49 protein-coding genes and 4 tRNA genes (1 of these 53 running past the window's edge) are annotated in these 57,671 nt (G+C 36.1%); 18 read left to right on the top strand and 35 right to left on the bottom strand.

What is annotated here, in order from left to right; genetic code table 11:
• Positions 1 to 55: 55 nt before the first annotated feature.
• From QOL71_RS09885 to QOL71_RS09865, 5 genes are all read left to right on the top strand, one after another.
• Positions 56 to 131: transfer RNA gene (locus tag QOL71_RS09885), tRNA-Met, on the top strand.
• 62 nt (positions 132 to 193) lie between these two features.
• The gene (locus tag QOL71_RS09880; RefSeq protein ID WP_283416762.1) at positions 194 to 805 is read left to right on the top strand and encodes an L-threonylcarbamoyladenylate synthase; all 612 of its coding nucleotides are present in this window, start codon (positions 194 to 196) and stop codon (positions 803 to 805) included.
• 81 nt (positions 806 to 886) lie between these two features.
• The gene (gene yaaA, locus QOL71_RS09875) at positions 887 to 1,648 is read left to right on the top strand and encodes a peroxide stress protein YaaA (protein ID WP_283416761.1); all 762 of its coding nucleotides are present in this window, start codon (positions 887 to 889) and stop codon (positions 1,646 to 1,648) included.
• Between the two features lie 51 nt (positions 1,649 to 1,699).
• The gene (gene prmC, locus QOL71_RS09870; protein ID WP_283416760.1) at positions 1,700 to 2,548 is read left to right on the top strand and encodes a peptide chain release factor N(5)-glutamine methyltransferase; all 849 of its coding nucleotides are present in this window, start codon (positions 1,700 to 1,702) and stop codon (positions 2,546 to 2,548) included.
• Positions 2,549 to 2,550: 2 nt separating this feature from the next.
• Positions 2,551 to 2,910, top strand: coding sequence for a DUF4180 domain-containing protein (locus QOL71_RS09865; RefSeq protein ID WP_283416759.1), 360 nt, complete (start codon positions 2,551 to 2,553; stop codon positions 2,908 to 2,910).
• Positions 2,911 to 3,094: 184 nt separating this feature from the next.
• On the opposite strand, the gene QOL71_RS09860 is transcribed toward QOL71_RS09865, so the two are convergent.
• The 8 genes from QOL71_RS09860 to ychF form a co-directional block, all read right to left on the bottom strand.
• On the bottom strand, positions 3,095 to 3,736 hold the full coding sequence (locus QOL71_RS09860) for a rhomboid family intramembrane serine protease (RefSeq protein ID WP_283416758.1): 642 nt from the start codon (positions 3,734 to 3,736) through the stop codon (positions 3,095 to 3,097).
• A 25-nt stretch (positions 3,737 to 3,761) separates the two neighbouring features.
• Positions 3,762 to 6,338, bottom strand: coding sequence for a DNA gyrase/topoisomerase IV subunit A (locus QOL71_RS09855; protein ID WP_283416757.1), 2,577 nt, complete (start codon positions 6,336 to 6,338; stop codon positions 3,762 to 3,764).
• A complete protein-coding gene (locus QOL71_RS09850; RefSeq protein WP_283416756.1) occupies positions 6,338 to 6,844 on the bottom strand; it encodes a hypothetical protein in 507 nt (168 codons plus the stop codon). The genes QOL71_RS09855 and QOL71_RS09850 overlap by 1 nt, the downstream gene beginning before the upstream one ends.
• A 31-nt stretch (positions 6,845 to 6,875) precedes the next feature.
• The gene (locus tag QOL71_RS09845) at positions 6,876 to 8,756 is read right to left on the bottom strand and encodes a DNA topoisomerase IV subunit B (RefSeq protein ID WP_283416755.1); all 1,881 of its coding nucleotides are present in this window, start codon (positions 8,754 to 8,756) and stop codon (positions 6,876 to 6,878) included.
• Between the two features lie 177 nt (positions 8,757 to 8,933).
• The gene (locus QOL71_RS09840; protein WP_283416754.1) at positions 8,934 to 9,710 is read right to left on the bottom strand and encodes a TIGR00266 family protein; all 777 of its coding nucleotides are present in this window, start codon (positions 9,708 to 9,710) and stop codon (positions 8,934 to 8,936) included.
• A gap of 77 nt (positions 9,711 to 9,787) precedes the next feature.
• Positions 9,788 to 10,588: a T9SS-dependent choice-of-anchor J family protein gene (locus tag QOL71_RS09835; RefSeq protein ID WP_283416753.1), complete on the bottom strand. Its 801-nt coding sequence runs from the start codon at positions 10,586 to 10,588 to the stop codon at positions 9,788 to 9,790.
• 86 nt (positions 10,589 to 10,674) lie between these two features.
• Positions 10,675 to 11,571, bottom strand: coding sequence for a hypothetical protein (locus tag QOL71_RS09830; RefSeq protein ID WP_283416752.1), 897 nt, complete (start codon positions 11,569 to 11,571; stop codon positions 10,675 to 10,677).
• A 136-nt stretch (positions 11,572 to 11,707) separates the two neighbouring features.
• The gene (gene ychF, locus QOL71_RS09825; RefSeq protein ID WP_283416751.1) at positions 11,708 to 12,799 is read right to left on the bottom strand and encodes a redox-regulated ATPase YchF; all 1,092 of its coding nucleotides are present in this window, start codon (positions 12,797 to 12,799) and stop codon (positions 11,708 to 11,710) included.
• Between the two features lie 131 nt (positions 12,800 to 12,930).
• Here ychF and QOL71_RS09820 point away from each other — a divergent pair, with 131 nt between their 5' ends.
• Positions 12,931 to 13,227, top strand: a complete 297-nt coding sequence (locus QOL71_RS09820; RefSeq protein WP_283416750.1) for a hypothetical protein — start codon at positions 12,931 to 12,933, stop codon at positions 13,225 to 13,227.
• Here the strand turns inward: QOL71_RS09820 and QOL71_RS09815 are convergent.
• The 5 genes from QOL71_RS09815 to QOL71_RS09795 form a co-directional block, all read right to left on the bottom strand.
• Positions 13,205 to 15,232, bottom strand: a complete 2,028-nt coding sequence (locus QOL71_RS09815; protein WP_283416749.1) for a recombinase — start codon at positions 15,230 to 15,232, stop codon at positions 13,205 to 13,207. The two genes, QOL71_RS09820 and QOL71_RS09815, sit on opposite strands and share 23 nt — an antisense overlap.
• Before the next feature lie 16 nt (positions 15,233 to 15,248).
• A complete protein-coding gene (mtgA, locus tag QOL71_RS09810) occupies positions 15,249 to 15,896 on the bottom strand; it encodes a monofunctional biosynthetic peptidoglycan transglycosylase (RefSeq protein WP_283416748.1) in 648 nt (215 codons plus the stop codon).
• Between the two features lie 608 nt (positions 15,897 to 16,504).
• Positions 16,505 to 16,578: transfer RNA gene (locus tag QOL71_RS09805), tRNA-Arg, on the bottom strand.
• Positions 16,579 to 16,626: 48 nt separating this feature from the next.
• Positions 16,627 to 16,701: transfer RNA gene (locus QOL71_RS09800), tRNA-Pro, on the bottom strand.
• Positions 16,702 to 16,715: 14 nt separating this feature from the next.
• Positions 16,716 to 16,800, bottom strand: a tRNA-Ser gene (locus QOL71_RS09795).
• A gap of 136 nt (positions 16,801 to 16,936) precedes the next feature.
• On the opposite strand from QOL71_RS09795, the gene QOL71_RS09790 reads away from it, so the two are divergent.
• On the top strand, positions 16,937 to 17,944 hold the full coding sequence (locus QOL71_RS09790; RefSeq protein ID WP_283416747.1) for an N-acetylmuramoyl-L-alanine amidase: 1,008 nt from the start codon (positions 16,937 to 16,939) through the stop codon (positions 17,942 to 17,944).
• Between the two features lie 54 nt (positions 17,945 to 17,998).
• Here the strand turns inward: QOL71_RS09790 and prmA are convergent, their stop codons facing one another.
• Complete coding sequence (gene prmA, locus QOL71_RS09785; RefSeq protein WP_283416746.1) at positions 17,999 to 18,826, bottom strand: 50S ribosomal protein L11 methyltransferase; 828 nt, start codon at positions 18,824 to 18,826, stop codon at positions 17,999 to 18,001.
• A 112-nt stretch (positions 18,827 to 18,938) separates the two neighbouring features.
• Complete coding sequence (locus QOL71_RS09780; RefSeq protein ID WP_283416745.1) at positions 18,939 to 20,738, bottom strand: TonB-dependent receptor plug domain-containing protein; 1,800 nt, start codon at positions 20,736 to 20,738, stop codon at positions 18,939 to 18,941.
• Positions 20,739 to 21,508: 770 nt separating this feature from the next.
• On the opposite strand from QOL71_RS09780, the gene uvrA reads away from it, so the two are divergent.
• Positions 21,509 to 24,298, top strand: coding sequence for an excinuclease ABC subunit UvrA (gene uvrA / locus QOL71_RS09775; protein ID WP_283416744.1), 2,790 nt, complete (start codon positions 21,509 to 21,511; stop codon positions 24,296 to 24,298).
• A gap of 416 nt (positions 24,299 to 24,714) precedes the next feature.
• Here the strand turns inward: uvrA and QOL71_RS09770 are convergent, their stop codons facing one another.
• Complete coding sequence (locus QOL71_RS09770) at positions 24,715 to 25,383, bottom strand: YceI family protein (RefSeq protein WP_283416743.1); 669 nt, start codon at positions 25,381 to 25,383, stop codon at positions 24,715 to 24,717.
• A gap of 425 nt (positions 25,384 to 25,808) precedes the next feature.
• Here QOL71_RS09770 and QOL71_RS09765 point away from each other — a divergent pair, with 425 nt between their 5' ends.
• Positions 25,809 to 26,681: a polysaccharide deacetylase family protein gene (locus QOL71_RS09765; protein ID WP_283416742.1), complete on the top strand. Its 873-nt coding sequence runs from the start codon at positions 25,809 to 25,811 to the stop codon at positions 26,679 to 26,681.
• Between the two features lie 96 nt (positions 26,682 to 26,777).
• On the opposite strand, the gene QOL71_RS09760 is transcribed toward QOL71_RS09765, so the two are convergent.
• The 3 genes from QOL71_RS09760 to QOL71_RS09750 all read right to left on the bottom strand — a co-directional run bounded on the left by QOL71_RS09760 (position 26,778) and on the right by QOL71_RS09750 (position 31,754).
• Positions 26,778 to 27,542: a TIGR02757 family protein gene (locus tag QOL71_RS09760; RefSeq protein ID WP_283416874.1), complete on the bottom strand. Its 765-nt coding sequence runs from the start codon at positions 27,540 to 27,542 to the stop codon at positions 26,778 to 26,780.
• Between the two features lie 161 nt (positions 27,543 to 27,703).
• Positions 27,704 to 29,350 carry an alkaline phosphatase PafA gene (gene pafA / locus QOL71_RS09755; RefSeq protein ID WP_283416741.1) on the bottom strand — a complete coding sequence of 549 codons (1,647 nt, stop codon included), beginning with the start codon at positions 29,348 to 29,350 and terminating at the stop codon, positions 27,704 to 27,706.
• A gap of 280 nt (positions 29,351 to 29,630) precedes the next feature.
• Positions 29,631 to 31,754, bottom strand: coding sequence for an outer membrane beta-barrel protein (locus QOL71_RS09750; protein ID WP_283416740.1), 2,124 nt, complete (start codon positions 31,752 to 31,754; stop codon positions 29,631 to 29,633).
• Positions 31,755 to 31,869: 115 nt separating this feature from the next.
• On the opposite strand from QOL71_RS09750, the gene QOL71_RS09745 reads away from it, so the two are divergent.
• From QOL71_RS09745 to QOL71_RS09735, 3 genes are all read left to right on the top strand, one after another.
• The gene (locus tag QOL71_RS09745) at positions 31,870 to 32,445 is read left to right on the top strand and encodes a YdeI/OmpD-associated family protein (RefSeq protein ID WP_283416739.1); all 576 of its coding nucleotides are present in this window, start codon (positions 31,870 to 31,872) and stop codon (positions 32,443 to 32,445) included.
• Between the two features lie 115 nt (positions 32,446 to 32,560).
• The gene (locus tag QOL71_RS09740; protein ID WP_283416738.1) at positions 32,561 to 33,124 is read left to right on the top strand and encodes a DUF4256 domain-containing protein; all 564 of its coding nucleotides are present in this window, start codon (positions 32,561 to 32,563) and stop codon (positions 33,122 to 33,124) included.
• 15 nt (positions 33,125 to 33,139) lie between these two features.
• Complete coding sequence (locus tag QOL71_RS09735; RefSeq protein WP_283416737.1) at positions 33,140 to 33,517, top strand: hypothetical protein; 378 nt, start codon at positions 33,140 to 33,142, stop codon at positions 33,515 to 33,517.
• Positions 33,518 to 33,521: 4 nt separating this feature from the next.
• On the opposite strand, the gene QOL71_RS09730 is transcribed toward QOL71_RS09735, so the two are convergent.
• A complete protein-coding gene (locus QOL71_RS09730; RefSeq protein ID WP_283416736.1) occupies positions 33,522 to 33,896 on the bottom strand; it encodes a Fur family transcriptional regulator in 375 nt (124 codons plus the stop codon).
• A gap of 107 nt (positions 33,897 to 34,003) precedes the next feature.
• On the opposite strand from QOL71_RS09730, the gene QOL71_RS09725 reads away from it, so the two are divergent.
• Positions 34,004 to 34,912 carry an NAD(P)/FAD-dependent oxidoreductase gene (locus QOL71_RS09725; protein WP_283416735.1) on the top strand — a complete coding sequence of 303 codons (909 nt, stop codon included), beginning with the start codon at positions 34,004 to 34,006 and terminating at the stop codon, positions 34,910 to 34,912.
• Positions 34,913 to 34,954: 42 nt separating this feature from the next.
• Entirely contained in the window at positions 34,955 to 35,515 is a 561-nt protein-coding gene (locus QOL71_RS09720) for a hypothetical protein (RefSeq protein WP_283416734.1), read from the top strand.
• Between the two features lie 67 nt (positions 35,516 to 35,582).
• Here QOL71_RS09720 and QOL71_RS09715 read toward each other — a convergent pair whose 3' ends face one another.
• Complete coding sequence (locus QOL71_RS09715; protein WP_283416733.1) at positions 35,583 to 36,509, bottom strand: malate dehydrogenase; 927 nt, start codon at positions 36,507 to 36,509, stop codon at positions 35,583 to 35,585.
• 216 nt (positions 36,510 to 36,725) lie between these two features.
• Between QOL71_RS09715 and pfkA the strand changes: the two genes are divergently transcribed.
• Together pfkA and gap are read left to right on the top strand one after the other, a co-directional pair.
• Positions 36,726 to 37,712, top strand: a complete 987-nt coding sequence (gene pfkA, locus QOL71_RS09710) for a 6-phosphofructokinase (protein ID WP_120214698.1) — start codon at positions 36,726 to 36,728, stop codon at positions 37,710 to 37,712.
• A 48-nt stretch (positions 37,713 to 37,760) separates the two neighbouring features.
• The gene (gap, locus tag QOL71_RS09705; protein WP_072998891.1) at positions 37,761 to 38,765 is read left to right on the top strand and encodes a type I glyceraldehyde-3-phosphate dehydrogenase; all 1,005 of its coding nucleotides are present in this window, start codon (positions 37,761 to 37,763) and stop codon (positions 38,763 to 38,765) included.
• A gap of 51 nt (positions 38,766 to 38,816) precedes the next feature.
• On the opposite strand, the gene QOL71_RS09700 is transcribed toward gap, so the two are convergent.
• On the bottom strand, positions 38,817 to 41,306 hold the full coding sequence (locus QOL71_RS09700) for a T9SS type A sorting domain-containing protein (protein ID WP_283416732.1): 2,490 nt from the start codon (positions 41,304 to 41,306) through the stop codon (positions 38,817 to 38,819).
• Positions 41,307 to 41,479: 173 nt separating this feature from the next.
• On the opposite strand from QOL71_RS09700, the gene recA reads away from it, so the two are divergent.
• A complete protein-coding gene (gene recA, locus QOL71_RS09695; RefSeq protein ID WP_283416731.1) occupies positions 41,480 to 42,481 on the top strand; it encodes a recombinase RecA in 1,002 nt (333 codons plus the stop codon).
• A gap of 31 nt (positions 42,482 to 42,512) precedes the next feature.
• On the opposite strand, the gene QOL71_RS09690 is transcribed toward recA, so the two are convergent.
• The 8 genes from QOL71_RS09690 to QOL71_RS09655 all read right to left on the bottom strand — a co-directional run bounded on the left by QOL71_RS09690 (position 42,513) and on the right by QOL71_RS09655 (position 50,475).
• A complete protein-coding gene (locus tag QOL71_RS09690; protein WP_283416730.1) occupies positions 42,513 to 43,166 on the bottom strand; it encodes a porin family protein in 654 nt (217 codons plus the stop codon).
• A 95-nt stretch (positions 43,167 to 43,261) separates the two neighbouring features.
• Positions 43,262 to 44,134 (bottom strand): succinate--CoA ligase subunit alpha, encoded by an 873-nt coding sequence (sucD, locus tag QOL71_RS09685; protein ID WP_283416729.1) that lies wholly within the window; start codon positions 44,132 to 44,134, stop codon positions 43,262 to 43,264.
• A gap of 110 nt (positions 44,135 to 44,244) precedes the next feature.
• Positions 44,245 to 45,147 carry an LpxD N-terminal domain-containing protein gene (locus QOL71_RS09680; RefSeq protein WP_283416728.1) on the bottom strand — a complete coding sequence of 301 codons (903 nt, stop codon included), beginning with the start codon at positions 45,145 to 45,147 and terminating at the stop codon, positions 44,245 to 44,247.
• Between the two features lie 196 nt (positions 45,148 to 45,343).
• Positions 45,344 to 45,907, bottom strand: coding sequence for an elongation factor P (efp, locus tag QOL71_RS09675; RefSeq protein WP_120214691.1), 564 nt, complete (start codon positions 45,905 to 45,907; stop codon positions 45,344 to 45,346).
• A gap of 28 nt (positions 45,908 to 45,935) precedes the next feature.
• Positions 45,936 to 46,724, bottom strand: a complete 789-nt coding sequence (lpxA, locus tag QOL71_RS09670; protein ID WP_283416727.1) for an acyl-ACP--UDP-N-acetylglucosamine O-acyltransferase — start codon at positions 46,722 to 46,724, stop codon at positions 45,936 to 45,938.
• Positions 46,725 to 46,727: 3 nt separating this feature from the next.
• A complete protein-coding gene (locus QOL71_RS09665) occupies positions 46,728 to 48,122 on the bottom strand; it encodes a bifunctional UDP-3-O-[3-hydroxymyristoyl] N-acetylglucosamine deacetylase/3-hydroxyacyl-ACP dehydratase (RefSeq protein ID WP_283416726.1) in 1,395 nt (464 codons plus the stop codon).
• 45 nt (positions 48,123 to 48,167) lie between these two features.
• The gene (gene lpxD / locus QOL71_RS09660) at positions 48,168 to 49,187 is read right to left on the bottom strand and encodes a UDP-3-O-(3-hydroxymyristoyl)glucosamine N-acyltransferase (protein ID WP_283416725.1); all 1,020 of its coding nucleotides are present in this window, start codon (positions 49,185 to 49,187) and stop codon (positions 48,168 to 48,170) included.
• Positions 49,188 to 49,251: 64 nt separating this feature from the next.
• A complete protein-coding gene (locus QOL71_RS09655; RefSeq protein WP_283416724.1) occupies positions 49,252 to 50,475 on the bottom strand; it encodes an HD domain-containing protein in 1,224 nt (407 codons plus the stop codon).
• Positions 50,476 to 50,576: 101 nt separating this feature from the next.
• Here QOL71_RS09655 and QOL71_RS09650 point away from each other — a divergent pair, with 101 nt between their 5' ends.
• Positions 50,577 to 51,785: a hypothetical protein gene (locus tag QOL71_RS09650; protein WP_283416723.1), complete on the top strand. Its 1,209-nt coding sequence runs from the start codon at positions 50,577 to 50,579 to the stop codon at positions 51,783 to 51,785.
• Between the two features lie 58 nt (positions 51,786 to 51,843).
• Here the strand turns inward: QOL71_RS09650 and QOL71_RS09645 are convergent, their stop codons facing one another.
• From QOL71_RS09645 to lysS, 5 genes are all read right to left on the bottom strand, one after another.
• On the bottom strand, positions 51,844 to 52,692 hold the full coding sequence (locus QOL71_RS09645) for a diacylglycerol/lipid kinase family protein (RefSeq protein ID WP_283416722.1): 849 nt from the start codon (positions 52,690 to 52,692) through the stop codon (positions 51,844 to 51,846).
• 110 nt (positions 52,693 to 52,802) lie between these two features.
• The gene (locus QOL71_RS09640; protein WP_283416721.1) at positions 52,803 to 53,249 is read right to left on the bottom strand and encodes a DUF6526 family protein; all 447 of its coding nucleotides are present in this window, start codon (positions 53,247 to 53,249) and stop codon (positions 52,803 to 52,805) included.
• Between the two features lies 1 nt (position 53,250).
• Positions 53,251 to 54,048 carry an RsiV family protein gene (locus QOL71_RS09635; protein WP_283416720.1) on the bottom strand — a complete coding sequence of 266 codons (798 nt, stop codon included), beginning with the start codon at positions 54,046 to 54,048 and terminating at the stop codon, positions 53,251 to 53,253.
• 85 nt (positions 54,049 to 54,133) lie between these two features.
• Positions 54,134 to 56,068, bottom strand: coding sequence for a DNA topoisomerase (ATP-hydrolyzing) subunit B (gene gyrB, locus QOL71_RS09630; protein ID WP_120214683.1), 1,935 nt, complete (start codon positions 56,066 to 56,068; stop codon positions 54,134 to 54,136).
• Between the two features lie 180 nt (positions 56,069 to 56,248).
• Positions 56,249 to 57,671: the 3' portion of a lysine--tRNA ligase gene (gene lysS, locus QOL71_RS09625; RefSeq protein ID WP_283416719.1), read on the bottom strand. It continues 278 nt past the right edge of the window; only the last 1,423 of its 1,701 coding nucleotides appear in the window; the start codon falls outside the window, past its right edge; its stop codon occupies positions 56,249 to 56,251.

Below are 57,671 nucleotides of genomic sequence, written 5' to 3'. Positions count from 1 at the left end.
AAATCAAAATTAATTTGACTTGTATCAAAAAAGTCGTATATTTGCAGAACAATATCGCGAGGTAGAGCAGTAGGTAGCTCGTCGGGCTCATAACCCGGAGGTCGCACGTTCGAGTCGTGTCCTCGCAACCAGCTAAGAGAATCAATTATTTTGATTCTCTTTTTTTTATTTGAATCAATTCATACCTTTGACTATGGCAAAAATCTTAAAAATATATCCGCAAAATCCGCAAGAAAATTTAATAGACGAAGCCGTAAAAGTGCTTCAAAACGGTGGTGTTATCATTTATCCTTCGGATACGATTTATACGATTGGTTGTGACATCTATAATCACAAAGCAATGGAAAGACTGGCTCAGATCAAAGGAATTAAACTTGACAAGCAAAAATTTTCAATCATTTGTAATGACCTGAGTCACCTTTCAGAATTCACAAAGCCAATAGAAACTTCAACTTTCCGATTTTTGAAAACGCATCTCCCTGGTGCATTTACATTTATTTTAGAAGCTAACAGAAATCTTCCGACAGCTTACAAAGGCCACAAAACTGTTGGTATAAGAGTTCCGGATCATATTATTCCCCAAATGATTGTAGAGAAATTGGGACACCCGATCGTCTCCACTTCCATCCACGATGATGATGAGATTTTGGAATATTCTACAGACCCGGAACTGATTGCCGAGAAGTACGATAAATTGGTAGACTTGGTCATTGATTCTGGTTACGGAGACAACGTTGCTTCCACTATTGTGGATTTGACTTCCGGCGAACCGGAGATTATCAGACAAGGGAAAGGAATTCTGTAAAACTTCAAGAATCAAGTGAAAAGAATCAAGTCTGCGATAATCTCAGATTGACAACCAACAACTTTCAACTTATAACAAAAAATGAAATTCATAACATCGCCTGCGAAATTGATGAACATTGAGAATTCGACCGAATTTTTAAAAAACACAACGCCAAAATTCATCAAGGATTCAGAATTTATCCAATCTTTCTTAAAAGAAAAATCTCCAAAATTCTTAGCAGAATTAATGGAAATCTCTCCAAAATTGGCAGACGAAAATTGGGAACGCAACCAAAAGTGGTCATCAAAGCCGACAGCTAAAAACTCAGCGCCGGCAATGTTTGCTTTTACAGGAGAAGTTTATCGAGGTCTTGATGCGAAAACTTTGGATGAAAAAGCGGTAAAATATCTTGAAAAGAATTACAGAATCTTATCCGGACTTTACGGACTTTTAAAGCCTTCTGACAAAGTGATGTTGTATCGTTTGGAAATGGGAAGACCTTTCCAATTCGATTCTTATAAAAACCTGTATGAATTCTGGACTGATAAAATAACAGCGCAAATCAATTCTGAATTAAAAAAAGGCGAACCTTTGATTAACCTTGCGAGTACAGAGTATTTTAAGGTCATTGACAGAAAGCGATTGAAGTCCCAAATCATTGATTTCGAATTCAGGCAAATTCAACCTGACGGGAAGTTGAAAACGATTGTGGTTTATACCAAACACGCACGCGGATTAATGCTTCGTTTTTGTGCTGAAAATAACGTTCAGACTTTGGAGGAATTGAAAGCTTTCAATTATGAGAATTATTTGATTGATGAAAAGCTATCAACCGAAACTAATTTGGTTTTTACAAGGTAAATTATTGAATTATAAATCTCGCGGATTTTGCTGATTAGGCAAATTTAAAATATGAAAATTTCGGATCTTAAATTCCTTTTTCAAAACAAACTTTCAGAACTCTATTCAAAATCAGAAATAGAGGAATTGTTCTCTGTTTTTTGTGAGAATTATCTGGAATTGAATAGAATTGAATTAAGAATTAATCTAGATAATGATTTATCTGAAATTAAATCAAAGCAATTTTTAGAAGCTATTTCGGCATTGAAAACGGGAAAACCTTTTCAGCAGATTCTTGGTGAAACTGAGTTTTATGGAATGAAATTCTTTGTCAATGAGCACGTTTTGATTCCAAGACCAGAAACGGAGGAATTGCTGGAATTGGTGATTGAGACGATTAAAGATTTAAGGTTGAAGGTTGAAGGTTTAAAAATAATGGATATTGGAACCGGAAGCGGAATAATTCCAATTGTTTTGAAGAAATATTTTCCGGAAACTCAAGTTTCAGCCATTGATATTTCTGAAGATGCTTTGAAAATTGCTAAGAAAAACTCAGAGTTTCATAAAACAAAAATCAATTTTATTCAAAAAGACTATTTAAACGAAAGATTGAATGAAGTCTATGACATTATCATCAGCAATCCGCCTTATATCGGAATTGAAGAAAATATTGAAATTGAAGAATCAGTGAAAGGTTTTGAGCCTAATATTGCACTGTTCTCTCCTACTTCCGATGATTTGATTTTTTACAGAAAAATTGCAAAAGATTCTGAAAATCATCTTTCCGAAAACGGAATGATTTTTCTTGAAATCAATCAGAAACTAGGAAGAGAAACTTTGGAATTGTTTCAGAATTTCTCCGAGTCTATTCTCTTAAAAGATATTTCCGGAAACGACAGGATGATTTTTGCGAGAAAATAATTATGGAAATAAAGATTCACAATATTAACAATACGAAAATTGCCGAAGTAATATCCGACAAAATTATTATCAAATCCATTGATGACGGAACCGATTTAATTGGGAATTTGTATTATCAAGATTTTGGAAATGTAATTTTATACGAACAAAATATAAGTTCTGATTTTTTTGATTTAAAAACTAAAATTGCCGGAGAAATTTTACAAAAATTTTCAAATTACAGAATTCGGCTAGTTATCGTTGGGCATTTTGAGAAATACAATAGTAAAAGTTTGAGAGATTTTGTCTTAGAAAGCAACAAGTCAAGACATATAAACTTTGTAGAAACTTTTTCTGAAGCATTGGAAAAATTGGCATTATAATAAAACTTACACTGGTGATAGAATGACAAACGCCGAACATATCCCCGATGGTAGCGGCATCCTTTTTGTTTTGACGCTCGGTCGGCTCCGCTTCGCTCCGCCGCCTCACGTCAAAACAAAAAGATATAGCGAACAGCGGGTGAGAAATATCTGAAACTATGCCGAATGTTGTTGCTCCTAAAAATTATCCAATTCTTTTATTAATAAAAATCTGATAAGCCAAATAAATCAACGGCAAGGCCATAACGCCTAAATAAACCGCATTTTGCATTGCAAACTCAGGGTAAATAGCAACAGCATAAACCAATCCGAAAAATGCACCACCGAGATGTGCCGCATGACCAATGTTGTCGTTCATTCTTGGATTCAGCATCATATAGACAGAATATCCAAAGTATAAAGCGCCAAATAAATATCCCGGAAGAAAATTGACTTCTATCTCTTTTGGAGCTAAAGCCACAGCAGCAAACAAAACACCGGAAACTCCCCCACTCGCGCCAATGGCTGAATAAAACGGAACGTTTCTGTAATGATACAAACAGAACAGATTTCCTAGAATAATAGAGCCTAAATAAATAATCAAAAATCCGCCAACACCGAATCCTTCTAAAGCAATCGGTGCAAAGAAATACAGCGTCAACATATTGAAAAACAAATGCATAAAATCCGCGTGTAGAAAACCCGCAGAAAATAATCTGATGTATTCTTTACGTCTTTGAATGGCACCTACCTCAAATTTATACTTCTGAAATAACTCCGGTTTTTGAAATCCAATATAACTTGTGATGCAGGTTATTACAATTATGATTAATAAAACGATGTTCATTTTTTTGCTGAATTAAATTGTGTTCTTAATTTTCTTCCTCGTCAAAAAGACTTCCGATAGTTCCGCCTTCGTCATCCAGATCTACTTCCTGTTTTTCTTCAATTTCCGGTTCTTCTTCTATCACTTCTGGTGGTTCGGGAATTGTGATATTGATGGATTTGACTTTATCTTTTGTCAGTTGATTTCCAATGGCTTTGATTCCTTTAACTGTAATGAATTCATCCAGATCAACCGTTTCAGGCTCTTTTTGCTTGTCTTTGATTTTCGGGAATACGATCTCTGCAATGGCTCCAACTTCTGTCGTCACAAACTCGATAAAAGATTTTGGGTTTTCGTTGGCGAAGAAAGATTGAACATTAGGCGTGGCCTCCAAAAGGAACCGTTTTACAAAATATTTGTCCTTTTCACCATCAAAATAGATACAGGTAATTGGCTGTTCCGGTTTCCACTTTTCCAAAATCAGATAATCATCATCGAATCGATTCATCAGATCGAAAGAAACCAATTTGGCTTCGCCTTGGGAAGTTATCGTCAAAATCTTATCATCCCCTTTGAAGCTACCTAATAAAGTTCCTCTTCCATCCGCATTAAGACGTCTTACAGAATCGTCAAACCAAATTTTTCTAGGGGCCAAAGTCGATACGCCTTCTTCTTTCATATCCACTTTTTTCACGGCATATTTGGTAACCAAATTTCCTTTGGAGTCCCGACCTTTGATAGCCAGTTCAGAAAAATCAATATCGATTTTGTTCTTTCGGACTCTTGCATTAGGTTTTAGTAAAACAGAAACTACCTCGGCTTCACCATTCGGATTAGCTGAAAAATAAAGCATTTCTGATCCTTTTTTATCCGAAGCTAGTTTATAATCCGTATTTCTGGTAACACCGGTTACGGAGAAACGTTTCATATAATAAGGGCCTTCTCGCCCTTCGCGATAGATCATATTATAAACCGTACGTTTGTCGTTCTTTTTCCAGACTGCGACGTGCGTTATATTTTTCCCGATAAAAGTTTTTGGTTCTACTTTTACAACCTTCATTGTTCCGTCTTTTTGGAATGTGATAATATCGTCTATATCGGAACAATCAAAAAGATATTCGTCTTTTTTAAGTGATGTACCAATGAAACCTTCTTCTCTGTTGACATAAAATTTTTCATTAGCAACCGCTACTTTACTCGCATCGATTGTATCGAAAATCCTAAGCTCGGTTTTTCTTTCTTTTCCTTTTCCGTACTTCTTTTGGATATTGGTATAATAATCAATGGCATAAGTAATCAGGTTTTCCAAATGATGTTTTACCTGCTCAATCTTACCTTCTAATGCCAGAATATTTTCTTTGAATTTATCCAGGTCAAAACGGGAAATCCTCTTGATTCGGATCTCTGTTAGTTTTACGATATCTTCTTCTGTAACAGCTCTCAAAAGATGCTTTGTATGAGGTTTTAAGCCTTCATCAATCGTCTTGATAACATCTTCCCAGGATTTCACTTCTTCGATATCGTGATAGATTCTATTCTCTATAAAAATTCTTTCTAACGATGAAAAATGCCAGTTTTCCTGCAACTCGTGAAGTTCGATTTCCAATTCTTTTTTAAGAAGGGAAACCGTGTGATCTGTATTATGCTTCAGAATATCAGAAACTGATAAAAACATAGGTTTGTCACCAACAATCACACAGGCATTCGGAGAGATCGGAACTTCACAATCGGTAAAAGCATAAAGTGCATCAATCGTCTTATCAGGCGAGACATCCGGATGCAGATGAATATTAATCTCCACATTATCCGATGTATTATCTTCTATTTTCTTGATTTTGATTTTTCCTCTTTCATTGGCTTTCAAAATACTGTCGATAAGATCACCGGTATTTTTTGAAAAAGGAAGCTCAGTAATCGTCAATGTATGTTTATCCTTTTGGGAAATTCTGGCTCTTGCCCTGATTTTTCCACCTCTGTGTCCATCGTTATAATTGGAAACATCCAGCATCCCTGCAGTCAAAAAATCCGGAAATAACTCAAATTTTTTCCCTTTAAGATAAAGAACAGAAGCGTTAATTAATTCATTGAAATTATGAGGCATTATTTTCGTAGAAAGCCCAACTCCAATCCCTTCAACGCCTTGTGCTAAAAGCAATGGAAACTTGACAGGAAGGTCAATCGGCTCATTATTTCTACCGTCGTAAGATTTAGTCCAATGAGTTGTTTTGGGGTTGAAGACAACATCCAGAGCAAATGGCGTCAATCTGGCTTCAATATATCTCGCAGCTGCAGCAGAATCACCTGTATAGATATTCCCCCAGTTTCCCTGAGTATCAATCAATAATTCTTTCTGTCCAATCTGAACCATCGCATCCGTAATAGAAGCGTCACCATGCGGGTGATATTTCATCGTGTTGCCTACTATATTCGCAACTTTGTTATAACGCCCATCTTCCAGCTCCCGCATAGAGTGCATAATCCTACGCTGAACCGGCTTGAATCCGTCAAAAATAGAGGGAATTGCCCTGTCGAGGATTACATAAGATGCATAATCTAAAAACCAATCTTTATACAGCCCCGATACTTTTTTCAGGCTTTCTTCGTGATGTGTACTTTCTTCCATTAATCTGTAACTGTATTATCTTCGTGTTCGTGGCGAATTTCTTTATTGGTTTTAACGACTTTGTTTAAAGAAAACTTTAAATCCTTTACTTGTCTTGTATTGAGATAAGAAACATCATATTTCAGTATAATGATATGATTTTTTTTGCTGGTAATATAAACATACAATCTTTTGAAAATCAAACCATTAACAACGTTATACTTTATTAATTTATATTTTGGAAACTCATCTTTGAGATTCTTTTTTGAAAGTAAATACAAAATGTGGCTGTTCCTAAAATTAAGCGCTTCTCCATCACTGTCATATTCAAAAACGGGTCTTCCTAATAAATAGAGCAGTAAAAATAATAACGAAGGAATTGCCAATAAAATCCACGCTTTTTTTCCAAAAATATCAAATTTACTGATTTCAAGTATGTAAGCAATAACACCCAAAATAAAAACTATCCCTACAAGAGAGTATATAAAGCTATATAACGGTGTATTATTTCTGTTGCTTAATCTCATTTGTTTGTGTTTCGGTTTGGTTATGTTTCTTTTATGCCTCTATCATTGTTTTTTTCTTATCTATATTGGAATCATCCTCAACAACCAGATTATCCAGAATGAACAGTTGTCTGTCCGGTGTATTTTTACCCATGTAAAATTCCAGTATCTGATCAATTGTCTGATCTTTCCCTACAACAACAGGCTCCAACCTGATATCCTTTCCGATAAAATGCTTGAATTCATCAGGAGAAATTTCACCCAAACCTTTGAATCGGGTAATCTCAGGATTTTTACCGAGTTCGTCTAAAGCTTTCAATCTTTCGGCATCGGAATAGCAATATCTAGTTTCTTTTTTATTTCTAACCCGGAAAAGTGGCGTCTGCAAAATATACAAATGTCCATTCTTTATCAAATCAGGAAAAAACTGAAGAAAAAAAGTAATCATCAACAAACGGATGTGCATCCCGTCCACATCGGCATCGGTTGCAATAATCACGTGATTGTAACGCAGATCTTCCAAGCTTTCTTCGATGTTAAGAGCAGCTTGAAGAAGATTGAACTCTTCGTTTTCATAAACTACTTTTTTCGTCAATCCATAACAATTAAGCGGCTTTCCTTTCAAAGAAAAAACAGCCTGTGTTTCTACATCTCTGGATTTGGTAATAGAACCCGAAGCCGAATCTCCCTCGGTAATGAAAATCATTGTTTCTGATTTTCTTGCCGCTTTCTGATCATTATAATGATGACGGCAATCTCTCAGTTTTTTATTATGAAGCGATACTTTTTTTGCTCTTTCCCTAGCCAATTTCTGGATTCCTGATAATTCTTTTCTTTCTCTTTCCGAGATCATAATTTTTCTGAGAATCGCTTCTGCAACTTCAGGATTTTTATGTAGAAAATTATCCAGTTTATTTTTCAGGAAATCGATAACGAAAGTTCTCACCGTAACTCCGCCAGGCTCGATTTCATTTGATCCTAATTTAGTTTTAGTCTGAGATTCGAAAACCGGTTCTATAACTTTAACCGAAACTGCTGCAATAATCGATTTTCTGATATCAGCTGCTTCAAAGTTTTTATTATAGAATTCTCTTATCGTTTTTACAAAAGCCTCTCGAAAAGCGTTAAGGTGCGTCCCGCCTTGCGTTGTATTCTGTCCATTAACAAAGGAGAAATAAGTTTCGGTTTGTGATTTGTCAGAGTGTGTGATTGCAACTTCGATATCCTCATCTTTCAGGTGGATAATCGGATAAAGAATTTCACTTTCCAATTCTTCTTCCAAAAGGTCTCTCAATCCATTTTCTGAATAGAACTTTTCACCATTGAAAACAATCGTTAATCCGGGATTAAGATATGCATAATTACGCAACATCCGCTCCACATATTCTTTCCGGAATTTGAAATTAAGAAAAATGTCACCGTCCGGTATGAAGCTGATTTCGGTTCCGTTTCTGTCAGAAGAATCGGTTTCCGGATAATCGGTTTTGATCACACCTCTGGAGAACTCTGCCATTTTCATACGTCCTTCCCGCACGGACTTTACCCGGAAAAAATCAGACAACGCATTAACAGCTTTTGTACCGACACCATTAAGTCCGACAGATTTTTTAAAAGCCTTGCTGTCGTATTTACCACCGGTATTCATTTTAGAAACAGCATCCACCACTTTTCCCAAAGGAATTCCACGTCCGAAATCTCTAATGGAAACCTTACCGTCATCCATTTTGATTTCGATACGTTTCCCGGCTTTCATGACAAATTCGTCGATAGAATTATCAATAATTTCTTTGAGAAGAATATAAATCCCATCATCTGCAGAAGAACCATCGCCTAGTTTTCCGATATACATCCCGGGACGCAATCTGATATGTTCTTGCCAATCGAGCGTACGGATATTATCTTCGGAATAATTTACAGGATTAATTTCACTCATAGTTTTTGAATTTCTGGAAACATTGAACCGTTAAAAATCGGTAACTCACAAATTTAACGAAATCGATTTTAATCTGAAAACTTTGTTGGTAATTTTTTAATAACATTTTTTCGAAAATACCATAAAAAAAGCTGGACTTTTATCCAACTTTTATGCTCTATATTTTAAAGGTTAATTTCAATTTCCGTCAATCAAATCACCCAGTTTTCCCAAAATACTTCCTTCTTCTTTTCTTGTCCCACTGCCATATTGAAGAATTTTTCCTGCTAACCGGCTGATCGGTAAAGTTTGGATCCAGACTTTTCCAGGCCCACGAAGCTGAGCAAAGAACAATCCCTCTCCTCCGAAAAGCGTGTTCTTGATCCCACCAACAAACTGGATATCATAGGAAACAGATTGCGTGAAAGCTACGATGCATCCTGTATCGATTTTCAAAATCTCTCCAGGCTGGAGTTCTTTTTCCATCACATAACCGCCGCTATGAACGAAACACATCCCGTCACCTTCCAGTTTTTGCATGATAAAACCTTCACCGCCAAAAAGCCCTGTTCCAAGTTTTCTTTGAAATTCGATTCCGATCGATACACCTTTAGCAGCACAAAGAAAACTGTCTTTCTGGCAAATGATTTTCTCCGCGTAGTCTGACAAATTGAGCGGAATAATTTTCCCGGTATAAGGTGCAGCAAAGGAAACTTGTCTTTTCTGCCCGGAAGTGTTGGTAAAAACCGTCATAAAGAGACTTTCTCCGGTCAGCATCCTTCTCCCGGCCGTAAACAATTTGTTCATCAATCCGGAATTACTTCCGTCCCCAAAAAGCGTTTCCATTTTGATACCGTCATTCATCATCATAAAACTTCCTGGTTCTGCAATGACAGCTTCATTCGGATCCAATTCAATTTCTACACATTGTAATTCTTCTCCGTAGATTTTATAGTCGATTTCGTGATTTTTCATTGTTCTTATTTTTAGAGAATTAGTTCTGAGAGAATAAAAAATGTTACAAAAAAAGCTTCCTTTTCGGAAGCTTAGTATTATTTTTTAATTAGTTTTCTAGAAATAATATTGTTACCTGAATAGACATTGATGATATATTGACCTTCAGAAAGATTTCTGACATCAATTTCTGATGCTTTTACTTCTTTCACAATCTTACCAGACATATCAAAAATCCTTACGTTATCTATATTTTTGAGTCCTGAAATTTTAACTAAGTCTGTTGCAGGATTCGGCAAAACCTTGAGTAACAAAACCGCAGATTCCGAAACAGCCATTCCTGCATTATCCATTATTTCGACATCATCTATTCCTATATAGAAAATGTCTTCGCAGTCATAATGCCTGAAAATTACTTTAACAGCTTGCCCGGCAAAAGATGAAATATCGATATGAACAGCTTTAGCTACATCTACATATCCGGCATCAAAAGTTTCTTCAAAAACCGGAATTTCTGTTCCTGTAAAGGTAGAATTTGCAGGAATCACATATACCGCGTAGTGTTCTTCAAATAGTTCAGAATCACCTGCTGCCGCTTTAAATGACAACGATAAAGAGCTAGAGTTCGGAAGAGTAATAACCGGACTTTCCAAAACATTATCCGGAGTAAAAGCTTCCAGATACCAGGAAAAAGATACTGCAAGATTACCGCTGAAATTCGGTAACTCATTGAGTTCAGCATTCAGTATTTCCCAGTTTTCACCATCACCATCTCTGTCATACAACTTCCATAATGCTACAGATTCTTCATTTTCAAAATCTTCTTTAAAAACAGTAGTTTGAGCATAACTATAAAAAACTGAAATGAAAGTTGAAGCAAGTAGTAATTTTTTTACCATAATTATTTTTATTAAAAATTTTGCTAAAGCTACTAACAAAAACACTTCCAATATTGGAAGTGTTTGATATTTTATAAAAAAAGTTTTTATTGAATCATCACTTTTCCCTTCCAGGATTTGCCCTGGCTTGTAATTGTGTAAAAGAGGATTTTATTCTTGATAATATTTTTAAGGGAAAAACTCTGTTTTCCTTTGACATTAACTTCTTCAATCAACCTTCCTGTAGATTCGTAAAAAGTGACTTTATAATCCTGTGATAGATTTCCTAAAACCTTAAAATCACTATTTAATTTGGAGTAATACAAGGTTAAATTTTTGTCAATAGAATTCTCAGAAGTTCCAAGTAATATGAATTGGCTATCACAAGATTTCCCCACAGTATCTTCGAAGCAGTCTAACCAATAAGCTCCGATTTCAAATGGATGACCGGCAGGCCTTGAAAACAATCCTGATTGTGAACCAATTCCTTCATAAATATTATTATAATCTGACTTAAAAGTCTTCACATTATCTTTACCAAACACAGAACCCGACACGACATCATCGATAGTAACAGGATAATTATAAAAACCCCATCTAAAGTTGCTATCGATAACATCTCCTTTTTGCGCAGAAAAATCATACAATAATTTATCTGTATTTGTAACGGGATCTAAAATATATACTTTTTTGGTAGCGGTATCTTCGCGCATCAGGCATTCAAATACATCCGGATTATTTGTATTCGGCTCACCATTCCCAAATGGACCATAAGAATTGATATGATATAAATTAGAATAAATTTTTTTATAAGTAACACCAGAAATAGTTGTCTCACCATTTATAAAAATATAATATGCTCTAAACTGAGCATTACAAATATCACAATATCCCTCACGATAGTAAACCCACCATTTATTTCCTTCTTTTAACAGAGGCGTATAGGTTTGTGAAAACACGGTAAAGAATGCGAATAAAAATAAAATTAGTAGATTTTTTCTCATAATTAATAGTTTTAAAGTTATTTCTTATAAAGATAAGATTTTATAATTCAATTTCATTATTAATTTTACAAATGGTTTTTATCAAAAAAAAAACGCTTCCATTTCTGAAAGCGTTTTAATATTATCAATATTTGTTTTACACATTAAATCTGAAATGCATAATATCACCATCCTGAACAATGTATTCTTTCCCTTCTACAGACAATTTCCCCGCTTCTTTCACTTTTGCTTCTGAGCCGTAAGTCATATAATCGTTGTACTTAATCACTTCTGCACGGATAAATCCTTTCTCAAAATCTGTGTGGATCACACCGGCTGCTTGCGGCGCTGTCCAACCCTGTCCAATGGTCCAGGCTCTGACTTCCTTAACTCCGGCTGTAAAATACGTTTGTAATTTCAAAAGATCATAAGCCTTTCTGATCAGTCTGTTCACACCCGGCTCTTCCAGACCAAGCTCTTCCAGGAACATCTGTCTTTCTTCGAAGGTTTCCAGCTCGTTGATATCGGCTTCAATTTGCGCAGCTAAAACCACAACTTCGGCTCCTTCATTTTTGGTCATTTCTTCAATCTTAGCAACCCATTCGTTTCCGTTTTTGATAGAATTTTCGTCCACATTACAAACATACAGAACCGGTTTTTTTGTTAACAATTGAACATCATCGATTATTGATTTTGTAAAATCATCCATCGGGAATTCTCTGGCATTTTTTCCGTCTTCAACAAATTTTTGGAGATTTTGTAATGTTTCATAAGTCAGGATATCTTCCTTTTTTCCTGATTTGATGAATTTTTTAGCCTTCTCAACAGCCTTCCCGATTGTTTCCAAATCTTTTAGCTGAAGTTCTATATCGATAATTTCCTTATCTCTCAAAGGATCTACAGAACCTTCCACGTGAACGATATTTCCATTATCAAAACATCTCAGAACATGGATTATCGCTTCACACTCGCGGATATTGGCAAGGAATTGATTTCCCAAACCTTCACCTTTGCTTGCCCCTTTTACGAGACCGGCAATATCAACAATCTCTACAACTGCAGGAAGAACTCTTTCCGGATTAACGATTTTTTCCAATTCGAAAAGTCTTGGATCAGGAACAGAAACAGTTCCCAGATTAGGTTCAATCGTACAGAACGGATAGTTAGCAGATTGCGCTTTGGCGTTGCTAAGGCAATTAAAAAGGGTTGATTTTCCTACGTTTGGAAGACCTACGATTCCACATTTCATAATAACAGATTTAAAATTTTGAGTTGTTAGGTTTGAAATCCAATGCATTAATCAGATCGTTTGAAACCAAAACTTTCAGCGCGCAAATATACTATTTTGAATTTTAAATTTATACTTTTACAATCTTAATTATGAGCAGGAAAAAACGTGAATTCGAGTCTTCGGAATTATTAAATTCTTTTGCAAAAATCTATGGTTTTGAAGATAAACTAAAAGCTTTCGAGATCAATGATTTTTTGAAGGATTATCTTTCTAATGATCTTTTTGAAGAAATAGCCAGCGTGAATCTCAAAGAAAAAGTTCTGGTTATCCGCATCAAGTCACCGCTTCTGAAAAACGACTTCCGAATGAGAAAATCTTTTTTCCTAAAAAAATTCCAGGAAGTTCTGAAGGACGAATCGCTGATTAATGATCTGTTGATTTTGTAGATATCTCCTGGATCATCTTTTTGCTTTTCTCATCCAGCCTTGATCTTAACGGAAAGAAAAATCTAAATGGATTTTTGATAAAATATCTGAATATTTCTTTGAAAATTTCTCTTGCTTCGCTCAATTCCACTTTTCTGGAACGGAACGCCAGCAACATGGACAATCCGAAACTGACCGCAAAATTGAAAAATCCGATCACAAAAACCGTCACAAAAGAAATCCAAAAAGTATAGGAACTAACGACAAAGTCTTTACCATAAAGCCCTAACGCAAAATTACCTGCAGCAAAAGTAATGTGACGGATATCAAGATCTAAGCCTAAGAAAAGTCCAATCGGCGCTGTTGCTCCTAAAAAAACACCAAACCAAAAATTGGAAATGATTCCCGCCCAGTTTTTGGAATAATAAATTGACAGCCTCTTGGCAACACTCTGCCCGAAAAAATAATTAATCAAAGGATTTTTAGCAATTCTTCTAGGAATCTGATAAAACACAGAATTATTACTGATATTCCCGGAAATAACCCCAGAAATAAAAAGAAAGACACCTGCAATACAAGCATGCAAGATTGCTTTGGATTGAAACGGATCCAAATCATGAAGAAGTTTCCCCGATTTCTCAAAAGCAAAATTCTGTTTGAAAAGGATCTCTAATCCATAAATAATGATTAATGAAACCGGAAACGATAACAGAACATTTCCTACAAATGCAATAAACTGTGATCTGAATAACTGCGAAACAACATGCGCAAATTCTATATAAGTATTTCGGTTATCACCCTCCGACAGTACTTTTGCCATGGTTGCGGCAGTCATTGCAGGCTGTTTTGTCGCTAATGTAAAATGCATCAGATAGATCATCACAAATCCCATCGCATAATTCATAGAAAACAAAAATGCATGTGCAAAATCACTTGTCGGTATATAACTGTAAAGCATTTTCAAAACACAAAGCGCACCTACGATAACACCACCACCCGAAGCCTTCCAAAACATTTTCATATAAGCTTTGAAAGTTGATGTGATATAATGGGTTCCCGTTTCAGCAGTATGATTAGTAATAAGATGCGACATGAGTCTTGTACTGTCGGAAACAAGATCCCTGAGATTATTCTTATGAGACTTATATTTCAGAATATTGAAAAATAACTGCTTAGAATTAATTAAATAATCTTTTTCTTCATCGATTACGAATAGTTTGATAATATCCGACATCCTTTGCAGCTGCTGCCTGATCTTAAGTAATGCCTGATTGGTCTTACTGGAGATTCCGTACTTCGAAGAATTTTTGAAAGCTATATTCACAAACTCCTGACATTGATCCAGGTAGATTTTGGTTTGTTTATAAATCTCATCTGTTGACGAGAGATGGAAGTCAGGATTATCTTTGTATTGGGCATTCAGAATATCGAATTCATTTTGTAATGCCAGAAATGGATTATCGAAGTTCCTGTATTCCGGAACCATTTTCATCACTTCTACATCCAGCGCATTACCTATAACACGCCAGGCCAGAATATTAATCGAAAAAAGCAACTCCTTTTTAACATGCGGATGATCAATAAACCTGTCAATTCTCAACAGCCGAAATAATTCATTAACTTTATCTTCGGGAGAATTCTGAAAAAACTGAAGATCTTTTTTTGGCGTTACCAAAACATTATCGACAAGATACCAAATGGTTTTCTCGTTTTCTATTGGCGGCAAAACCTTGTTAAGAATTCTCTTTTTGAATTCCGGATAGAAAGCGTTCTCAGAAAGAATATCAGCTTCTGTTAAAGATAAATTAAAAGGCCTGCCTTTGAAAACATTGAAAATATAATAGATCAGATTTTCTTTTATCAGCTCATTATCCTTAAGATAGGCAGTGAAAACACCCAAATCCTCTTCTTTGAGACTTGTAATGATTTCTGATAAAGGTTGTAAAGACAAGGTTTCATTCCTTTCACTAAAGTAATTCTTTAAAATTGCACTGAAACTGTCTTTTCTGAATAATCTGATCGCCATATTACTACAAAAGTAATTATTTCAAAACAATATTGTTCATTTGGCGCATAATCCAATTATGTTTTTTGTTAAGATAGGCACTTGGATTTTTGGGATCGTATTTTTTAGGGTTTGGCAAAACAGCTGCAATCCATGCTGCTTCGCTTTTCGTGAGGTCTTTTGCAGGCTTGTTGTAATAATACTGAGCCGCAGCTTCTATCCCAAAAACACCTTGCCCCATTTCTATAGAGTTAAGATATCTTTCCAGAATAATATCCTTTCCCCAGACTTTTTCTATGATAAATGTGTAAACTGCCTCCAGGCCTTTTCTGAACCAGCTTCTACCCTGCCAAAGAAAAATGTTTTTTGCAGTTTGTTGAGAAATAGTGCTACCACCTCTTACAACTTTTCCTTTTTTGTCGTTTTTCTTAATTGCTTTTTCAATTTGCTTATAATCGAAACCATTGTGATCAAAAAACAATTGATCTTCTGAAGCGATAACTGCTCTTTTAATATTATTTCCCATATCGTCATAGGAAACATAATCACGTTTCAATTTCCCATACTTGACGAGTCCGCCAATTTGGGTAATTGTGATAGGAGGATTAAAAAATATACCGAAAATAATGAAAAGTATATTGGCTATAACCAGAATAAAAAACAGTTTCTTGATGAACTTCCACATTTTAAAAAAAGAAATTTTTAGCGAAAATAAAACAAAAATATATTCCGGTCAAAACCCCAATGCAATTATGATAGAAACTACTGAAAACTGATATCCAAAACCTTACAAAGAACTGATATAACAATAATAATAAAGAAAAACAAGAAATCATAAAAACCGAAACTCTTAAACTTATGAACGTCATTATTTTTTTGATTTTCTTTGTAACGACGGGTTAATTCTTGCCGATCATCCCATCTTGTTTTGAAGGAATTTCTATGATTCATCATTTATCCGAGCTAGTAATATTTGGTTGTTATTTTTATAATTCCGGTTTGGGGACTGCAAATATTTAAAAAAATATTGAAATAAAAATAATTTTCATAGAAAAATATAAAAATTTAACACTATCCTTTAAGCAAATAAAAAAGTATTAAAATATAATTATCATATAATTAATACAATCTTTGACAAATAGATAAAGAATAATTTATATTTGAATTATAAAAAAGAGATAAGAACCAGGCTGATTTTGAATACTTTGAAAAACTTTAATTATTAAACCGAATTTATGATCCTGAAATATTGAAGCAAAAAAAACTCACAACCAATAATGATTGTGAGTTCTGTGAGCGCGAAAGGATTCGAACCTTTGACCGTCTGCTTAGAAGGCAGATGCTCTATCCAGCTGAGCTACGCACCCTTAAGTTTTGTAAATTAAAAAATTCCCGAAGGATTTCTTTAATTAATGTCGGGGCGGCAGGATTCGAACCTGCGACCTCCTGGTCCCAAACCAGGCGCGATGACCGGACTACGCTACGCCCCGAAGATTTTCTAATGCGGAGGGTAAGGGATTCGAACCCTTGCGACCCTTTCGGGTCGACAGTTTAGCAAACTGCTCCATTAACCACTCTGGCAACCCTCCTTTTAGAAATATTTTGATGATCGTTATCTGCTCAATTGCGAGTGCAAATATAGAACAGTTTTCGTTATCTCCCAAATTTTTTTCTTCATTTTTTTTCATATTTTTGAATCAAAATAAACTGTAAACATCCATCAATATGCGTAATTCACTATATCTCACAGCCTTAGGAATGATAATTATTTCCTGCGGTTCTCAGCAAAAAACCGTAAAAAATAAAATTACAACAATACCAAACGCTCCAAAACCTGTGGTGACTGAAAAAAAACCACAGATAAAGGAAGATGAAGGAGAATATTACAAAGTCAATATTGCGGATATTACGAAGAATGATAATACCATAAGTTACGGTTCCATTGTAAGTGCAAACCCGGCCGGATACAAAGTCACTAAAACTTATTTCCCTGCCATCGGTCAAAACTTTCGTCAACGGTATGTGATTTTGCATTACACGGTTCTTAATGATGAAAAATCTATCTCTACGCTGACTCAGCAATCTGTAAGTGCACATTATCTGGTCAGCACACTTCCTGATAAAGAAATCTATCAGATCGTGGACGAAAATAAAAGAGCTTACCATGCCGGAATAAGCTTCTGGAGAAAAGATCAGCAACTGAATGACACTTCAATTGGAATCGAAATTGTTAATCTTGGTTACACCACAGATTCGCTAAATAACCGTGTTTTCTATCCTTATCCGGAAGAGCAGTTCAGAAAAGTAGCTGCCCTGGTAAAAGACATTGTGACGAGATACAATATCCCGGCAACTAATATCTTAGCTCATTCGGATATTGCGCCGACAAGAAAACAAGATCCCGGCCCGCTTTTCCCATGGAAAAGACTCTATGATGAATATCAAATCGGAATGTGGTATGATGAAACGGCAAAACAGAATTTTTTAACTCAAATTGCTTCCACAACTGACCTCACAACACAGTACAACAATCCTGAATTCGTTTCTAAAATCCAGCAGCAACTGGTTCAGTTTGGTTACGCACTATCAGTGAATGGTGTCTGGGATAAACCCACGAAACAAACGATTGAGGCTTTCCAATTTCATTTCCGACCTTCTAACTACAGCGGAATTATGGATGCGGAAACCTGGGCGATTTTGCAGGCTTTGATTCAGAAATATCCGCAAAAATAAAATAGTAAAGCCTCGAAAAATAATTTTCGAGGCTTTACTTTATATTATAAAATCTTACTTACTCAACAACAGAGAAACCCATTCTTCCCTTTGTAATTTCTTCTCTAGTTTCAGATTTTGCTCTGTGCAAACTTCCAAAATATCATCCACATCAAAGAAACAAAGTCCTGACAATAACAATTTTCCGCCATCTTCCAAAACGGAAACATAAGTCGGAATATCGGAAATCAGAATATTTCTGTTGATATTCGCCAGAATAATATCAAATTTTTCCTTACCAAGATTATCAGCAGTTCCCAATTCGATATCCAATTCCACATTGTTGCGTTCTGCATTTTCTTTAGAATTTTCTACAGACCATTCGTCGATATCAATGGCTACTGTTCTTCCCGCACCCTTTTGCTTGGCAAAAATTGCTAAAACCGAAGTTCCGCAACCCATATCAAGCACTTTCTTGTTCCCCAAATCCATATCCAGCATCTGTTGAATCATCAAATGCGTCGTTGGATGATGGCCAGTCCCAAAAGACATTTTTGGCTGGATCACAATCTCATGCATATTCGGATTCGGCTCATGAAATTCCGCCCGGATGAGGACTTTGTCTTCCACATTAATGGGCGAAAAATTCTTTTCCCACTCCTCGTTCCAGTTGATATTCGGCATTTCCTCGTAAGAATAAGTGATGGTCACATCTTCATTCTGTAACAGCGGAATAGACTTTAAATCATCTTCATTAAAAATATCTTTCTGAATATATCCCAGAACGCCGTCATACTCTTCCGTGAAGCTATCAAAACCGATTGCGATCAGTTCCGCCATCAATATTTCGTTCCACGGTTGTAGGGGTTTTATTTTGAAATTGAATTCTAAGTACGCTGCCATTATATAATTTTTCGCAAATTTAGGTTAAAACCACAAAGGCACAAAGTTTTCACAAGCACACATAAAACTTTGTGAACCTTGTGTAGCGCTTAGTGTCTTTGCGGTTAATATTCTAGTTCATTTTAATCTGATAAGTCACTCCAATGTGGAACCAACGTCCAGGCATCGGAACCAGATTGGTCTCTATGTATTTTGTATTAGTCAAATTGTTGATGAGCACATAAAAATTAAAATCTTCGTATCGGAAATTGAGCTGTTCATCCAGCGTATTGTAACTTCCGAGATTCACGCGCTCCGTGTATCTGTAAATCAACTGGTTGCTAAAAAATTTCAAAAACTTCACATTGATTTCGCCAACCAATTGATGTCTTAGATTCTGCAAGGCATACCGGGACAGTTCTTTATTTTTATATTGATTGTCAAGATAAGTATAATTCAATCTATAATTTAAAAAGTCAAATAATTGATGTCTGAATTCCGTCTCAAAACCTTTAAGATTGATTTTCCCAACATTTTCTGCAGTCCAGATACTTTCAGGAGTTGGTTTCAGCCAGTCGATTCCATTATGTGTGTTTCTGATAAAACCACTGACTTTCGCTAATATTTTCTGATTCTGGAATCGGTAACCTAATTCTGAAGATAGTGCACTTTCAGGAATCAGATTTGGATTTCCTTTTTCAGTCGGGCTCACATAATACAAATCCGTGAAAGTCGGGATTCTGAAACCTTTTGAAACTGCACCGAAAATCTTATGATTTGGACTAAAAATATAACCAACATCCACCCCTGGATAAAAGAAATTATCGCCCGAATAATTGGCCCAACTTGCTCCAGGATTAATTTCTAACTTCTGATTAAAAAATTTGAATTGATGATCAAAAAATACCTGCGTTACATCTCTTTTTCTCTCCCCAAGGTTACTGCTGGTCAAAAATTCTTTTCTGTAATCAACACCAAAATTCGTAATCCCAAGTGAAGATTCGTAAGACAAATTGACAGTTCCACCAGCATTGTTGCCAATGTGCATATTCCTGTAAAATGCAGGATTATCACGCTTCAGCAGATACATATCCTGACCTCTGCGCCAGTAAAGACTGGAGTTAAGTGACAGTTTACCAAATTTCTGCTGATACTGCAGACTCACCACAGACGCCTGCGTTTCCTCATATTGGTTGGTATAAGTTGGCGACGCATAGAAACCGTTTGCGCCAAATTTCTTCTCAGAAAAACCGGCCTGCAAGCTCAAACTTCCCTCGTTCAGTTTTAATTTGTTCTGATAAAAAACATTCCTGATTTGATAATCTGTATTATAGCGATAACCATCCGAAGCGCCGTTGCTCACCGTCAGAAGATTGGTAAATTTCTCCGAACCAAACGTTGCAGAAGCTGATAAATCATAAGTCTTGAAATCGCCACCTTGGGCTTTGATCGTCACTTTTTCTTCAGCAGAAGATTTCGTAACAATATTGATGACACCTGCGAAAACATTCTGACCGTAGAGTTTTGCCGATGAACCTTTCATAATTTCAATCCTTTCAACCGCCGAAATATCAAACGGAATATTGAATGTGTTATGACCCGTCTGAGAATCATTCATTCTGATGCCGTTTATCAAAATTAAAACCTGCTCAAAAGAACTTCCCCGAATCGAAATATCGCTCTGGACACCATTAGAACCCCGTCTTCTGATATCCAATCCAGAATGAAACTGCAGCAATTCATCAATACTCGTTGCCGGACTGTTCTCGATTTGTTGCCTGGTAATGACCGTCACATTCTCATTCACATCATTATACGGAATCGATAAAAACCGACCTTGTAAATTCACTTCATCTATAGCTTTTTCCTGATTTTGTCCAAATCCGTTAACCGACAAAACAATGACGGATAAAGCCATTACAGTTTTTTTCATAGTTTAAAATTTCCTTTCAGATAATCGGGCGCAAATATAGAGATTAGCCAAATTCCCCACCTATAATTCTACTGAAAATTGAATTATAACCAACCTCAACTAGTTCTGACGTACCTGTAACAGGTTCAACAAATATCATTTTGTGGTTCTCTAAGTGCCTCCGACCAGCTACTTAAGTACCCAGGGACACTTATACCAATCGCTAAAGCCGGTTCTGAAATGGTTTCAACCACTTACCTAAGTGGTCATAGCCACTCGCACAACCACCTACAACCATTTCGGAACCGGTTACAACCACTTGAGCAACCACCTTTTGCCATTTCGGAACCGCCCTTTACCTGGATGATAACCGGCTATAACCACTTAAGAACCGGTCTCAACCATTTATATAACCACCCACAACCATTTCGGAACCGGCTATACCCTGGTTAGGAACCACCCTTACCCCCCTTCCGAACCACCCCTTCCGAACATATAAACAACACAATATCAAATCATTAAAAACAAATCAAATCCCATAAGGGATGACCTGTTAGTAGACAACACATACGCACTAATCAGAGCTCCGTAGGAGCGACCTATTGGATACATTTAACAGGTCGCTCCGATGACGCTTGTCTGTGAAAATCCTATTGCTTCTATTAACAGAACGTTCCTACGGAACTATAAAAACAGTTCCGATTTTTGTGATTTTATTGTGATTATTTTAATCCAAAAACTTACCCGAAAACGATTAAATTTTGCGTAATTTTGTGGGTCTTATTTTTACTATGGCTACAACAACCGACATCGATATCAAGAAATTTCTTTTCGTTAAAAACGCACACCTTAACAATCTGAAAAACATCGACGTTCTGATTCCAAAGAACAAATTGATCGTGATTACAGGTGTCTCCGGAAGTGGAAAATCATCTCTGGCTTTCGACACGATCTATGCGGAAGGGCAAAGGCGTTATGTGGAAAGTTTGAGCTCCTACGCACGTCAGTTTTTAGGTAAATTGGAGAAACCAAAGATTGATGATATCAAAGGTTTGGCGCCATCAATTGCAATTCAGCAAAAGGTGATTTCGTCCAATCCGCGTTCTACGGTGGGGACTTCTACGGAGATTTACGATTATATGAAATTGCTGTACGCCAGAGTCGGAAGAACTTATTCACCTGTTTCCGGAGAGGAAGTAAAGAAAGACAGCGTAACGGATGTGATTGATTTCATCAAGGCTTCCAAAAAAGATTCCACCTTTTTATTGTTGACGCCATTGACATTTGAAGTGAAAGATTTTGCTGAATTGCTAAAAACTCTTAAAGTTTCGGGATTCACAAGGTTGGAAGTGAACGGCAATATTGCAGGGATTGAGGATTTGGAAAGTTTCGGTTTCAAGCCGGAAAAGGATATGACTATTAATCTTGTGATTGACAGATTTAGCTATGAGGAAGATGAGAATTTCTTACAAAGATTAGCAGATTCTATCCAAATGGCTTTTTACGAAGGGCACGGCTATTGTTCACTTAAAAATACAGACACCGGAAAAATCCGTGAATTTTCCAATAAATTTGAACTGGACGGCATCGTTTTCAACGAACCAAATGTTCATTATTTCAGCTTCAACAATCCTTACGGCGCTTGCCCGGCTTGCGAAGGTTATGGAAAAGTGATTGGGATTGATGAAGATTTAGTCATTCCGAATAAAAATCTTTCGGTTTATGAAGATGCAGTCGCTTCCTGGAAAGGTGAAAGTATGAGCGAATGGAAAAAGGATTTCATCAAAAAAGCTAAAGATTTCCCGATACATAAGCCTTATTATCAATTAACCAAAGAGCAGAAACAATATCTTTGGAAGGGCGACAAAACGAGAAATTTCCCTAGCATTGATAATTTCTTCAAAATGCTGGAGGAAAATTTATATAAAATCCAGTATAGAGTAATGCTTTCGCGTTACCGTGGAAAAACCATTTGTCCAACCTGTGAAGGATTACGGTTGAGGGAAGAAACAAGCTGGGTAAAAATCGACGGACATAATATTCAGTCTTTGATTGAGTTGCCTTTGGACGAATTGCTTCCTTTAATAAAAAGCTTAAAACTCAACGACCACGACGGAGAAATAGCAAAACGATTGACTTACGAAATCGAAACAAGACTGGAATTTTTGACTAAAGTTGGTTTGGGTTATCTGACCTTAAACCGGACATCGAACACGCTTTCCGGAGGAGAAAGTCAGAGAATTAATCTGGCGACAAGTTTAGGAAGTTCTTTGGTTGGTTCGATTTATATTTTGGATGAGCCAAGCATCGGTCTGCACTCTCGAGATACGGAAAACCTGATCGGTGTTTTGAAACAATTGCGAGATTTAGGAAATACCGTGATCGTTGTTGAACACGATGAAGATGTGATGCGAGAAGCGGATTACATTATTGATATTGGTCCGGAAGCGGGTTATCTCGGTGGAGATTTGGTTTTCAGTGGTGATTATAAAGAAATGCTAAAAGCAGATACTTTGACCGCAAAATATCTGAATGGGGATTTGGAAATCGAAGTTCCTGCAAAACGAAGAAAAACAAAAGAATACATCGCAATAAAAGGTGCTCGTCAAAACAACCTGAAGAATGTTGACGTCAATGTTCCATTGGAATGTCTGACAGTTATCACTGGCGTTTCCGGAAGTGGAAAATCGACTTTGATGAAAGAAGTGATGACGAATGCGATTCAGATTCAACTCGGAATGGGTGGAAAAAAAGCAGATTATGATTCGGTGGAATTTCCTTCAAAATTGATTCAGAATATCGAATTGATTGACCAAAATCCAATCGGAAAATCATCCCGTTCCAATCCTGTAACGTATCTGAAAGCCTATGATGACATCCGTGACCTTTTTGCAAAACAGAAATCTGCAAAAGTTCAAGGTCTGAAACCGAAGCATTTCTCTTTCAATGTTGACGGCGGAAGGTGTGACGAATGTAAAGGCGATGGTGTAATCACAGTATCAATGCAGTTTATGGCCGACATCGAATTGGAGTGTGAACATTGCCACGGCACACGTTTCAAAAAAGAAATCCTCGAAATCAAATACGACGAGAAAAATATTTCCGACATCCTTCATATGACAGTTGACGAAGCGTTGGAGTTCTTCAAGGAAAATCACGAAGAAAAAATCGCGACCAAGCTAAAACCGCTTCAGGATGTTGGCTTGGGTTATCTGCAATTAGGTCAGTCCTCTTCTACTCTTTCCGGAGGTGAAGCTCAGAGAGTGAAGCTGGCATCGTTCCTTGTGAAAGGTGTAACGACAGAAAAAACCTTGTTTGTTTTTGACGAACCTTCAACCGGTTTGCATTTCCACGATATTAAAAAGTTACTGAAATCGCTTCAGGCATTGATAGAATTAGGACATTCAGTGGTGGTGATTGAACATCAGCCAGACATCATCAAATCTGCTGACTACATCATTGACGTTGGTCCAAATGCCGGAAAATACGGCGGCGAGATTGTTTTCACAGGAATACCGGAAGATTTGATTAAAGAGAAAAAGTCTTTTACGGCGAAGTATATCAAAGAAAAACTCGATTAATAGAGTTATCCACAAAAAAATGTGGATAAGTATGAAATTTTAACATTTAGTTTACAAATGGTATGGTTTTTATTTCTAAATTTACAATAGAGATTTAGGAAATGATTACAAAATTTGCTTTTGACCCAATTGGAATTACTCAAATTAAATTTGATATAAAAATTTAAAGGATAGCATTGTCGGCTGTCCTTTTTTGTTGTTGTCTAACTAAAAAAATGAGATGTTTTATCTACTGAACCGGCTTCTAAAGAGTCGGTTCTTTCATTTCGTAAAGGCTTCGACTCTGCTCAGTCTGACAATTCTTATTATACATTTAATACTAAAAGTGTCACACTGAGCGGAGTCGAAGTGTTTAGAATTACAAAAAAAGACTGCCTCTTTCGAAACAGTCCTTCTTTTCATTTTTTACGATTTATTTATTTAGCAGCATTCACATTGATACCAATTTCGATGTCTTTGCTGATCATCCATTCAGCCGGATCCGTTTCATCCGTCCCGAATTTGATTCCCCAATCTGCTCTGTTGACTGTAAATTTAGCTTCAATAGCCGCTTTACCTTCGTCAACAGTCACTTTTGCAGGGAAAGAAACATTAAGCGTTTTTCCTAACAATGTCAAGTTTCCGCTTACCGTTTTGTTAGCACCCGCGACTGCATCTTTTGGAAGTTCTCCAGTCAAATCCGCAACAGAAGTGATTTTGAAATCAGAAGTTGGATTCTTACTAACGTTGAAGAAATCTTCATTTTTCAAGTGCGCTTCCAGGTCAGCCGGCTTTTTGTCAGCCTCCGTTACAGATGCAGGGTCAACTTTCAATGTGGTCATATCAATAACGAAATCACCTGAAGTTACCGCATCATTCTCAACTGTAATTTCTCCGGATTTCAAATTAAGTGTTCCCCATCTCGGTGCAAATCCACCTTTGTGAAACGCTTTCCAGTTCACGTTGGATGTAGCCAAATCTACTTTGTAAGCTTCACCGGTTTTTGCTGCAACTTCCTGTGCATCTTTTACAGTTTCTTTTTTGTCGTTACAAGCTGTGAACATCAAAGCAGCGCCTGCCAATGCCAATACTGTTAATTTTTTCATAGATAATATTTTAAATTAATATTGATTTTTCTTGCAGCAAAAATAAGACCTTAAATATTGACACAACATTGATGTACATCAATAAAATCTATAGCTGTAATTATTTGACTTAGCCGAATTTTTAGATTTGGGCAGCTTTATCCGCCTTCCACTTCCGCTATTTTTTGCCCAAAGCTAAATTCCAGCCACAAAAAAAATGAGCTTCTGTCAAGTCGGGCTGCATAAGATTCTATGCATTAAGATCAATTCAATATTTAACATAATATTCCAAAATAATAAAAACCAAAAAAATAATCATAATCAACTGATTATCAATAATAAAATATTTTACCGAAAGTTAAAAAATATCAAGATTAGGCATTAAATTTGATTCTTAACTTTAACTTAATTAACATTTTTTAACACTTTAAAATCTTTTACTTCTAATGAAAAAAACTTTTGCTGAAAAATCAAATCATTTGGTTTTTCTTGGGACTGCTGCTTTAATCGTTAACGCAGTATTTTTTTTGAATTCCTGTAACAAAAAATCAGAACAGGTAACAAGTTCAAAAACAAATTCAGAAAAAGTTGTCCCCAAAACAGCAAAAGTGATTTCCACAAAACCGGAGATTCCCGACGATCCGAATAAACGTTATATCTATCTGACCTTTGATGATGGTCCGAATAAAGGAACGGAAAACCTTCTGAAAATCATCAACAAATACCAAATTCCTGTAACATCTTTCATCGTAGGAAAACACGCTTATGATAGCAAAACGCAGGCAAAAAACCTGAAAGAATTAGACAATCACGAGTTGGTAGAATTGGCCAATCACAGCTATTCTCACGCAGAAAACAAATACTCTGAATTTTATAAAAATCCGGAAAAAGTAGTCCACGATTTTGACCGAGCTAAAGACAGTATAAAATTCAAGAATAAATACGCGAGAACGCCCGGACGAAATATCTGGAGAACTTCTAACATCAATAATACCGATATCAAAAGTTCTAAAACTGCCGCAGACGAATTACAAAGAGCAGGTTATGTTTTGGTTGGTTGGGATCTTGAGTGGAAACCAGACAATACAATGAAGCTGAAAGGTTCTCATCAACAGATGGCAAAGCGCGTGGACAGCATATTTTTCAACGATTTGGAAAAGACCTCCCGACATTTGGTTTTTCTCACGCACGACCAATATCTTCAGGATGATGATTCGGTTAAGGAATTGGATTTGTTCATTTCCGGTTTGCAGAACAGCAATCGTTTTGAATTCAGAAAAATTTCTGATTATCCTAAGATTAATGATATTTTGAAATAATTTTTCTAAACCACAAAGGCACAAAGTTTTTTCACAAGGTTCACAAGTTAAATAGTTGTGTTCTTAGTGAGACCTTTGTGTCTTTGCGGTTAAATTCTATTCAAATTCTTTTGAAACACCCAATCCAAACAACGCAAAATCGTAGACTGCAGGGTCATCGGCATTATATTTTCTGAGAATCGAATCCAATTCTTCAACAGCTTTCCAATCGTTTTGTTTTCTGGTTAATATTCCTAATTTTCTGGAAATATTTGCCGTGTGAACATCCAAAGGAACAGAAAGATATTTTGCATCAATTTTTCTCCAAATTCCAAAATCAACGCCCTTTTTATCTTTCCGAACCATCCATCGCAAAAACATTATTAACCTTTTGGAAGCCGAATTTTTGTAAGGCGAACTGACGTGTTTTTGCCCGCGATGGATTTCCGAAATAAAATGATTTCGGAAACGTTCGATAGAATGAGAGAAATTCATTTCGTTTTCATTGATTAGAAACACATCTTCCAGACTTTCAAATTGGTTATAAATTCTTTTAAAATTCTTCAGGAAGAAAATAAAATCTTCGTGATTGAAAGTTCTGTGAATTGCTTTTTGTGGAATCTTTTTTAAATCAGAATCAGTAAAATTCATTACAAAATCGTATGGCGAATTTCCCATTAATTCCATCATTTTGTTAGCGTCATTAATGATTGACTTTCTGTTTCCCCAGGCGATACTTGCAGAGAAAAATCCGGCAATCTCAATATCCTGCTTCAGAGAAAAACGATGCGGAATCTGGATTGGGTCATCGGTAATAAAATCCGGAGAATTGTAGAGTTCTGCTTTCTCATTAAGCAAATCGAAAATGTCTTTTTCTTTCAAATTCATTATTCAAAAATACGAAATTGTTATATCGCAAAGTCGCAGGAAATTATTGTTATTATGCAAAAAAGTCGCAAAGTTCTTATTGAAAACATTTGCGACTTAATAAATTAATGATTTAAAATCTAATATCTAGACTCTAATATCTAACTTCTCTTTGTCTATCTTCCAATCACTTCCATAATTGGTTTTCCAACGGCGCCACTTGGGAATTCGATGTGAAGTAATGCGGAGATTGTTGGCGCAATATCTGTCATATAATAATCACCATTGCTCTCGCCATGTTTGATTCCCCAACCCATAAAAATCAATGGAATATGTGAATCGTAGGAATTCCAAACGCTGTGTGTTGTTCCTTTTTTAGCATAAGTCGGCAACATCCCATCGTGAGAAATGATTTGTATATCACCGCTTCTCTGCCAGTTATAACCATTAATCGTTCGGGATTTTATCGGTTCCGGAATCGCTGACGAACCAATCTTCTTCAAATCCACAGCGTACAAAACTCTTGGATCTTTGTTAAGATTGTCTATAATTGTAGCCTTGATAGCTTCTTCATCCAGATTTTTTTCTTTGATGAGATTCTGATTCAGATAGATCTGATAATTATCGATTCCGAGAATCAATTTAGAATTGGCATATTTCTTTTCCAATTCTGCTCCCAGATTTTTTTCCATTCCTTCATCAAAGAAACCGCCTAGAATTTTGTTGGCTCTCAGGAACCCTTCCGCATTTGCTCCACCATGATCAGCAGACAGAAAAATCAAATAATTGTTCTTACCAACTTTCTCATCCAACATTTTGAAAAACACCGCCAAATCTCTGTCCAATCTGATGTAAGTATCTTCCACCTCGATGGAATTTGGTCCATACGAATGTCCTACATAATCCGTTGAAGCCAGGTTAATAGCCAGAAAATCTGTTTCAGTTCCTTTTCCTAAGGCATAATTATCCAAAGCCGCTTCAGCAAATTTCAGTGTCAAAGTATTTCCAAAAGGTGTCGTTCTGATAACGCCTTTTTTAGTCGCATAATCTGACAAAAGATTTTTATAAGGAAAAACCGGTTCTTTTGCCGTTCCTACAGGAAATTCCCACTCGACATTATCAACCGTACTTTCAGTATATTGATTAATTGGCAAAGCTGTTTCCCAACCGTTAGCCAATAATTTTTCCGGAACTTTCTGGTCGTTGAAGTCTGTTACCCATTTTGGCAACTCATTCATATAATAAGAACTTGTGATGAAGTTTCCAGCAGAATCGTCAAACCAAAAAGCGCCAGTCGGATTGTGACCTGCCGGCAAAATCGATGCACGGTCTTTCAAAGAAACGCCAACGACTTTTGACCTGAAATTACTTGCGATTCTTAGCTGGTCTGTAACTGTAGTTGACCAAAGATTTTTCGGAGAATGACTTCCATTTCTTCTATTATCCGTTCCAACAGGATTGACACTGTCATCGGTTGTACAATAAACGTTTTTCCCTGTTGCTTTATCCGTCCAGTCGTTCCCGGCAATCCCATGAATGGAAGGCACAGAACCTGTATAAATGGAAGTATGACCGATAGCTGTAACAGTTGGAATATAAGGAATATGAACATTATTGAATGAATAGCCTTCTCCCAATAATCTCTTGAAACCGCCTTCTCCAAATTTCTTTTCAAAACGGTAGAGATAATCCCAACGCATCTGGTCGACGACTAATCCTACAACTAATTTTGGTCTTTCTCCCGAATTTAATTTTGATTTCTGAGCATTTATATTTCCAATTGTGGCCACCGCCAAAACGAAAATCTGAATTTTCCTGAACATTGATTTACTTTTAATTGAGTCCCAAATTTACATCTTTCAAAAGTTTTGGGATGTGAAATTTTATTAAAGTTTAGTTGAAAGTTTTACACAAAGGCACAATGCATCATCTTAAATCAAATGTTTTAAGGCACAAGGGACTCCAACTTCGCTCAGTCTGACAGCTTTGATACAATTTAATTCTACATTTTATCAATCTGAGCGGAGATGGAGATTTTACAATAGTCCAAAAATAAAAAGAACGAGCAATTGCCCGTTCCATTAAATATAAAATTTAACAATTCTATTTTCCGCCGCCTGAGTTTTTCTCGACATCGGTTTTAGTATTTTCTTTTACCTTTTGATTTCCGAAACGTTTTACAAAGGTGAGCGAGAATCCATACCAATCCCATTTGTTGTAATTTCGAATCATCCCTGTTGAGCTGTAAGTCGTATTGTCTACACTTGGCCTTTTAAAAATGTTCATCAACTGCAAGCTGGTTTCGATTTGAGAATTCGGGAAAATCTTGGTTACAGAGATGTTATGAAAGAAATTGTATTTATTCGCAACAGAGTTTCCGTAATTCTGATTATCAACACTGAACCAACCACTGATATTGATGTTCTTATTGAATAGATTAGTATAAGAAAGATTGGTAGAACCACCGATATAACTGATATAGTTGTTTTCCTGATTCAGTCCATTTTTTCTATTGAAATCGCTGTTATCAATATAATACCAACCGATTCCGAAATTGACATTCAGTTTATTTTTGAATAGGTTCTGATTCGTATTGGCAAAAAGATAAAACTTCTCAACCTTTCCTTTGAAATTTTCCGAGACTGAAATTGTTTTTCCGTCTTCTTCTACAAATTTGTTCCAATAATCCTGGTCTGTAAACATATATCTTGCTGATAAGAAATACTTTTTGAATAAACCGAACTTCAGTACTACTCTATCACTTGGATTAGGAAGCAAGTCCATATTTCCGCGATAGTACATCCCATTATTTCCGGGCAAAACAAACGGGTTGAATTCCGAATACCAAGGTCTCCAAAGACTATGATTGTATGTCAGACTCAAATCGTAATTCGGTGAAAAAGCATACTTCAGCAAGAGATTAGGCATAAAAGTTCCATAAGAATCTTTTCTTTTATTAGCATTTTCACTGATTTTGTAATCAATATGCTCATATCGCAGACCTACCCGTGTCTCAAGCTTTTCAAAAAAGGTTTTACTATAAGTGAAATAAAGTGAATTGATATTGTCTTTATATTGGAAATCACTGATTGTATTATTAGTATTATTCAAAAAATCAAAATAATTATTTGGAATTACATTATTATTAAAATCAATTTTCCCACCAACTTCCAGGGTTCCGCCATTTTTACCCAAAGGTGTTGTATAATCTACCTTTACGTAATAATTCCTGGTCTGATTATAAGAATCGATTCTATAAAAATTTGGAATCAAAGCTGTTTCATTGAAAATAGTATTTCCGTTATCAGAATCATAATTGATTCCTAAGTTGACATCCAGAATTTTATTTTTCTCCTTGTCGTAATATTTGTAGAAGAGATTTGTACCAAGCGTTTTCGCAACTGAAGATTTTGTTAAATCCTGAACAAAAGTATCTTGTAAAACATTATCTACATAAGTTGTACCTCCGGAATTGGAAGTAGAGTTTCTTTTTCCCTGATAATATTCCAGCACAAGCCCTACATTATTTTTATCATTGAGCTCAAACTCCGAAGTTGATGATACCGAAGGATTTTTATTTTTAAAAATACTTTCTGCATCAATATTTTTTACTGTTTTGGTATCATAAATAGTATTGACTGAAGAATTTTGTGTGATAAAAATATTGTCTCCATAACTTCCTCCAAACGTCTGGGTGAAATTCTTTTTATGGTAATTCAAATTCAAACTTCCGTATTGGTTATTCTTGGTATTCTGAGTATTGGTAAGGGAAATACTTCCTTTCAGACCTTCGTCATCTCGTTTTTTCAGAACGATGTTGATCACTGCGCCAGTTGCTTCATAACGGGAAGAAGGACTGGTGATGACTTCAATTTTCATCAGGTTGTCTGCAGGAATCGTTTTGAGATATTCCTTCAGTTCCTTACCTGTAAAAACTGACTTTCTGTCGTTGATGTAAACCGTCACAGATTCTCCTTCCGCTCTCACATTATCATTGTTATCGATGCTTACCAAAGGTGTCATTCTTACAATATCCCAAGTCGTATTTCCTGCTAGAATAGAACTGTTTTCCACATTAAACACGGTTCTGTCGGCTTTACTTTGGACAGTCGGTTTTTTGGCAATAACGGTGACAGCTTCTATTTCTTTGGATTTGAGAGTATCTTTGTTTTGTGCGAAAGAAATTGTAATCGATAATAATCCTAATAAGGATAAGGCTGACTTCATTGTTATTTTGTTTTACTTATAAGACAACCGTCGCGGTAGAAATGTTACATCTATAATCAATTAAATTTATATTAATTCGAATTTTAATTAAATTTGGGAAAAACATATTCTTAAAATGAATTCAAAAGTTGACGATCACATCAATCAGTCCAAACAGTGGAAAGATGAGATGAATGCATTGAGAATCATTATTCTGGATTGCCAATTGGCAGAAGATTTTAAATGGGGAAAACCGTGTTATTCTTTTCAAGGTAAGAATATTGTGATTATCCAAGGCTTTAAAGACTATTTTGCGCTACTGTTTTTCAAAGGTGGATTGATGAAAGATTCTCAAAATCTTCTGGTAAAAATGGGAGAAAACACGCAAGCTGGAAGACAAATGCGATTTGAAAATGTTCAGGATATTTTGGATAAAAAATCAATTATCAAAGATTATATTTTTGAAGCCGTTGAGATCGAAGAACGTGGCGAAAAAGTGGAAATCAAGAGAGAAGCAACAGCAGTTCCCGAAGAATTTCAAATCAAACTAAATGAAAATCCCGAATTAAAATCAGCTTTCGAATCTTTGACACCCGGAAGACAACGAGCTTATCTTTTTCATTTTTCCGCACCAAAACAATCCAAAACAAGAGAATCCAGAATAGAAAAATTAATCCCAAAAATATTGAAAGGTAAAGGGATGAATGATTGACAATATTTTAAGTCTCGCTGATTTTTCAAATTTTGCAGATTTACAAAAAACTAAAGTTTTGCTTAATTCATTAAATCTGCGAGAGAAATATTTTTATCTAACACAATTAATCAATATGAAAAATAAACCTCAGCTTTCAGCAGAACAACAGGAAGAATTAATCAAAATTCTGAAAACCCGTTTCGAGAAAAACCCTAAACGCCACGAAAACATCCAATGGGAAGATGTTCAGAAAAAACTAGAATCTAATCCTGAAAAATTGTGGTCACTGAACAAAATGGAAAGAACCGAAGGCGAACCAGATGTTGTTGATTACGATAAAAAAACAGACGAATATCTTTTCATAGATTGTTCTGCAGAAAGTCCAAAAGGCAGACGAAGTCTTTGCTATGACCGAGATGCGCTGAATTCCAGAAAAGAACACAAACCTGTGAATAGTGCAGTAGATCTGGCCAATGAAATCGGAATCGAGATTTTAAATGAAGAACAATATCGCCAATTACAAAAGCTTGGTAATTTTGATTTGAAAACATCGAGCTGGGTAAAAACACCTGACGACATCCGAAAACTAGGTGGTGCTATTTTCTGCGACAGACGTTACAATAATGTTTTCCTTTATCACAACGGCGCAGAATCTTATTATGCTGCGAGGGGTTTCCGTGGGGTTTTGAAGGTTTGAAACTAATAGTAAATTATGAAGCCGTTTAATTATAATTATTCTGATTTCGATCTTGTAAAAACTATTGCACTCACTTTTCCCGGCACCGAAGAAAGTATTTCTCACGAAGCAACACCTTCGGTAAAAATGAGAGGAAAACTAATGTGCCGGCTTCATGACAGCGGTCAATTTATTCCTATCCGTATCGGCTTTGATGCAAGAAATCATTATCTGGAAAGATTTCCTGAAATTTTTCATTTGCCTGATCATTTTAAAAATTACCCATATATATGTATGTGGAAAGATTGTCACGATAAGAAACTTATCGCAGAAGTTTTGGAAATCTCATGGCGATCTTTGGCTACAAAAAAGCTGGTTAAGGATTTTGACACAAGCAAAAATTCGCTTGGTTAATTCATTAAGCACAATCCTTACAAACTCCTGTCAAAATACAGTTCACACTTTCCACAGAATAGCCTTTTTCTAAAGAAAACTGAACAGCGACCGGCAGACATTCTATTGTTTCACATTTTGTACATCTAAAATGAAAATGGCGATCTGCAAGCTTTTTTTCTTCACATTTGATGCAAACTGCGAAATACTGTTTCCCATCTTCAGCGACAATTCGATGGAGAATTCCGTCTTCGCAAAATCTATTCAAGACACGATAAACCGTTGCTCTGTCGATATTAATATCGACTTTTTTCATAATTGCTTCCTGACTCATTGCTTTTTTCGAATCTGCTAGAACATTTAGAACGGCATCTTTTGTTGGTGTACTTCGTCTTTTCATTTTTATTAATGCGATTTAGTTGCAATAATAAAAATTAATCCTAACTTTGGCAAGGAATAAGCATTTAAATTTTCATCCCGAAAAATATTTACCATAAAAATCAAAATATGAAACAGGAAAATTCATTCGATGTCATTATAGTTGGCGGAAGTTATGCAGGTCTTTCTGCAGCAATGTCTTTGGGAAGGTCATTGAGAAAAGTTTTGGTCATCGATAGTGGAAAACCTTGTAATATACAGACACCATATTCTCACAATTTTCTGACACAGGATGGAAAAACGCCAAAAGAAATTTCAACCATCGCAAAAGAACAAGTAAAAAAATATGATACTGTTGAGTTTTATGAAGGACTCGCAACAGAAGGCAAGAAGACAGAAAATGGATTTGAAATCAGAACAAAACGAGGTGAAGTGTTCGAAGCTAAGAAACTCATTTTTGCAACAGGAATTGTAGATGATGTTCCTAATATTAAAGGATTTTGGGATTGCTGGGGAATTTCTTTGATCCATTGTCCCTACTGTCACGGTTACGAATTCAGAACTAAGAAAACCGGAATTATTGCTAACGGCGACCGTGGTTTTCATATTGCTTCATTAGTTAATAATCTGACCAATGATTTGACAATTTTAACAAGAGGAAAAGCCGAATTCTCGGAAGAACAAACTCAAAAACTGAAACAAAATAACATCAATATCATCGAAACAGAAATAGATGAAATCCAGCATCAGAAAGGATATATAGAAAATTTGATTTTATCAGATGGCAAAAAACTGAATTTCGATGCAGTTTATGGTGCATTTCATTTTAAACAACATTCTGATATTCCCGGTGCTTTGGGCTGTGAATTTACTGAACACGGACATATTAAAATTGATAACTTGCAAAAAACAACTATTCCCGGAATTTTTGCCAGTGGTGATAACTCCTGTCCGATGCGTTCCGTTGCCAATGCTGTTTACACAGGCAATCTCACAGGTGCGATGGTTAATATGGAATTGACAAATGAAGGTTTTTAGTTCGGTACATTTGTGTAAATTTAGAAGTCAAAATTAGATTAAATGATGAATAAACTTTTAATTGGTGCAGTTTTTATAACTTTCATATTTTCTTGCACCAAGGACAAAAAAGCAACAATTGAAAATCCAGTAACCAATTCTGACAACAAAACAGAATTAAAAGCTGCAGAAAAAACAAATTCAAAAGAAGAACCAACGATCAACTTATCAGAATACAGTAAACTTACACCGATTGAAATTAAAGACTCTAAACAGAAAGATGTCTTCAAAAAATACGGAATAGAGTTCGGTGGTGTTTGTTATTCTTGCGACCTTGCTATTTTTAAAATTAATAAGAAGAGTTTTGAAATTGTGGAACTTTGTGATGAGAAGAATGTCCATAGATATAAAGATTTCAGTTATGAAAAAAACGGCAATAGCTTGAAAATCAAAACACCGGAATCTACTTTTATTTTTACACAAGTTGAAAACGAACCTATTTATCGACTAAAAATTGAAGGTCAAAAACCTGAATTCAAAAATATGAGAATCTCAGAATTTTATACTCAGGAAAGCCTGTTAGAAAAATTTGAAGAACACGATTGTGGCGATTTTCAAGGATAATTGAAATTAATTAAAAACAAAAACCATCTCAAATTGAGATGGTTTTAATTTATCTGGAATCTTAAGATTAGAACTTAAGATCTCCGTTAACTTCTCTTACAGCTTGTGCTGCTTCAGCGAATTTCAATTGCTCTTCAACAGTCAAGGTGATGTTTACGATTTTCTCAACCCCATTTTTCCCAATGATCGCTGGAACACCAAGACAGATATCATTCTGTCCGTATTCGCCTTCAAGCATCAATGAGCAAGGAATCATTTTCTTCTGGTCGCAAAGAATTGATTGAACCATTACAGAAACAGCCGCACCTGGCGCATACCAAGCAGAAGTTCCTAACAATTTTGTCAATGTAGCGCCACCCACTTTAGTTTCTTCGATCACATAAGCTCTTTGCTCATCAGTCAAGAATTCGGAAACCGGAACACCGTTTCTTGTTGCTTTGCTGAATAGTGGTAACATTCCTGTATCAGAATGCGCAGCGATTACCATTCCGTCAACATCAGAAATTGGACTTTCCAACGCTTCTGCTAATCTGTATTTGAATCTCGCTGAGTCTAAAGCACCTCCCATTCCGATGATTCTTTCCTTTGGAAGTCCTGAGGTTTTGTGAACCAAATACGCCATTGTATCCATCGGGTTAGAAACCACAATGATGATGACATCTGGCGAATGTTTTACTAAGTTTTCTGTTACTTCTTTTACAATCCCGGCATTGATTCCGATTAGTTCTTCTCTTGTCATTCCTGGTTTTCTAGGAATCCCGGAAGTGATCACCGCTACTTTTGAACCTGCAGTCTTGGAATAATCTCCGGTAGTCCCTGTGATTTTGGTATCGAAGCCATTAAGGGAAGCCGTCTGCATCAGGTCCATTGCTTTTCCTTCTGCAAATCCTTCTTTGATATCCACCAAAACAACTTCTGAAGCGAAGTCTTTCATCGCGATATATTCTGCACAGCTTGCTCCTACTGCACCAGCTCCAACTACGGTAACTTTCATAATGATAATGTATTTTTTATTAGTTTAAAATTCTGTTTTGTATTGCTCGTAAATATAATAAACTTAATTATTTCCTTAATCATATTCAGTTTGATTTTTGTCATATTACCGTATTATTAATTCTGTTATCCTATGATATATTTATTCATCAAGACCATTATGAGTGTTAAAATATGGTTGATTTTTCGTAAATTTGCTTAGAAAAAAATTAAAAATATGTCAGAAAACAACATAAAATCTATTGCGGTTTTGACCTCAGGAGGAGATGCTCCGGGGATGAATGCCGCTCTTAGAGCAGTTGTAAGAACAGCAAATCATTTTAACATAGACTGTTACGGAATTCGTGAAGGTTATAATGGATTAATTGCAGGTGATGTTACGAAAATGGGACCTCGTTCCGTAAAAAATATAATCAATCAAGGAGGAACAATTCTGAAATCTGCAAGATCAAAAGAATTTATGACAGCGGAAGGAAGAAAAAAAGCTTACGAACAATGTCAGAAACTCGGTATTGACGCTTTGGTTTGCATTGGTGGAGACGGAAGTTTTACCGGTGCCAAGATTTTCAATGAAGAATTCGGGATCAAAGTAATCGGCATTCCGGGAACTATTGACAATGATATTTTTGGAACTGATAACACAATCGGTTACGATACGGCTCTTAATACAGCTATGGACGCCATTGACAAAATCCGTGATACAGCCACTTCTCATAACCGAGTGTTTTTTGTGGAAGTAATGGGCAGAGATGCCGGATTTATAGCGCTTAACAGTGGAATCGCGACAGGAGCTCTTGACATTCTGATCCCTGAAAGAAAAGACAGTATGGAAGACCTTTTCAGCACTTTCCGAATGGCGGAAAAAGTGGGTAAATCATCCAGCATAGTCGTTGTTGCTGAAGGCGAAGAATTGGGAAGTATCTATGATCTTGCCAAAGCAACAAAAGAAGAATTCCCATCTTATGACATCCGTGTGACTATTTTGGGACATATCCAAAGAGGCGGTTCTCCAAGCTGCGCAGACCGAGTTCTTGCCAGCAATCTTGGTTACGGAGCAGTTATAGGACTAATGGAAGGCCGAAACAAAGTAATGGTTGGGATGCAGTCAAACAAAATCACCTATACCCCAATAGAAGAAGCTATTAAAAAGCATAACGAAATCGACAAAAACTTACTTCAGATCGCTGAGATTTTGGCGATGTAATTTTTAATCAAAACAATAATAAAACAAAACCTTAATTTTTTAAATCATATGTCAACAATTAAAGTAGGAATCAACGGATTCGGTAGAATCGGACGTTTAGTTTTCAGAGCAATGGCTGAAAGAAGCAACATCGAAGTTGTAGGTATCAATGACCTTATCGATGCTGAATATATGGCTTATATGCTAAAATACGATTCGGTTCACGGAGCGTTCAAAGGAGAAGTATCAGTACAAGGAAACAACCTTGTGGTTAACGGAAAAACAATCCGTGTAACAGCTGAGAAAGATCCTAACAACCTAAAATGGAACGAAGTTGGTGCAGAATATATCGTAGAATCTACAGGATTATTCCTTTCAAAAGATTCGGCTCAGGCTCACATCAACGCTGGTGCTAAGAAAGTGATCCTTTCTGCTCCTTCAAAAGATGATACGCCAATGTTCGTAATGGGAGTGAACCACAAAGAACTAACAGACGATATCAAAATCTTCTCAAACGCATCTTGTACGACTAACTGTCTTGCACCTTTGGCAAAAGTAATCCACGATAACTTTGGTATCGCTGAAGGTCTTATGACAACTGTACACGCAACGACTGCTACTCAGAAAACTGTAGACGGACCGTCTGCAAAAGACTGGAGAGGTGGTAGATCTGCGCTTAACAACATCATCCCTTCTTCTACAGGTGCTGCAAAAGCGGTAGGAAAAGTAATCCCTTCTCTTAACGGGAAATTGACCGGTATGTCTTTCAGAGTTCCAACTGCTGACGTTTCTGTAGTGGATCTTACTGTAAAGTTGGACAAACCGACTTCTTACGAAGAAATCTGTGCTGCTATCAAAGCGGCATCTGAAGGTGAATTGAAAGGAATTCTTGGTTATACAGAAGATGCTGTAGTTTCTCAGGATTTCGTAAGCGATGCAAGAACTTCTATCTTCGACAAAGAAGCTGGAATTATGTTGAATCCAACTTTCGTTAAACTAGTATCTTGGTACGATAACGAGTGGGGTTATTCTAACAAATTAGCAGATATGCTTGTTCATTCAGCTTCTTTGTAATCTGAAGCTGAATCAAAATAAAAACCTCTGAATTTCTTCAGAGGTTTTTTATTATTCAATTAAAAATTTTACTGTTTGAATTTTTTGAGTTTTGTCAATTAATTTCAAAATGTAAATTCCTTTTTTTAGATGATTAACTTCTATACTTTTATTTTGATTATCAAAGGATTTGTCCAATAATTTTTTCCCAGAAAAATCAAAAATCTCATATCTTATTAGCTCCAAAGATGATGAAACAAATAATTTATCCGATGTTGGATTCGGATAGATTTTGCTTTTGGAATCAATAAGTTTATTAGTTGTCAGATGTTCTTCTTCTCCTCCAAAAATTCTTGTAATCCTGTTTCTGCCGACATCATTATAAGAAGTAAAATCTCCAACTGCAATGAATTTCTCATTCTGATTAATAATTTTATACACTGCTTTATTGGCTCCGGCCGCTGTCTTATTGAATGTATCATCCAAAGTTCCGTCAGCTTTAAGTCTGGCAATATAATTTCTATTGATATTATTGAATTTGGTAAAACTGCCTCCGATTAGAATTTTACCATTGGCTTCAAGCGCCAAAGTTTCTACAGAAGCATTGGCTCCAGCGCCGCTTGTAAAAGTTGTATCTCTGCTACCGTTAGTATTAAGTCTGGCAATTCGATTTGAAGATACACCCGCAAAAGTTGTAAAATTGCCACCAATGATGATTTTCCCATCTTCCTGAATCAATACACTGCTTATTGTATTATTAGCTCCGGTTCCGATTGTAAAAGTTGTGTCCAGAGTTCCATTAGAATTTAATCTGGCAATCCTGTTTCTTGCAACGCCATCATAAGTTGTGAAAGTTCCTGCTATTACAATCTTATTATCAGGTTGTAACCTAATAGAATATATTGCATTATTAGCACCGCTTATGGGAGAAAAACTGCTATCGATAGTACCATCAGGATTCAATCTAATAATTCGATTAGCCGTTTTCGTATTAAAAACAGTAAAATCCCCGCAAATCAAAATATTACCGTCTGGCTGAACCAAAATTTCCCTTACAGGATCTGTTGGCCCAAAACCGATTGCAAAAGTATTATCCAGACTTCCAGTAGAAGTCAATCTTACCAAGTATGATTTCTGAAGATTATTAAACGTTGAAAAATCTCCCCCTACAAGAATTTTTTCATCAGGTTGCAATGCAACGGTCCGAACTAACTGATCCGGGCCAATCCCAACCTGCAAAGTTATATCTACATTACCATCTGCATCAATCCTGGCAATTCTATTATTGAGATTATCATTAAAACTATTGAAGTTACCTACAATAACCATCTTTTTATCCGGCTGGACTGTAATAGATCTTACTGTTCCGTCGGCAGCATTTCCGGGATTGAAGCTTAAGTCCAGACTTCCATCAGAATTAATCCTTGACACATATCGCTTAACATTATTATTAAAAACAGCATAGCTTCCGCCGATAATCAATTTTCCGTCCGTTTGTTGCTGAAAACTTGTTGTGCTTCCTCCAAAACCTTTCCCAGGATTAAAGCTAGTATCAATTGTCCCATTCTCATTAATTCTGGCAATGTAATTCCTAGTTACATTATTATAAGAGATAAAATCTCCAGCAAGTAAAAGTTTATTATCATTGAGAATTAAAATATTTCTCACAATATTATTAGCACCAGTACCAATTGTAAAGCTATTATCTATTGTACCGTCATCATTCAGTTTTACAATTGAGTTTTTAGTAACGTTATTATATTTAGTGAATTTACCTCCCAAAAATATCTTTGCGTTATTTGCAATTAATATTTTGTAAATGATATTATTAGCGCCTGTTGAAGCAAAAGATTCATCAATACTCGCATCAGAATTCAGCCTGATAAGATAATTTTTTGTAACGGAATTATATGTGGTAAAATTACCTCCAGCTAATATTTTTCCATCAGCCTGAACAGCCAATGAGTAAACATGAGAATTGAAGCCTGAACTTGTATCAAAATCCATATCCAAAGATCCGTCCGGATTAAGCCTTGCCAGATATTTCCTGTCAACACCGTTATATTTTGTAAACTGTCCACCGATAAGGATTTTACCATCATTCTGTAAAGTGACACATTCGATAATTCCATCTGCGCCGGTTCCAATCACAAAGCTGTTATCCGTACTTCCATCAGCATTCAATCTTACAATTCGATTCTTTGAAATTCCATTGAATGTTGTAAAATTTCCGCATACAATTATTTTTCCGTCCGGCTGAAACATTAGGGAAGAAACGTAATTATTGGCGCCCGAACCTATAAGAAAAGTATTATCGAAACTTCCATCTGCATTAATTCTTGCAAGTGATTTTGCATTATTACTATTATATGTTGTAAAATCACCGCCAATAATGATCTTACCGTCCTGCTGAATCAAAACATCTTTTACATAGTCATTAGCGCCGTCGCCCCACCCGAATCCGAGGTCTGAAGTATTAAAAGTTGTATCTACACTCCCGGGCTGCTGAGCATAAAGAACAAATACAAAAAAAGAAAATATAATTGATAAACTTTTTTTCATCCTTAAAAAATATCTACAAATTTAGTTGATAATTTGGAGATTAGAGCATTTTATTATTTGTAAGACATTAAGAAAATTTTAAACTTCATCTCTTTATTTTAATTTTTATAAGAGAAAAAAATTAGGCTTTCATATTTAAAATGATTATTTTTGAGAATAATTTTTTTCAAACAATGAGTAGTACAGACGATAAGAAAAAAGCACTGCAGCTGGTGCTTGAAAAACTAGATAAAACCTACGGAAAAGGAACCGTAATGACCTTGGGAGAAGACTCTGTGGACACGACTATCGAAGTAATCCCTTCAGGATCTTTGGGAATTGATTTGGCTCTAGGAGTTGGTGGATATCCAAGAGGGAGAATCATAGAAATCTATGGTCCCGAATCTTCCGGTAAAACAACACTTACACTTCATGCTATTGCGGAAGCTCAGAAAGCTGGCGGTATTGCTGCATTTATTGACGCAGAGCATGCGTTTGACAGAAGCTATGCAGCAAAGCTTGGAATTGACCTGGAGAATTTGATTATTTCTCAACCTGACAACGGTGAACAGGCTTTAGAAATTGCAGACAACCTGATTCGTTCAGGAGCGATCGATATTGTTGTAATTGACTCCGTTGCAGCCCTGACTCCAAAAGCAGAAATAGAAGGGGAAATGGGTGATTCCAAAATGGGTCTTCATGCAAGATTGATGTCACAGGCTCTTAGGAAACTAACTGCTACAATATCAAGAACGAAATGTACTGTGATTTTCATCAACCAACTTCGTGAAAAGATTGGCGTAATGTTCGGAAATCCTGAAACAACAACAGGAGGTAATGCTCTTAAGTTTTACGCTTCCGTAAGAATCGACATCAGAAAAGCCAGTGCTCCAATCAAAAACGGAGACGAAGCTATCGGTAGCCGGGTGAAGGTAAAAGTCGTGAAAAATAAAGTAGCGCCGCCTTTCAAACAAGCAGAATTTGATATTATGTACGGAGAAGGTGTTTCCAAAGTTGGGGAGATCCTTGATACTGCCGTGGATCTAGGTGTTGTTAAAAAAAGCGGATCCTGGTTCAGCTATGATGACACAAAACTGGGACAAGGCCGTGATGCTGTAAAAGATGTTTTGAGAGATAATCCTGAATTATCCGAAGAAATCGAAAATAAGATCAAGGAACTGATCAAACAAAAATAAAAAAAGGCTGTGAAAATTTCACAGCCTTTTTTTATTTAAAGAAATAAGTTAAACCTAAACTTAATACCTGTTCCGATTTTTTCTTTGCAGTCCCGGCGTAACCAATTTCGGACGGACTGTTTTTAAGATTCGGATATGTATTTGATAATCCAATATCATATTTCAAAGCAAGTTCCAATTGCCTTTTGTAGCTGTAGCCGACACCTGCTCCTACTCCAAAATTAAATGAATTAGCTTTTCCATAGCTATCCTTTTCATATTCCGGTTTATTGGTATTCTTAACCGTTTGATTAATCAGAAAATTAAATCTGGGACCTATTACTCCAAAAAACTCAGATTCGGCCTCAGAAAAATAGCCTTTGAAATTAAATGGTACACTCAGATAGTTATTAGCATAAACAGCATCATAGCCAGGCCTACCTTTAGCATCTTTCGCCTTTCCGGATTCGCCTGCACCAAAATATAAAGCTTCTACCTGGATGTAAAACTGCTCATCAACACCAATTGGCACCTGCGCTGTAAGACCTCCCAAAACAGAAAATCTCGGTCCTGAAGGATTGTGGGCATTTCTCACTCTGGAGTAAGTTCCTCCTGCAACCAGACCAAATTCTGTAGATCTGAAATCAATCTGTGCCTGAGATAAAAAGGATAACAAAAATAGAGACCCGAAAAGGATTTTTTTCATATTAGTGTGTTTATAAATTTCGTTCAAATTTAGACAAAAAAAATGAGAAGCTCAGACAAGAGCTTCTCAAAAATATATTTTAATAAGGTAATATCTTATGCTAAAACTGAAGCAACAGTTTTACCGATCTCTGCCGGAGAATCAACAACATGGATACCGTTCTCCTTCATAATAGCCATTTTTGCCTGAGCCGTATCATCAGCACCTCCAACAATAGCACCTGCATGACCCATAGTTCTACCTTTTGGAGCCGTTTGCCCGGCGATGAAACCTACAACAGGTTTTGTCGAACCACTAGCTTTGTACCATCTTGCAGCTTCTGCTTCCAGAGATCCGCCAATTTCTCCAATCATTACAACGGCTTCCGTTTCAGGATCGTTAATAAACAATTCCAAAGCTTCTTTTGTAGTTGTTCCAATGATTGGATCTCCACCAATTCCGATAGCTGTAGAAACTCCGAAACCAGCTTTCACAACCTGATCAGCTGCTTCGTAAGTTAAAGTTCCAGATTTGGAAACGATACCAACTTTTCCTTTTTTGAAAACAAAACCTGGCATAATTCCAATTTTAGCTTCGTCGGAAGTAATGATACCAGGACAGTTTGGACCGATTAAACGAACGTCTCTGTCCTGGATATAATCTTTTACTTTTACCATATCAGCAACAGGGATACCTTCTGTAATACAAACGATTACTTTGATACCTGCTTCAGCAGCTTCCATCACAGCATCTGCCGCAAATGCAGGCGGCACGAAGATAATACTTACATTAGCTCCCGCTTTTTCTACAGCTTCAGCAACCGAATTGAATACCGGCTTACCCAGATGCTCAGTGCCTCCTTTTCCCGGAGTTACACCGCCAACAACGTTGGTTCCGTAATCTATCATCTGACCTGCGTGAAAAGTACCTTCGTTACCTGTAAACCCTTGTACGATAACTTTAGAATCTTTGTTTACTAATACTGACATTTTTTATTGTAATTTATTGATTTTGCAAAAATTTTGTTATTCGCAAAAATAACGATAATAATTCAAAACTTTCTCGCTATTGTAATTTTTTTGAACGTTAAAAATATGATTTACTTCAGATTTTTGACTTTAACTTCTTTTCTGAGATAATCTCTGAATTCTTCTGCAATTGGTCCAAAATAAGTTCCTTTTTTGAGATCTCTGTTCACACCTGTTTTTGCCAATAGAATCGTACCTGTTGCGATCCTCACTCCTGAAGCCATACCAACTTGTCCCCAAATCGTTACTTCGTCTTCTATGATGCAGCATCCTGCGATTCCGGTTTGGGAGGCGATGAGACATTTTTTACCAAGAATTGTATCGTGTCCAATCTGGATCTGATTATCCAGGATACTGCCTTCGCCAATGGTAGTAGAAGCGGTTACTCCTCTGTCTATTGTGCAGCAGTTCCCGATTTCTACATTATTTTCAATAATAACATTACCCACGGAAATCAATCTGTCAAAATTGCCATTTAGTTTTCTGTAATAGAAAGCATCACCTCCGATTACTGTATTAGCCTGTATCACAACATTATCGCCGATTACTGTTCTATCACCGATTACAACATTGGGGAAAATGTGGCAATTCTTTCCTATTTTAACGTCATTTCCGATAACAACGGAAGGATGAATAAAAGATCCGTCTCCAACTTCGAGATCGTGAAGTTCTTCTTTGAAATTCGAAATCCTGGTAAAATGCGTATTGATTTTATTAAAATCCCTGAAAGGATCATCGGAAACCAAAAGCGCTTTGCCTTCCGGGCATTCTACTTCTTTATCAATTAATATAATGGTTGCAGCAGAATTAAGTGCTTTGTCGTAATATTTTGGATGATTGACAAAAACGATATCTCCGGGACGAACCATGTGGATCTCGTTGGTTCCAAGAACCTGGAAATTGTCATCTCCTATATATTTTGCGCCAATAATATCTGCAATTGTTTTTAGATTTTGCGGCTGATTAAAAGTCATAACTAGATATAAAATTTAGATATTAGATTGGTTTGTAATTGGTAATTTTGAAAATACGAATTACAAAGCAGCCCGACCTGAGTGGAGCTCTTTTTCTTTTTTGGCAAAAAAAGAAAAAAGCGGGAACGGAGGGCGGATAAAGCTGCCCAAATAAAAAATGGAAGTGTGAAGATCAACTCCAGACTTCCATCTTATATTATTTTACTCTTTCCAGATAAGAACCGTCTTCTGTATTAACTTTGATCTTATCTCCCGGCTCAATGAAAAGCGGAACCATAACTCTTGCGCCTGTTTCCACAATTGCATTTTTAAGAGCGTTGGTTGCTGTATTTCCTTTTACACCAGGATCAGCTTCGATAACTTCCAGATAAACTGTTGGCGGGATCTCAGCAGATAAAGGCACTTCATCAGCTTCTTTCAGGATAATAGTGACTTCTTCCCCGGCTTTCATAAATTGTGAGTTCTCGATCATCTCTTTGTTCAAGTAGATTTGAGAAAAGTCATCATTATTCATAAAGTGAAATCCGTTATCATCCTCATATAGGTATTGGAATTTTCTGGTAATTACTTTTACTTCATCGATCTTGTGACCTGCAGAGAATGTATTATCTACAACTTTCCCGTTGGTTACAGATTTTAGTTTTGTTCTCACGAAAGCAGGACCTTTTCCTGGTTTTACGTGCAAAAATTCGATCACTTTGTAAATGTCATTACTAAATTCTATACAAAGTCCTTTTTTGATATCGTTGCTTGTTGCCATTAGCTATTTATAAACTTATATTATTTTATTATTCTTTTGAAGAGCCATATCCTTTTACGATACCTCTTGGTGAATTCTGGATAAAAGTGATGATCTCATCTCTTTCCATGGTTGGAAGCATCTCTTTCTCGATATATTCTATCGCCTGAGAGACATTCATTTTCATCTGGAAAATATAACGGTAAATCTTCTGTATCTCAAAGATTTTATCATTAGTGAAGCCTCTTCTTCTTAATCCTACAGAATTAATCCCGGCATAAGAAATAGGTTCTCTTCCCACTTTGATGTAAGGCGGAATATCTTTTCTGATTAATGAACCTCCGGAAATCATCGTGTGCTTTCCTATTTTTCCAAATTGCTGTACTGCAGACAAGCCGCCCATAACTGTAAAATCTCCGATCTCTACGTGACCAGCGATTCCGCAACCGTTTGCAATGATGACGTTATCCCCAATGATGCAATCGTGTGCAATATGAGAAGTAGCCATAATCAAACAGTCACTTCCTACTTTGGTATAACCAAGCGCTTTTGTACCGCGGTTGACAGTTACACATTCTCTAAGCGTAGTATTATCGCCAATGATAGTCTGGGTATCTTCTCCGTCAAATTTCAGATCCTGAGGAATTGCAGAGATTACTGTTCCTGGAAAAATCTTACAGTTCTTTCCGATTCTCGCACCATCCATTATCGTAACATTAGAACCAATCCAGGTTCCTGCGCCAATAACAACATCCGAAGAAATGGTAGTAAAAGGTTCAACAGTTACATTTTTACCAATTTTCGCACGTGGATCTATTGCCGTAAGTTGGTGAATCATAAATTAAATTTTAGTTTTTGCGACCTGAGCCATCAATTCGGCTTCTACAACTACACTGTCACCAACATATCCATAACCTTGCATATGCACGATCCCTCTTCGTATCGGTTCGATCAGTTCAATTTTAAAAATCACCTGATCACCCGGAACTACTTTTTTCTTGAACTTAACATTATCCATTTTCACAAAGTAAGTAGAATAATTTTCCGGATCCGGAACATTAGCCAAAACCAAGATCCCTCCAACCTGGGCCATTGCCTCGATTTGTAAAACGCCCGGCATTACCGGTTCTTTTGGAAAATGTCCTACGAAGAAAGGTTCGTTCATAGAAACATTTTTAAGTCCAACCACGTGAGTGTCAGAAAGCTCCAAAATCTTATCTACCAGCAAAAACGGAGGTCTGTGCGGCAATAGTTTCATAATTCCATTGATATCGAAAACCGGCTCTGCCTTTAGATCGAAATCGGGAACATTTTTTCTTTTTTGCAATTTGTATTGTCTGTTTAGTTTTTTTGCAAACTGAGTGTTCACAAAGTGTCCTGGTTTGTTGGCTATAATTCTTCCTTTGATTCTGACACCTACCAAAGCTAAATCCCCAATCACATCAAGCAATTTGTGCCTAGCAGCTTCGTTGGTAAAGTTAAGTGTAAGATTATCAAGAATACCATTAGGACGGATAGAAACTTCATCCTTACCAAAAGCAACCTTCAGTTTTTCCAGAGTATCTGCTGTCAATTCTTTGTCAACATAAACAATCGCATTGCTGATATCACCACCTTTGATAAGGTCAGCATCCAAAAGCTGCTCAAGCTCGTGTAAAAAGCTAAATGTCCTTGCCGGAGCAATCTCTTCCTTGAACTCAGAAAGGTTTTTCATACTGGCATTTTGAGTTCCCAATACTTTGGTTCCAAAATCCACCATTGTAGTGATCTCGTAATCGTCAGCAGGAATTACAGTCAGTTCTGATCCTGTAGCAGGATCGATGTAATTCATCACTTCTTTAATCACCAGATATTCTCTTGGAAGATCCTGTTCTACAACACCTACTTTCTCGATTGCCTCAACAAAATATTTGGAAGAACCGTCTAGAATTGGCGGTTCTGCACTGTTCATTTCCAGAATAGCATTGTCAATATCCATCCCGACAAGAGCAGCTAAAAGATGCTCACAAGTATGGATTTTAACGCCCAGTTTTTCCAGAGTTGTACCTCTTTCTGTGGTTGTTACGTAGTTTACATCCGCTTCAACTTGCGGACGTCCTTCGAGATCTGTTCTTACAAATACAAATCCGGTGTTTTCTTTTGCCGGCTTGATTGTCAAATTAACTTCTCTTCCTGTGTGAAGACCTATTCCTGAAAGGTTAATATCTTCTTTGATTGTTTTTTGTTTATCGCTCATTGTATTAGTTTTGAGGTGGAAGAATTGCTTCTTTTCCTGATACTTTTACTCTGATTTTTTATTTTCTAAATCGTTTATTCTTTTGACTATATCTGTAAAATTACGGAAATGAACGTAGTTCCTTCTGTAATCGCTATAGTTGATTGCCGGCGAGCCGTACAATGTTTCACCATCTTTTGCGGATGAATTAACACCACTTTGCGCCTGGATTTTCACCTGGTTTCCTATTTTGATATGACCAACAATTCCTACTTGTCCGCCAATCTGATTCCAGTCTCCAATAATTGTAGATCCTGCAATTCCAGCTTGTGACGCAATAACATTGTGTTGACCAATCTTTACGTTATGAGCAATCTGGATCAGATTATCAATCTTAGTTCCTTTTCCAATAATTGTAGAACCGATTGTTGCACGATCTATACTACAGTTGGAACCAATCTCAACATCATCTTCAATAATCACATTTCCTAATTGAGGAATCTTCTTAAATCCGTCTGCTGTTGGCTGGAAACCAAATCCGTCGCCACCAACAACTGTATTGGAGTGGATCACACAATTATCACCAACTATGCAATAATCATAGATTCTTGCACCACTGTCAATTTTACAATTTTTCCCTATTTTAACACCTTTCCCGATGTAAACATGAGGAAAAATCTGTGTATTGTCTCCAATTTTTGCTTTTTCAGAAACGTAAGTGAACGCGCCAATATAAACACCTTCACCAACCTGTGCAGTATCATGAAAGAATGAGCCTTCTTCTATTCCTGTTTTCCGTCCCTGCATCTCCTGATAAAGATTCATCAGAACCTGAAAAGAAATATAAGCATCTTCAACAGCAATAATAACGGGTTTGTAGTCCCTGGTCTCCAAAAGATTTTCAGAAACGATCAAAACGGCACATTCTGTTGTATCTATATGATTAGAAAAACGACTTTGACCAACAAAAGACAAATGTCCTTGCTGTCCGTTTTCTATCGGAGAAACGCCTGTTATAACAGTCTTTCCGTCTCCAATGATTCTCCCGTTTATCAATCCTGCAATCTGTTCTGCACTAAATTCCATAGTTTGCAAAGATAAATATTTTATTAATTAAGTTTTAATTTTTTATGACGAATCAAAACCGCTTTTACTTTAATGATTCTATTTCTCTTGGATAATAGATAATATATTTTTTGGTCGCGTTCTCCATACAACCGAATAGAATTTGATTCTCAGACTCTTCCAGTTTCAGCTTTCTACCCGATTTTTCCAACAGATAAATCGGTTGTTTCTCTGTATCATAAGGCAATAATGACCTAGAGATTTGTCCGACTAATTCTTCTCCGTTTTCTATATTGAAATATTGGTTGACTTTTTCTACTTTTTGTTTCAAAACTTCTTCAGAAAATGGTTTGGACGAAATAATACTTTTCGGAAATTCTCTGTAAATAACCGTTCTGCAAAGCCTCGCCAAAATGAAATCATCATTTTCTGTCCAGACTTTAATTGCCTGAAAAACATCCATATCATCAAGCATCGTAAATCTTCTGATATCTTCTTCTGTCGCTTCATCAAACTTATTTTTAACCAAAAAATATTTAAGGTTTGAAGGCGCTTCCAGATCAATATTCTGTGAAACCAGATATTTAGCACGATTAAGAATCTGAACCAAAATGTGTTCGCCCAAAGCGGCTGTTTTATGGTAATAGACCTGCCAATACATAAACATTCTGGCAGTCAGATAATTTTCTATCGAGTAGATTCCTTTTGCATCGATCACCAATTCATCATCGCTCACATTCATCATCGAGATGATTCTTTCTACATTCACGCTTCCCTCTGAAACGCCTGTGTAAAAGCTGTCGCGTTTAAGATAATCCATCCTGTCAACATCCAATTGTGATGAAATCAACTGATTGAAAAACGGCCTGTGATATTTCCCCTGAAACATCTCGATTGCCAAATTCAACTTACCTTTGAACTCTTTGTTCAATCGGTTCATTAGCAGAATCGAAATTTTCTCGTGGTGCCAGTCATCCATCAGCATATTTTCCAAAGCGTGTGAAAACGGACCGTGACCAATATCGTGAAGTAAAATCGCCAGCATTGCCGCTTTCTCTTCTTCTTTTGATATTTTTACACCTTTCAGTTTCAAGGTTTCCAATGCTTTGAACATGAGATTCATTGCACCAAGAGCGTGATGAAACCTCGTATGCTTTGCGCCAGGAAATATGAGTGATAAAAGTCCTGTTTGTGAAATCCTTCTGAGTCTTTGGAAGTAAGGATGTTCTATAATATCAAACAAAATCTCATGGGGAATTTTGATAAAACCGTGAACCGGGTCGTTGATAATCTTGAGTTTATTCTGCACCTTTTATAGTTGATGATTGATACAAAAATAAGGAAATTTAAAAGGACAATACTATAAAATAGTATATTTAGAAATTAATAACCAAGCAAAATTATAATCAAATGATTGAATCTGTAGAATCAATATATAATACATATATCAGCAATTTAAATAGTGTTAATTTATATTTTAACAAATTTGGTAAGCTTGCAACAAATGAAGACGAAAATATTAGTGATACTTCTTCAAAATTTCTTTTCGATACATTAGATGAATATCAAAGTAAAATTGATAAAATAAAATTAGAAATCGGAGAGGATAAGGAAGAAGAAATTATAAAAATCAGCCATAGACATTTAAGAAAAGTTTCTCAAAAACTAAAAAAAAGAACTAATCTATCTCCTAAAAATTACGAAATTTTATCAAACAGTTCTTTTTTAATGCTCAATAACTATTTTGAATATCTTCTTACTGATTTACTTTCTTATTATTATAACAAATACAGTAATTCTTTAAATGAAAAAGAATTTAAATTTACATTAAAAGAGCTATCTGAATATGAATCAATTCAAGAAGCAATTAAAGATCTAATTATAAAAGAAGTTGAATCTTTGATTTTAGAAAAAAGTTTCAATGATTTGTTAAGTCATTTTGAAGACAAATTAAAAATATCTTTAGAAAAAGATTTAATTAAATGGGAAAATATAATAGAAATTCGAGAAAGAAGACATTTGATTGTCCATAATTCATCCATTGTCAATAAAAAATATATTGTTAGAACAAAAAACCCTTATAATTTTAAAATTGGAGACAAAATCACAATTGACAAAATTTATTTTTTAAATAGCTTAAAAGAATTCAAATTAGCAGGACAATTATTATTATTTAATTGCTGGGGAAATTGGGATAAAGATAAAATCAATGAGGCAATAAATGAAATAATGGTTCAATCATTTGAAGACTTGAAGGCAAAAAATTACGACATAGTTTCTAAAACTTGCAAATATGCCGAAATTATTATTCCAAAAAATAGCGAACAGGAAGATTTTTTATTAAGAATCAAAATTAATCACGCCTTGGCATTAAAACGCACCAATGATAAAAAATTGACTGATGTTTTAAAAACAATAAAAGTAGGTACTGCAACTCCAATATTTAAAGTTGCTCATAAAATTCTATCAAACGATTTACAAGATATTGAAAATGAAATAAAAAAAGCAATTATATTAGAAGAATTGAACCAAGAGCAATATCTTGAGTGGCCGCTTTTTGATGAAATAAGAAACATAGTAACCTTGGATGAAAAAATTTCAAGTTATTTTATTGAGTGATAAAAACTGTCCATCATTAAATATTACCTATTTTAACATTATAGTTTGTTTTATAGATTTAAACCAAAATCCTCAAACTCTTTGGCAAGACTTTGATATGAATCGGTGATTTGATTTTCTTGAATTCCCCATCGATGTGCCAGGTTTTCGTGTTGACTTTGAATTCGATTTCTGAAACCGGGAGATAAGTCACATAATCATCATCCTTCAGACGTTTGGTGAACATCCGGAACGCAAAAAAAGGCGAATAGGTCAATGGAAACTTCTTAACCAAAACCAAATCTACCAAACCGTCACTTTTACTAGCCATTGGTGCAATGTAAGCGTTGTTACCGAACTGTCGCGTGTTGGCGATATTCAGCATTAGGTATTTGCCATTATATTGCTTGTAATTTTCTTCTGAGAATTTGATTTTTATCGGTTTATAATTGAAAAAAGTTTTGATAGAAACTTTGATGTAATTCTTAAAACCGCGATTGGTTTTCTCGAATTCTTTTACCACTTTTCCGTCAAATCCTGTTCCTGAAACATTAATAGAAAAATGTTCATTTACCATAAACGTATCAATCTCACGGGATTTTTTAGCTTTGATTTTTTCTAAAAGACGGGAAATATTTTTGTTAAAATTAGTTTCATTAGAAAAACCATTACCCGAACCCGCAGGAAAAACTGCCAGAATCTTTTGTGTATTAATCAATTTCTGCGCAACAACCGAAATAGTCCCGTCACCGCCAACTGCCACAAAAATATCCACATCATTCCAGTGTTTTTTGATAAATTCATCCGTATCTTCTAAAGATCTGGAAATGATATAAAGTGGATTATTCACCTTTTTGGTAAGACTATCCAAAAAAGGCTGATAATTTTTTTTCGCAGAATAGGGATTGATGATGAATGCAAATTTCATAGCCCAAAAATAAAAATACTCTGAAGATTTCAGAGTATTTTTTATTATAAATGAATTATTTTGTTTTCGAGGCATCAAAAACCATAGCAAGACGTCTCTGCTGATTTAATCTAAATCCGTTTATTGTCCGCATTCCAGTTTTTGATATTTTGTTTGATGACAGAAGGCGACCATTCATTTTGCGCCGTTTGATGCATCATTTCCATCAAATCTTCATCCTGAGCAAACCTCAGCGCAAAAATCTGGGCGTCGGAAAAATGATAGGTCGAATTTTCCAATCTGTTTCCCGTCATAGCAAAATATCGGAATTTAAATTCATTAATAATGATCCTGTCCTGTAAACCCAATGCATAATGCTGGCGAAGCATGAATGATAAGACGATCATCAATATAATTACTGCAGAAATTGCAATCCAAATCCAGAATAGATTCTCATCCACATCCACAAAGCTGAATATTTTAAAAACTGAAAACACCAGCAAAACCAAAGATAACGGATAGAAAATAAAATGATGTAACGGGTAATATTTCCTGTAATTTTTCAGATTCTGGCCCATGTTATTTGATTTTATATCGGCTTATAAACTCTGGTTTCAGTTGTTCTTTGATATCTTTGAAATTTAGAGTAATATAAACTACACCAGCTGCATAAGCCGTAATCTCGTACTGATTATAGACAAATGTAATTTTGTTCTGGTCAAAATAGAAATTGTTGTTCAGCTCGATTTTATCTACAAGCATCATCTCTTTTTGATCTTTCTCTACAAAATTGTTTTTTAAGATTTTATCCCAATTACTATCTGCCGGGTTTTTGAAGATATCATTTTGAGAAATTACCTTACTATCCTTCAGATCCAATGTTTTATAATTTTCAAAATAATAACCATGCGCACCGCCTGTATAACCGCTTCCTGAATATTTCAGAGTCAGGACATCATCATTGTGAGAAACAACCTTCATATCTGACATCTCATCCCAGGTTTGCTTAAAATCAGGCGACCATTCTTTTGAGCTTTTCTTAGTATCGTCAAAACTTTTTTGCATCTGTTGAGTTAGAAATGATTTCAATGAGTTAGCATCATATGCGGATGTTTTTACATTAGCTTCTTTGTAGATACTATCCAGAACCGTTTTATTTTCAATGGATGGAAAAACAAGTAGTTGCTTGTTGAAAGAAGCTGTAAGATTTTTGTTAATTACCAAAGAATCCTGAACACGAACAGAATCAATAACGAATCCCTTTTTGGATTCCAAGCTATCAGATTTGGTAACATTAATGTTGATTTCTTTGTTTTCGGTTTTCGAGCAGGAAGTCAGTAAAACTCCAACTGAAAGGATGATACACAGTTTTTTCATAGTATTTATTATTTAAAATGGTTATTTTTTCAAAGGTTTATAATAACAAAAAACCTTCCAAAAATTGGAAGGTCTGATTTTATGATTATGCATCAATTCTTGCATAAACTGCATTTTTCTCGATAAATTCTCTCCTCGGCGGAACTTCGTCTCCCATCAGCATAGAGAAAGTTGAATCTGCCTCAACAGCGTTATCAATCGTTACTTGCTTCAGAATCCTGTGTTCCGGATTCAGAGTTGTTTCCCAAAGCTGCTCAGGATTCATCTCTCCAAGACCTTTATAACGTTGCACTTCTACGCCTTTTCCATCAGGTGACATTTCTAAAGTAAACTCTTCACGCTCCTTTTCGTTGTAAGCATATTGTTTCTTATTTCCTTTCTTTAGCAAATACAAAGGTGGTTGGGCGATATAGATATATCCGTTCTCAATCAGCTCTTTCATATATCTGAAGAAGAAGGTTAGAATCAACGTCGAAATGTGGGAACCGTCGATATCGGCATCGGTCATAATGACGATTTTGTGATATCTTAATTTGGCCATATTCAACGCTTTGGAATCTTCTTCTGTTCCAACAGAAACACCAAGCGCTGTGTAGATATTCTTGATTTCCTCATTATCATAAACCTTGTGAAGCATTGATTTCTCAACATTCAGAATCTTACCTCTCAGTGGAAGAATCGCCTGGAAATGACGGTCACGGCCTTGTTTTGCCGTTCCACCTGCGGAATCTCCCTCAACCAGAAAAATCTCGGATTCAGCCGGATCTTTTGAAGAACAGTCAGATAATTTCCCTGGCAACCCAGAACCACCCATCGGCGATTTTCTCTGAACCATCTCACGTGCTTTCTTCGCAGCCTGTCTGGCTTTTGCCGCTAAAACAACTTTCTGAACAATTGTTTTTGCCTCGTTTGGGTTTTCCTCCAGGAAATTAGTCAGCATTTCACCCACGATTTTATCAACCGCGCCAGAAACTTCTGAGTTACCCAACTTCGTTTTAGTCTGACCTTCGAACTGAGGTTCCATTACCTTTACAGAAACCACTGCTGTCAAACCTTCGCGGAAATCGTCACCTGTAACTTCTACTTTTTCTTTTGCAGGAAGTCCTAACTCATCGGCATATTTTTTCAAAGTTCTTGTCAAAGCTCTTCTAAAACCTGCCAAGTGTGTCCCACCTTCATGGGTATTGATATTATTAACGTAAGAATGCAAGTTCTCGTTGAAAGACGTGTTATAACGCATCGCTACTTCCACAGGAATATCATCACGCTCACCTTCCATAAAAATCACGTGCTCCATTATAGATTCGCGGTTTCCGTCGATATATTCAACAAACTCTTTTAATCCGCCTTCCGAATGGAACACTTCTGATTTGAAAGAACCGTCTTCCAGTTTTTCTCTTTCGTCGGTTAACGTAATTGTAATCCCTTTATTAAGATAAGCCAACTCTCTTAATCTGGTTGCCAACGTATCATAATTGTAAACTAATTCAGTAAAAATAGAATCATCCGGCTGGAAAAACTGTTTCGTTCCTCTGTAATCGCTGTTGCCTATCTCTTCAACCCCAGTTTGTGCTTTTCCTCGGGAATAAACCTGCTGATAAACATTCCCATCTCTGTAAACAGTTGTAATCATTTCGTTGGAAAGTGCGTTAACACAAGAAACCCCAACCCCGTGAAGACCTCCGGAAACCTTGTAGGAATCTTTGTCAAACTTACCACCGGCTCCGATTTTGGTCATTACAACTTCCAGCGCGGACTTCTGTTCTTTCTCGTGAAAATCGACCGGAATACCACGACCGTTATCCATAACTTCGATCGCATTACCTTCTTTTATCGCGACAGTGATTGTATCACAATATCCGGCTAAAGCTTCATCGATAGAGTTATCCACGACTTCATAAACCAAATGGTGGAGACCTCTGACTCCTACATCACCAATGTACATCGAAGGACGCATACGAACGTGCTCCATTCCTTCCAATGCCTGAATACTACTTGCTGTATATTGTTTTTGACTCATATTATTCTTATAATCAGCACTTAGCCGATAATTTTACAAAGTGTTATTTCTATTAAAATGCTCACAAATATCGTGAAAAAATTCGAGATATGAAAGCTAAAAAATGGGTTAGTTTTCAACAGCAATGCAAATAAAAAAGCGAACTACACGGTCCGCTTTTAATTTATATCCAATGAGAAATTAAACCAGTTTCATCAACAAAACCTCATCAATTTTCTCAACTTTCACCAAATTATTTTTAGTTAAAGTTTTAGAAGCCTTGTCCCATTTTTTACCGGAAAGCTGAGAACGATTTTTTACTTCATTCAGTTCCATTGCCTCTTCCTGTGAATTAAGGATTTCAAGAATCACTTTTTCATCTTCTCCCAATTCAACTGCCGGAGTTTTTTTCTCAGGTCTCATTTGCGGGAAGAAAAGCACTTCCTGGATTGATGGATTGTTAGTCAGGAACATAATTAATCTGTCCATACCGATTCCTAAACCAGAAGTTGGCGGCATTCCATATTCCAAAGCTCTAAGGAAATCTTCATCAATAAATTGCCCAGCTTCATCATCCCCTTTTTCTGATAATAATAATTGATGCTCAAAACGTTGTCTCTGGTCGATTGGATCATTCAATTCCGAATAAGCATTCGCGATTTCTTTTCCACAAACCATTAATTCGAAACGCTCTGTCAAACCTTCTTGACTTCTATGTTTTTTGGTCAATGGCGACATCTCAACAGGATAATCTGTGATGAAAGTCGGCTGAATGAAGTTTCCTTCACACTTTTCTCCGAAAATCTCATCAATCAGTTTTCCTTTACCCATTGTTTCATCAACCTCGATTCCGATAGATTTTGCAAAATCAAATAATTCCTGCTCAGATTTTCCAGTGATGTCAAATCCTGTATATTTCAGAATCGCTTCTGTCATAGAAACTCTTGGGTAAGGTGCTTTCCAGCTGATGGTGTGTTCCCCGAAAACGGATTCCGAAGTTCCGTTGACCGAAGTCGCACAGAATTCCAACAATTTCTCCGTGAAATCCATCATCCAGTTGTAATCTTTGTAGGCCACATAGATTTCCATTGCCGTGAATTCCGGATTATGTGTTCTGTCCATCCCTTCATTTCGGAAGTTTTTCGAGAATTCATAAACGCCATCGAATCCACCAACAATGAGTCTTTTCAGATATAATTCGTTAGCAATTCTAAGATATAAAGGAATATCCAAAGCATTGTGATGTGTGATAAATGGTCTTGCCGCAGCTCCACCAGGAATGGATTGTAAAATAGGCGTTTCGACTTCGAAATAACCTGCATCATTAAAGAAAGTTCTCATCGCATTAAACAATTTTGTTCTTTTAACGAAGATTTCCTTCACATGAGGGTTCACAACCAAATCCGCATAACGCTGTCTGTAACGCAATTCCGCATCTGTGAAGCCATCGAAAACATTACCTTCAGCATCTACTTTTGGAAGCGGAAGTGGACGAAGCGACTTTGTCAATAAAGTGAAATTTTTCACCATTACCGTCATCTCTCCAACCTGAGTTTTGAACAATTCACCCTCTATCCCGATGATGTCACCGATATCTAAAAGATGCTTGTAAACTTCGTTATAT

It is taken from the genome of Epilithonimonas pallida (assembly GCF_900182975.1).
In the GTDB taxonomy this organism is placed as follows: domain Bacteria; phylum Bacteroidota; class Bacteroidia; order Flavobacteriales; family Weeksellaceae; genus Epilithonimonas; species Epilithonimonas pallida.
Note: the sequence above shows the minus strand (reverse complement) of the source record. Positions and strands in the feature narration are given on the sequence as shown.

Coding starts and splice junctions, on each gene's coding strand:
- mtgA (WP_283416748.1), bottom strand. CDS start 15,896: ATGTGGAAGTTCATCAAGAAACTGTTTTTTATTCTGGTTATAGCCAAT.
- QOL71_RS09715 (WP_283416733.1), bottom strand. CDS start 36,509: ATGAAAGTTACCGTAGTTGGAGCTGGTGCAGTAGGAGCAAGCTGTGCA.
- QOL71_RS09780 (WP_283416745.1), bottom strand. CDS start 20,738: ATGAAAAAAACTGTAATGGCTTTATCCGTCATTGTTTTGTCGGTTAAC.
- recA (WP_283416731.1), top strand. CDS start 41,480: ATGAGTAGTACAGACGATAAGAAAAAAGCACTGCAGCTGGTGCTTGAA.
- QOL71_RS09650 (WP_283416723.1), top strand. CDS start 50,577: ATGATTGAATCTGTAGAATCAATATATAATACATATATCAGCAATTTA.
- QOL71_RS09645 (WP_283416722.1), bottom strand. CDS start 52,692: ATGAAATTTGCATTCATCATCAATCCCTATTCTGCGAAAAAAAATTAT.
- gap (WP_072998891.1), top strand. CDS start 37,761: ATGTCAACAATTAAAGTAGGAATCAACGGATTCGGTAGAATCGGACGT.
- prmC (WP_283416760.1), top strand. CDS start 1,700: ATGAAAATTTCGGATCTTAAATTCCTTTTTCAAAACAAACTTTCAGAA.
- prmA (WP_283416746.1), bottom strand. CDS start 18,826: ATGGCAGCGTACTTAGAATTCAATTTCAAAATAAAACCCCTACAACCG.
- efp (WP_120214691.1), bottom strand. CDS start 45,907: ATGGCAACAAGCAACGATATCAAAAAAGGACTTTGTATAGAATTTAGT.
- QOL71_RS09770 (WP_283416743.1), bottom strand. CDS start 25,383: ATGAAAAAATTAACAGTATTGGCATTGGCAGGCGCTGCTTTGATGTTC.
- QOL71_RS09680 (WP_283416728.1), bottom strand. CDS start 45,147: ATGACTTTTAATCAGCCGCAAAATCTAAAAACAATTGCAGATATTATT.
- QOL71_RS09750 (WP_283416740.1), bottom strand. CDS start 31,754: ATGAAGTCAGCCTTATCCTTATTAGGATTATTATCGATTACAATTTCT.
- QOL71_RS09855 (WP_283416757.1), bottom strand. CDS start 6,338: ATGGAAGAAAGTACACATCACGAAGAAAGCCTGAAAAAAGTATCGGGG.
- QOL71_RS09765 (WP_283416742.1), top strand. CDS start 25,809: ATGAAAAAAACTTTTGCTGAAAAATCAAATCATTTGGTTTTTCTTGGG.
- yaaA (WP_283416761.1), top strand. CDS start 887: ATGAAATTCATAACATCGCCTGCGAAATTGATGAACATTGAGAATTCG.
- QOL71_RS09665 (WP_283416726.1), bottom strand. CDS start 48,122: ATGAGCGATAAACAAAAAACAATCAAAGAAGATATTAACCTTTCAGGA.
- QOL71_RS09725 (WP_283416735.1), top strand. CDS start 34,004: ATGAAACAGGAAAATTCATTCGATGTCATTATAGTTGGCGGAAGTTAT.
- gyrB (WP_120214683.1), bottom strand. CDS start 56,068: ATGAGTCAAAAACAATATACAGCAAGTAGTATTCAGGCATTGGAAGGA.
- QOL71_RS09860 (WP_283416758.1), bottom strand. CDS start 3,736: ATGAACATCGTTTTATTAATCATAATTGTAATAACCTGCATCACAAGT.
- QOL71_RS09790 (WP_283416747.1), top strand. CDS start 16,937: ATGCGTAATTCACTATATCTCACAGCCTTAGGAATGATAATTATTTCC.
- QOL71_RS09640 (WP_283416721.1), bottom strand. CDS start 53,249: ATGGGCCAGAATCTGAAAAATTACAGGAAATATTACCCGTTACATCAT.
- lpxD (WP_283416725.1), bottom strand. CDS start 49,187: ATGGAATTTAGTGCAGAACAGATTGCAGGATTGATAAACGGGAGAATC.
- QOL71_RS09830 (WP_283416752.1), bottom strand. CDS start 11,571: ATGAGAAAAAATCTACTAATTTTATTTTTATTCGCATTCTTTACCGTG.
- QOL71_RS09845 (WP_283416755.1), bottom strand. CDS start 8,756: ATGAGTGAAATTAATCCTGTAAATTATTCCGAAGATAATATCCGTACG.
- lpxA (WP_283416727.1), bottom strand. CDS start 46,724: ATGATTCACCAACTTACGGCAATAGATCCACGTGCGAAAATTGGTAAA.
- QOL71_RS09730 (WP_283416736.1), bottom strand. CDS start 33,896: ATGAAAAGACGAAGTACACCAACAAAAGATGCCGTTCTAAATGTTCTA.
- pafA (WP_283416741.1), bottom strand. CDS start 29,350: ATGTTCAGGAAAATTCAGATTTTCGTTTTGGCGGTGGCCACAATTGGA.
- uvrA (WP_283416744.1), top strand. CDS start 21,509: ATGGCTACAACAACCGACATCGATATCAAGAAATTTCTTTTCGTTAAA.
- QOL71_RS09880 (WP_283416762.1), top strand. CDS start 194: ATGGCAAAAATCTTAAAAATATATCCGCAAAATCCGCAAGAAAATTTA.
- QOL71_RS09840 (WP_283416754.1), bottom strand. CDS start 9,710: ATGAAAAATCACGAAATCGACTATAAAATCTACGGAGAAGAATTACAA.
- QOL71_RS09740 (WP_283416738.1), top strand. CDS start 32,561: ATGAAAAATAAACCTCAGCTTTCAGCAGAACAACAGGAAGAATTAATC.
- QOL71_RS09865 (WP_283416759.1), top strand. CDS start 2,551: ATGGAAATAAAGATTCACAATATTAACAATACGAAAATTGCCGAAGTA.
- QOL71_RS09745 (WP_283416739.1), top strand. CDS start 31,870: ATGAATTCAAAAGTTGACGATCACATCAATCAGTCCAAACAGTGGAAA.
- QOL71_RS09820 (WP_283416750.1), top strand. CDS start 12,931: ATGAGCAGGAAAAAACGTGAATTCGAGTCTTCGGAATTATTAAATTCT.
- QOL71_RS09835 (WP_283416753.1), bottom strand. CDS start 10,588: ATGGTAAAAAAATTACTACTTGCTTCAACTTTCATTTCAGTTTTTTAT.
- QOL71_RS09815 (WP_283416749.1), bottom strand. CDS start 15,232: ATGGCGATCAGATTATTCAGAAAAGACAGTTTCAGTGCAATTTTAAAG.
- pfkA (WP_120214698.1), top strand. CDS start 36,726: ATGTCAGAAAACAACATAAAATCTATTGCGGTTTTGACCTCAGGAGGA.
- QOL71_RS09690 (WP_283416730.1), bottom strand. CDS start 43,166: ATGAAAAAAATCCTTTTCGGGTCTCTATTTTTGTTATCCTTTTTATCT.
- QOL71_RS09700 (WP_283416732.1), bottom strand. CDS start 41,306: ATGAAAAAAAGTTTATCAATTATATTTTCTTTTTTTGTATTTGTTCTT.
- QOL71_RS09850 (WP_283416756.1), bottom strand. CDS start 6,844: ATGAGATTAAGCAACAGAAATAATACACCGTTATATAGCTTTATATAC.
- sucD (WP_283416729.1), bottom strand. CDS start 44,134: ATGTCAGTATTAGTAAACAAAGATTCTAAAGTTATCGTACAAGGGTTT.
- QOL71_RS09735 (WP_283416737.1), top strand. CDS start 33,140: ATGAAGCCGTTTAATTATAATTATTCTGATTTCGATCTTGTAAAAACT.
- ychF (WP_283416751.1), bottom strand. CDS start 12,799: ATGAAATGTGGAATCGTAGGTCTTCCAAACGTAGGAAAATCAACCCTT.
- QOL71_RS09635 (WP_283416720.1), bottom strand. CDS start 54,048: ATGAAAAAACTGTGTATCATCCTTTCAGTTGGAGTTTTACTGACTTCC.
- QOL71_RS09720 (WP_283416734.1), top strand. CDS start 34,955: ATGATGAATAAACTTTTAATTGGTGCAGTTTTTATAACTTTCATATTT.